The 57,671-nt window shown below is 71.0% G+C and carries 43 protein-coding genes, 2 tRNA genes and 1 pseudogene (1 of these 46 cut by a window edge); 27 read left to right on the forward strand and 19 right to left on the reverse strand.

Going from position 1 to position 57,671, the window contains the following annotated elements; genetic code table 11:
- The first annotated feature begins 361 nt into the window (after positions 1-361).
- Complete coding sequence (locus tag AB0I45_RS01575) at positions 362-2,194, forward strand: phosphoenolpyruvate carboxykinase (GTP) (RefSeq protein WP_295688913.1); 1,833 nt, start codon at positions 362-364, stop codon at positions 2,192-2,194.
- Positions 2,195-2,309: 115 nt separating this feature from the next.
- Here AB0I45_RS01575 and AB0I45_RS01580 read toward each other — a convergent pair whose 3' ends face one another.
- Positions 2,310-2,894, reverse strand: coding sequence for a TetR family transcriptional regulator C-terminal domain-containing protein (locus tag AB0I45_RS01580; RefSeq protein ID WP_295690567.1), 585 nt, complete (start codon positions 2,892-2,894; stop codon positions 2,310-2,312).
- Between the two features lie 145 nt (positions 2,895-3,039).
- On the opposite strand from AB0I45_RS01580, the gene AB0I45_RS01585 reads away from it, so the two are divergent.
- A complete protein-coding gene (locus tag AB0I45_RS01585; protein WP_345030296.1) occupies positions 3,040-4,404 on the forward strand; it encodes a DUF418 domain-containing protein in 1,365 nt (454 codons plus the stop codon).
- Between the two features lie 27 nt (positions 4,405-4,431).
- Here AB0I45_RS01585 and AB0I45_RS01590 read toward each other — a convergent pair whose 3' ends face one another.
- Positions 4,432-4,749: an XRE family transcriptional regulator gene (locus AB0I45_RS01590; RefSeq protein WP_137318164.1), complete on the reverse strand. Its 318-nt coding sequence runs from the start codon at positions 4,747-4,749 to the stop codon at positions 4,432-4,434.
- A gap of 523 nt (positions 4,750-5,272) precedes the next feature.
- On the opposite strand from AB0I45_RS01590, the pseudogene AB0I45_RS01595 reads away from it, so the two are divergent.
- A pseudogene (locus AB0I45_RS01595) lies at positions 5,273-6,462 on the forward strand (NRAMP family divalent metal transporter).
- Between the two features lie 5 nt (positions 6,463-6,467).
- Complete coding sequence (locus AB0I45_RS01600; protein ID WP_360316302.1) at positions 6,468-7,304, forward strand: putative hydro-lyase; 837 nt, start codon at positions 6,468-6,470, stop codon at positions 7,302-7,304.
- A 252-nt stretch (positions 7,305-7,556) separates the two neighbouring features.
- Here AB0I45_RS01600 and AB0I45_RS01605 read toward each other — a convergent pair whose 3' ends face one another.
- From AB0I45_RS01605 to AB0I45_RS01625, 5 genes are all read right to left on the reverse strand, one after another.
- Positions 7,557-8,201, reverse strand: coding sequence for a GntR family transcriptional regulator (locus tag AB0I45_RS01605; protein WP_360316305.1), 645 nt, complete (start codon positions 8,199-8,201; stop codon positions 7,557-7,559).
- 47 nt (positions 8,202-8,248) lie between these two features.
- Positions 8,249-10,063, reverse strand: a complete 1,815-nt coding sequence (locus AB0I45_RS01610; RefSeq protein WP_360316308.1) for a biotin carboxylase N-terminal domain-containing protein — start codon at positions 10,061-10,063, stop codon at positions 8,249-8,251.
- Positions 10,060-12,180: a carboxyltransferase domain-containing protein gene (locus AB0I45_RS01615; protein ID WP_360316311.1), complete on the reverse strand. Its 2,121-nt coding sequence runs from the start codon at positions 12,178-12,180 to the stop codon at positions 10,060-10,062. Before AB0I45_RS01615 ends, AB0I45_RS01610 begins: the two co-directional genes overlap by 4 nt.
- Positions 12,177-12,935 (reverse strand): 5-oxoprolinase subunit PxpA, encoded by a 759-nt coding sequence (locus tag AB0I45_RS01620; protein ID WP_265808848.1) that lies wholly within the window; start codon positions 12,933-12,935, stop codon positions 12,177-12,179. The genes AB0I45_RS01615 and AB0I45_RS01620 overlap by 4 nt, the downstream gene beginning before the upstream one ends.
- Positions 12,936-13,447: 512 nt before the next feature.
- Positions 13,448-13,536: transfer RNA gene (locus AB0I45_RS01625), tRNA-Ser, on the reverse strand.
- Positions 13,537-13,907: 371 nt separating this feature from the next.
- On the opposite strand from AB0I45_RS01625, the gene AB0I45_RS01630 reads away from it, so the two are divergent.
- Complete coding sequence (locus AB0I45_RS01630) at positions 13,908-16,232, forward strand: LCP family protein (RefSeq protein WP_360316314.1); 2,325 nt, start codon at positions 13,908-13,910, stop codon at positions 16,230-16,232.
- Positions 16,229-18,310: an FAD/NAD(P)-binding protein gene (locus tag AB0I45_RS01635; protein WP_360316317.1), complete on the forward strand. Its 2,082-nt coding sequence runs from the start codon at positions 16,229-16,231 to the stop codon at positions 18,308-18,310. The genes AB0I45_RS01630 and AB0I45_RS01635 overlap by 4 nt, the downstream gene beginning before the upstream one ends.
- A 392-nt stretch (positions 18,311-18,702) precedes the next feature.
- Here the strand turns inward: AB0I45_RS01635 and AB0I45_RS01640 are convergent, their stop codons facing one another.
- Positions 18,703-21,282: a YhgE/Pip domain-containing protein gene (locus AB0I45_RS01640; protein WP_360316320.1), complete on the reverse strand. Its 2,580-nt coding sequence runs from the start codon at positions 21,280-21,282 to the stop codon at positions 18,703-18,705.
- Positions 21,282-24,137: an MMPL family transporter gene (locus tag AB0I45_RS01645; protein WP_360316323.1), complete on the reverse strand. Its 2,856-nt coding sequence runs from the start codon at positions 24,135-24,137 to the stop codon at positions 21,282-21,284. The genes AB0I45_RS01640 and AB0I45_RS01645 overlap by 1 nt, the downstream gene beginning before the upstream one ends.
- A gap of 102 nt (positions 24,138-24,239) precedes the next feature.
- Between AB0I45_RS01645 and AB0I45_RS01650 the strand changes: the two genes are divergently transcribed.
- Together AB0I45_RS01650 and AB0I45_RS01655 are read left to right on the forward strand one after the other, a co-directional pair.
- Positions 24,240-24,980, forward strand: coding sequence for a TetR/AcrR family transcriptional regulator (locus AB0I45_RS01650; RefSeq protein ID WP_360316326.1), 741 nt, complete (start codon positions 24,240-24,242; stop codon positions 24,978-24,980).
- 108 nt (positions 24,981-25,088) lie between these two features.
- On the forward strand, positions 25,089-26,198 hold the full coding sequence (locus tag AB0I45_RS01655; RefSeq protein ID WP_360316329.1) for a hypothetical protein: 1,110 nt from the start codon (positions 25,089-25,091) through the stop codon (positions 26,196-26,198).
- A gap of 98 nt (positions 26,199-26,296) precedes the next feature.
- On the opposite strand, the gene AB0I45_RS01660 is transcribed toward AB0I45_RS01655, so the two are convergent.
- From AB0I45_RS01660 to AB0I45_RS01680, 5 genes are all read right to left on the reverse strand, one after another.
- Positions 26,297-27,730, reverse strand: coding sequence for an amidase family protein (locus AB0I45_RS01660; protein ID WP_360316332.1), 1,434 nt, complete (start codon positions 27,728-27,730; stop codon positions 26,297-26,299).
- Between the two features lie 53 nt (positions 27,731-27,783).
- Positions 27,784-29,019, reverse strand: a complete 1,236-nt coding sequence (locus AB0I45_RS01665; protein ID WP_360316335.1) for an amidohydrolase — start codon at positions 29,017-29,019, stop codon at positions 27,784-27,786.
- Positions 29,020-29,067: 48 nt separating this feature from the next.
- Entirely contained in the window at positions 29,068-29,796 is a 729-nt protein-coding gene (locus AB0I45_RS01670; protein WP_137318176.1) for a hypothetical protein, read from the reverse strand.
- A 22-nt stretch (positions 29,797-29,818) separates the two neighbouring features.
- Complete coding sequence (locus AB0I45_RS01675) at positions 29,819-30,562, reverse strand: DUF5058 family protein (protein ID WP_137318177.1); 744 nt, start codon at positions 30,560-30,562, stop codon at positions 29,819-29,821.
- Between the two features lie 90 nt (positions 30,563-30,652).
- Entirely contained in the window at positions 30,653-31,525 is an 873-nt protein-coding gene (locus AB0I45_RS01680; RefSeq protein ID WP_295688382.1) for a MaoC family dehydratase N-terminal domain-containing protein, read from the reverse strand.
- A gap of 214 nt (positions 31,526-31,739) precedes the next feature.
- On the opposite strand from AB0I45_RS01680, the gene AB0I45_RS01685 reads away from it, so the two are divergent.
- The 3 genes from AB0I45_RS01685 to AB0I45_RS01695 all read left to right on the forward strand — a co-directional run bounded on the left by AB0I45_RS01685 (position 31,740) and on the right by AB0I45_RS01695 (position 33,778).
- Positions 31,740-31,913, forward strand: coding sequence for a CsbD family protein (locus AB0I45_RS01685; protein ID WP_137318179.1), 174 nt, complete (start codon positions 31,740-31,742; stop codon positions 31,911-31,913).
- A gap of 93 nt (positions 31,914-32,006) precedes the next feature.
- Positions 32,007-32,429 (forward strand): hypothetical protein, encoded by a 423-nt coding sequence (locus AB0I45_RS01690; RefSeq protein ID WP_360316340.1) that lies wholly within the window; start codon positions 32,007-32,009, stop codon positions 32,427-32,429.
- A 227-nt stretch (positions 32,430-32,656) separates the two neighbouring features.
- Positions 32,657-33,778: an acyl-CoA desaturase gene (locus AB0I45_RS01695; protein ID WP_360316343.1), complete on the forward strand. Its 1,122-nt coding sequence runs from the start codon at positions 32,657-32,659 to the stop codon at positions 33,776-33,778.
- Between the two features lie 193 nt (positions 33,779-33,971).
- On the opposite strand, the gene AB0I45_RS01700 is transcribed toward AB0I45_RS01695, so the two are convergent.
- Complete coding sequence (locus AB0I45_RS01700; RefSeq protein ID WP_360316346.1) at positions 33,972-35,111, reverse strand: C45 family peptidase; 1,140 nt, start codon at positions 35,109-35,111, stop codon at positions 33,972-33,974.
- 614 nt (positions 35,112-35,725) lie between these two features.
- On the opposite strand from AB0I45_RS01700, the gene AB0I45_RS01705 reads away from it, so the two are divergent.
- Complete coding sequence (locus AB0I45_RS01705) at positions 35,726-36,697, forward strand: nitronate monooxygenase family protein (protein WP_247425567.1); 972 nt, start codon at positions 35,726-35,728, stop codon at positions 36,695-36,697.
- A 168-nt stretch (positions 36,698-36,865) separates the two neighbouring features.
- On the opposite strand, the gene AB0I45_RS01710 is transcribed toward AB0I45_RS01705, so the two are convergent.
- On the reverse strand, positions 36,866-37,939 hold the full coding sequence (locus tag AB0I45_RS01710; protein ID WP_360316349.1) for an MBL fold metallo-hydrolase: 1,074 nt from the start codon (positions 37,937-37,939) through the stop codon (positions 36,866-36,868).
- 257 nt (positions 37,940-38,196) lie between these two features.
- Between AB0I45_RS01710 and AB0I45_RS01715 the strand changes: the two genes are divergently transcribed.
- From AB0I45_RS01715 to AB0I45_RS01760, 10 genes are all read left to right on the forward strand, one after another.
- Positions 38,197-38,811 carry a PepSY domain-containing protein gene (locus AB0I45_RS01715; RefSeq protein ID WP_360316352.1) on the forward strand — a complete coding sequence of 205 codons (615 nt, stop codon included), beginning with the start codon at positions 38,197-38,199 and terminating at the stop codon, positions 38,809-38,811.
- A gap of 158 nt (positions 38,812-38,969) precedes the next feature.
- Positions 38,970-39,377 (forward strand): four-helix bundle copper-binding protein, encoded by a 408-nt coding sequence (locus AB0I45_RS01720; RefSeq protein WP_137318186.1) that lies wholly within the window; start codon positions 38,970-38,972, stop codon positions 39,375-39,377.
- 206 nt (positions 39,378-39,583) lie between these two features.
- Positions 39,584-40,468 carry an LCP family protein gene (locus AB0I45_RS01725; protein ID WP_247425575.1) on the forward strand — a complete coding sequence of 295 codons (885 nt, stop codon included), beginning with the start codon at positions 39,584-39,586 and terminating at the stop codon, positions 40,466-40,468.
- 51 nt (positions 40,469-40,519) lie between these two features.
- On the forward strand, positions 40,520-42,034 hold the full coding sequence (locus tag AB0I45_RS01730; protein ID WP_360316356.1) for a class I adenylate-forming enzyme family protein: 1,515 nt from the start codon (positions 40,520-40,522) through the stop codon (positions 42,032-42,034).
- Positions 42,031-43,413 (forward strand): beta-ketoacyl-[acyl-carrier-protein] synthase family protein, encoded by a 1,383-nt coding sequence (locus AB0I45_RS01735; protein WP_360316359.1) that lies wholly within the window; start codon positions 42,031-42,033, stop codon positions 43,411-43,413. The genes AB0I45_RS01730 and AB0I45_RS01735 overlap by 4 nt, the downstream gene beginning before the upstream one ends.
- Positions 43,410-44,582, forward strand: coding sequence for an acyl-CoA dehydrogenase family protein (locus AB0I45_RS01740; protein WP_360316362.1), 1,173 nt, complete (start codon positions 43,410-43,412; stop codon positions 44,580-44,582). The genes AB0I45_RS01735 and AB0I45_RS01740 overlap by 4 nt, the downstream gene beginning before the upstream one ends.
- 55 nt (positions 44,583-44,637) lie before the next feature.
- Positions 44,638-44,799 (forward strand): hypothetical protein, encoded by a 162-nt coding sequence (locus AB0I45_RS01745; RefSeq protein ID WP_360316365.1) that lies wholly within the window; start codon positions 44,638-44,640, stop codon positions 44,797-44,799.
- 36 nt (positions 44,800-44,835) lie between these two features.
- Positions 44,836-45,567 (forward strand): HAD-IA family hydrolase, encoded by a 732-nt coding sequence (locus AB0I45_RS01750; protein WP_360316368.1) that lies wholly within the window; start codon positions 44,836-44,838, stop codon positions 45,565-45,567.
- 182 nt (positions 45,568-45,749) lie between these two features.
- Positions 45,750-46,394: an OsmC family protein gene (locus AB0I45_RS01755; RefSeq protein WP_360316371.1), complete on the forward strand. Its 645-nt coding sequence runs from the start codon at positions 45,750-45,752 to the stop codon at positions 46,392-46,394.
- Entirely contained in the window at positions 46,391-48,049 is a 1,659-nt protein-coding gene (locus AB0I45_RS01760; RefSeq protein ID WP_360316374.1) for a sodium:solute symporter family protein, read from the forward strand. Before AB0I45_RS01755 ends, AB0I45_RS01760 begins: the two co-directional genes overlap by 4 nt.
- 80 nt (positions 48,050-48,129) lie before the next feature.
- On the opposite strand, the gene AB0I45_RS01765 is transcribed toward AB0I45_RS01760, so the two are convergent.
- Complete coding sequence (locus AB0I45_RS01765; RefSeq protein WP_137318193.1) at positions 48,130-49,089, reverse strand: YafY family protein; 960 nt, start codon at positions 49,087-49,089, stop codon at positions 48,130-48,132.
- A 102-nt stretch (positions 49,090-49,191) separates the two neighbouring features.
- Here AB0I45_RS01765 and AB0I45_RS01770 point away from each other — a divergent pair, with 102 nt between their 5' ends.
- The 3 genes from AB0I45_RS01770 to AB0I45_RS01780 all read left to right on the forward strand — a co-directional run bounded on the left by AB0I45_RS01770 (position 49,192) and on the right by AB0I45_RS01780 (position 51,886).
- Entirely contained in the window at positions 49,192-50,196 is a 1,005-nt protein-coding gene (locus AB0I45_RS01770) for an ATP-binding cassette domain-containing protein (protein WP_137318194.1), read from the forward strand.
- A gap of 101 nt (positions 50,197-50,297) precedes the next feature.
- Complete coding sequence (locus tag AB0I45_RS01775) at positions 50,298-51,032, forward strand: ABC transporter permease (protein WP_247618224.1); 735 nt, start codon at positions 50,298-50,300, stop codon at positions 51,030-51,032.
- Between the two features lie 32 nt (positions 51,033-51,064).
- A complete protein-coding gene (locus tag AB0I45_RS01780; RefSeq protein ID WP_137318196.1) occupies positions 51,065-51,886 on the forward strand; it encodes an NAD(P)H-binding protein in 822 nt (273 codons plus the stop codon).
- Positions 51,887-51,944: 58 nt separating this feature from the next.
- On the opposite strand, the gene AB0I45_RS01785 is transcribed toward AB0I45_RS01780, so the two are convergent.
- Both AB0I45_RS01785 and AB0I45_RS01790 read right to left on the reverse strand, forming a co-directional pair.
- Positions 51,945-52,166 (reverse strand): hypothetical protein, encoded by a 222-nt coding sequence (locus AB0I45_RS01785; protein WP_101652577.1) that lies wholly within the window; start codon positions 52,164-52,166, stop codon positions 51,945-51,947.
- Positions 52,167-52,213: 47 nt separating this feature from the next.
- Positions 52,214-52,301, reverse strand: a tRNA-Ser gene (locus tag AB0I45_RS01790).
- A 421-nt stretch (positions 52,302-52,722) separates the two neighbouring features.
- On the opposite strand from AB0I45_RS01790, the gene glgX reads away from it, so the two are divergent.
- Positions 52,723-54,999, forward strand: coding sequence for a glycogen debranching protein GlgX (gene glgX / locus AB0I45_RS01795; RefSeq protein ID WP_360316380.1), 2,277 nt, complete (start codon positions 52,723-52,725; stop codon positions 54,997-54,999).
- 37 nt (positions 55,000-55,036) lie between these two features.
- Positions 55,037-57,671: the 5' portion of an alpha-amylase family glycosyl hydrolase gene (locus AB0I45_RS01800; protein WP_360316383.1), read on the forward strand. The gene runs 290 nt beyond the window's last position; only the first 2,635 of its 2,925 coding nucleotides appear in the window; its start codon is at positions 55,037-55,039; its stop codon lies beyond the right edge, outside the window.

The following is a 57,671-nucleotide window of genomic DNA, read 5'->3' on the forward strand; positions in this document are numbered from 1 at the left end:
CCGCGTAAAGGTTCCGGCAACCCCGCTCCCCGGTCACCTCAAGCCCCCGGTTCCTCAGGCCCCCAGCACGCCCCGGGCCAGTGCACCCGCGAGGCACCGGAGAGCACCCCGCGCGGGGCCAGCGAGCATCGTCCTGACATAAACCGCCACTGTATTGGCACAATCCGTCACCGGCATGACCGAGAAACACCATTCGTGATCTCTTTGTGACCCAATCCACAGGCTGGAAACCCTCTACCCGTCAGTCATATTCTGCGCCCGTTCCTAATGTGGAGATCATCCACTTGCGGATGCACAGCACCCGGATCCGGTCGCCGCACACCCCTGGCGGCAGGAGACCCCGACAGATCAGGAGACATCCATGACCGTCCTCGACCGTGGCTCAGTCGAAGACCAGCTCAAGGCTGCACCGACGTCCAATGAGAAGGTCCTGTCCTTCGTCCGCTCCGTCGCCGAACTCGCGACGCCCGACCGCATCGAGTGGGTGACCGGCGACCGCGCACAGCGCCAGGAGATCGCCAACGCGCTCGTCGCCGCGGGCACGCTGATCAAGCTCGACAAGCAGAAGGACTCCTACTACGCCGCCTCCGACCCGGACGATGTCGCCCGCGTCGAGGACCGGACGTACATCTGCACCCACGGGGAATCCGGCGCCGGTCCCCTCAACAACTGGATGGACCCGCAGGAGATGAAGGGGATCCTGAACGATCTCTTCACCGGCTCGATGAAGGGTCGGACGATGTACGTCATCCCCTTCGTCATGGGCCACGTCGACGCCAAGCAGCCGATGTTCGGCATCGAGGTCACCGACTCCCCCTACGTTGTGCTCTCCATGCTCGTCATGGCCCGCTGCGGGACCACCGCACTCAAGGCGATCGAGAAGCTCGATGCCGACTTCGTCGAGTGCGTCCACTCCGTCGGCGCCCCGCTCGCCGAGGGCGAGGACGATGTGCCGTGGCCGTGCAACACCACGAAGTACATCACCCACTTCCCGGAGGACCGCGCCATCTGGTCGTTCGGCTCCGGCTACGGCGGCAACGCCCTGCTCGGCAAGAAGTGCTACGCGCTGCGCATCGCCTCCGCGATCGCCCACGACGAGGGCTGGCTCGCCGAGCACATGCTCATCATCAAGCTCACCAACCCGGAGGGCGAGTCGAAGTTCATCGCCGCCGCGTTCCCGAGCGCCTGCGGCAAGACCAACCTCGCGATGATCGAGCCGACGATCCCCGGCTGGAAGGCCGAGACCCTCGGTGACGACATCGCCTGGATGCGCTTCGGCGAGGACGGCCGACTCTACGCCGTCAACCCGGAGTTCGGCCTGTTCGGCGTCGCACCGGGCACCGGCTACTCGACGAACCCGACCGCGATGCGCGCCATCGAGGCCGGCGGCAACGTGTTCACCAACGTCGCCCTGACCGATGACGGCGACGTGTGGTGGGAGGGCATGACCGACGAGGCACCCGCCCACCTCACCGACTGGCGCGGCAACGACTGGACCCCCGAGTCCGACACCCCGGCCGCCCACCCGAACTCGCGCTTCTGCACCCCGATCGAGAACGTTCCGACGCTCGCGCCCGAGTGGGAGAATCCGGACGGCGTGCCGATCTCCGCGATCCTGTTCGGCGGCCGCCGCAAGACGACGATGCCGCTCATCACCCAGACCACCGACTGGAACCACGGCGTGTTCATGGGCACTGTGCTCTCCTCGGAGACCACCGCTGCCGCCACCGGCAAGGTCGGCGTCGTCCGCCGCGACCCGATGGCGATGCGCCCGTTCATCGGCTACAACGTCGGCGACTACTTCCAGCACTGGCTCAACATCGGCGCCACCGAGGGCGCGCAGCTGCCGGAGATCTTCTACGTCAACTGGTTCCGCCGGGACGAGGACAACTCGTTCCTGTGGCCCGGTTTCTCCGAGAACTCACGCGTCCTCAAGTGGATCTTCGAGCGCGTCTCCGGCACCGCCGAGGCCGTCGAGACCCCGCTCGGCTACGCGCCGGCCGAGGGTGCCCTCGACATCGACGGGCTCGACATCACGCCCGAGCAGGTGCAGAAGGCCCTCGCGATCAAGCCCGAGGAGTGGGACACCGAGCTCGAGTCGATCGAAGCCTGGTACGCGGAGCTCGGCGATGCCGTCCCCGCGGCCCTCCGGTCCGAGGTCGACGAACTCCGCGAGCGCCTCGGCCTCGCCTGATCCGCATGGGTGCGGCACGGCGCCGCCCCGGCGTGAGTCCTGCAGACCGAAGCGGGTGCTGTCCTTGAGCCAGGACAGCACCCGCTTCTTCTGCGTCTCCGGGAGCGAGTCGGTGCTACCCGGCCCCCGGCTCCGCCTCGGCCGCGATCACTGCGAGCACGCGCTCGACGATCGCGCCGGCGCGCTCACCGGTCATGAAGTCGGATTCGACGACCCGGGCGACCGCGATCCCGTCGCAGACCGCGAGCACGGTCTCGGCGGCCTCCGCCGGCGCCGGATGTCCGGGGTGCGCGAGACCGACGAGACGCGCGAACGCTGCGCGCAGCTGCGCCCATCCCGCGCAATGGATCTCCGCAAGAGCAGGTGACACCCGGGCGAGCCCGACGAAGTCGAGCCAGACACCGGCCATCGCCCGATCCTCGTCCCGTTCGATCGCGAGCATTCCGGCGAGCTCCCGGAGCACGTCGCACGCCGAGGCGCCCTCGGCGACGAGCTCGCCGACGCCGGCGGTCACGTTCGCGGAAATCAGCTCCATCGCCGCCTCGAGCATCTCGTCCTTCGTCCGGAAGTGATGCTGCACCGCGCCGACCGACACGCCTGCGCGCTGTGCGACCGCGCGCACGCTCGCGCGCTCGATCCCGGAGTCGGCGATCACCGCGATGATCGCCTCGACGATCCGCGCTCTGCTCTCGGTCGTCATCGTCCTCGCCTCCTCCCGTCGCCGTGCCGTCGGCCCCGGCCGAACTGCGGGGCGGCGTCCGTCGGCACACCGGTGCGGACACCTGGACGACACCGACAATACAAGTGTATTGCACAATGGGCAATACACTTGTATTGTCAGTCCCATGACGCACTCCCCTCACCCCGACATCCCCTCATCACTCCCCTCTTCGCCCGCCGGCGGGCACCGTCCCGAATCCCCCTCCCCTGCCGGGACGGGAGCCGCCGGCGGCGCGACCGGTCGCCGGACGACGGCGGCGCGGATCGGCGGTCTCGACATCGCCCGCGGCATCGCCGTGCTCGGCACCCTCGGCACGAACATCTGGCTCTTCTCCCATCCGGCGGGCATGCTCGGGTCGCTCCTCGATCCCTTCGCCGGACTCAGGCCCGGCGCGGAGACGCTCGCCTACCAGCTCCTCAGCACGCTCACCAACGGCAAGTTCCTCGCGCTGCTCATGATGATGTTCGGCATCGGCGTCACCCTCCAGTACGCCGCCTGGCAGCGCCGGGCCGCGCGGGCCGAGGACCGGCCGGGAGAGGGAGTGCGCCGCCGCGGATGGCTGCGCACCTACGCCCCGCGCGCTGCGCTGCTGTTCGTCGACGGCCTCGTCAACTTCCTCCTCGTCGCCGAGTTCGACATCCTCATGGGGTACGCCTTCACCGGCTTCGTCGTCGCCGCGATCATCGCGACGAGCCCGCGCACGGCCCGGATCTGGGCCTGGATCGCAGGCGCCGTCCACACTGCTCTCATCCTGCTCCTCAGCGCCTCCCTCCTGCTGTTCCCCGAGGCCGCCGGCATCGCCGACGGCAGGCCGGCGGACAGCGCCGCCGCCTGGCCGCTGTGGAACGGGATCAACCCCTACCGCGAAGCGGGCTTCTTCGAGCTCGCGCTCTTCCGCCTCGACTACGCGGTGATGTTCCGGGCGGAGCCGCTCCTTACCTTCGCGATGGGCGTGTGCCTCTTCATCGTCGGAGCACGGCTGTACGACGCCGGGATCTTCGACTCGGCCGGTGCCCGCCGACGGCGCCGCGGGATGCTGCTCGGAGCCGCGGCCGTCCCCGCGGACGTCGCGCTCGGAGTCATCGGCAGCCCGGCCGCGGTCCTCGCCCAGCGCTATCTCACCGCCACCCTCGTGGCGGTCGGGCTGCTCGCTCTCATCGCGCACCTCACCGCACCGCGCGACGGCGCCGCAGTCGAGCGCCCGCGCACCGGGATCCCGGGAGCCGGCCTGTTCGCGGCGGTCGGACGCATGTCCTTGACGTGCTATGTGGGCCAGAACCTCGTCGCCGGCGCACTGTTCTACGGCTGGGGGCTCGACATCGCCGGCCGCTTCCCGGACCACCGGCTGCTCCTCAGCGTGGGCGGGTTCGCCGTCGTCCTCGCCATCATGGTGGCATTCATCCTCACCTGGCAACGGTGGGTCACCGGTCCGGCCCGGCGCGGGCCGCTCGAGTGGCTCAGCCACGCGGCGCTCGAGCGGCTGCGCTGACTCACGGCCGAGGCGAGTGCGAAGGGTTCAGATGTCGTCGGCGGCGACGGGGCCACCCTCGTTCTCCCAGCGCTTGAGCGACCGGGCCTTCGATGCGTTGTGTTTGAGGCGCACGCCCACTCCTCGCTTCTCGTCCTCGGGGATGAAGACGGCGCCGTAGTGCTCGAGCGCGCGCTGCAGGCGCTCGGTGGACGCAGCATCGATGCTGTGGTGGCCGTACTCGAAGCCGTGGATCTGCCCCGGTTCGAGCCCGGCTGTCTGCGCGATGTTCTCCAGGGACACCTCGACCAGCGCTCGCGCAGCTCGAGCCTGGTCCGGCGTGATCTGCGAATTGTGCGTATCCATGACTCCAGCATGACAGAGGCACCCCGATCTGCACCCGGCAATCCTGTGACAATGCGCGACACCGCGCACTCCCGCGCCTGGACCCGCCCCGGCCCGCGCGGGGATCCGCAGTCATGCCGGTGACCGCGCCGCCCCCGGGCGACGCCTGGACACCTCTGCTTTCGCGCGTCCCTGCGCCGATAACGAAACGGCCGCATCTCGACCCAACCCTGTACATATTGTTCAACGATCCATACAGTGGCAGGCGACGCAGTGCGGTGGATCACATCCGAGGCATGACCGCGCTCCGTGCCGGATCACCGGATCCGCAGATCGGTTACGAACAGATCCGCAGGCCGTACATGACACACGAGACACGAGCACAGGGACGAGGAAGCGCGCCATGACCGACAGCCACCCGTCCGAGGAACCCCGGGGCCAGCAGGCCGCCGGAACGCCGACCGGCGAGGAGCGGGACACGCACGGTCAGGGCGCCCGCGACGCCGGTTCACCCGGTTCCGGTTCACGCAGCGCCGCCTCCCGGGTGCGCGACGGCAGCCGGCGCACGGCGGTGCTCGGCGCGATGTTCATCATGGCGACGAGCTCGATCGGCCCCGGCTTCATCACCCAGACGAGCGTCTTCACCGTCCAGCTCGGAGCCGCGTTCGCATTCGCGATCCTCATCTCGATCCTCGTCGACATCGCGATCCAGCTCAACGTCTGGCGCGTCCTCGGGATCACCGGCCTGCGCGCGAACGAGCTCGGCAACACCGTGCTGCCGGCCTGGGCTGGGTGCTCGCCGCGTTCATCTTCATCGGTGGGATGATCTTCAACATCGGCAACATCGGCGGCACCGGGCTGGGCCTCAACGCGATGCTCGGCCTCGACCCCAAGATCGGCGGGGCGATCTCCGCGGTCCTCGCGATCCTCATCTTCCTGTCCAAGCGCGCCGGGCTCGCGCTCGACCGGATCGTCGTCCTCCTCGGCGCGATCATGATCCTCCTCATGATCTACGTCGCGATCGTGTCCGCCCCGCCGGTGGGTGAGGCGCTGAAGAACACGGTGATGCCCGAGCAGGTCGACTTCCTCGTCATCACCACCCTCATCGGCGGCACGGTGGACGGCTACATCACCTTCGCCGGTGCGCACCGGCTCATCGACTCCGGCATCAAGGGCCCCGAGCACTCCGGCACCATCACCCAGGCCTCGGTGCTCGGCATCATCACCACCGGTGTCATGCGCACGCTGCTGTTCCTCGCGATCCTCGGCGTGGTCGCCGGCGGCACGGCCCTCGCGGGGGACAACATCGCCGCCGACGCCTTCCGGGCCGCGGCCGGCGAGATCGGCCTGCGCGTGTTCGGCGTGGTGCTCTGAGCGGCCGGCCTGACCTCGGTGATCGGCGCCTCGTACACCTCGGTCACCTTCATCACCGAGCAGACGGTGAGCCCGCGGATCCGCAACTGGATCACCGTCGCCTTCATCGCCGTCTGCGCGATCCCCTACCTCGTGCTCGATCAGACGCCGCAGACACTGCTGATCTTCGCCGGCGCGGTCAACGGCCCCATCCTGCCGATCGGCTTCGCGCTCGTACTGTGGGTGGCGTGGCGCCGCCGCGACCTGCTGCAGGGCTACCGGTACCCGGTGTGGCTCGCGGTGATCGGCACGCTGACCTGGCTGCTGACGATCTACCTGGGCTGGCGCTCGCTCGAGGGCATCGCCGCCCTGTGGGCGTGAGTCCGATGCCGCAGCCGGACCAGCACTCGCACCCCGACCGCCCTGCCGCCGAGGCGAACGCGGACACCTCCGCCCTCTCCCCGGCCGAGGCGCGCGCCCGGTTCCGCGCCGGGCTCGTCACACCGACGTCCGGGTACAGCGCGGGATTCGCGCAGGCGAACCTCCTCGCGGTGCCGCAGGAATACGCCTTCGTGTTCCTCCTGTTCGCCCAGCGCAACCCGAAGCCGTGCCCCGTGCTCGGTGTGCTCGAGGCCGGTCAGCTCTCCTCGGAGCTGCTCGCCGGGGGCGACATCCGCACCGATGTGCCGCTCTACCGGGTGTACCGGGACGGGGAACTCGCAGCGGAGGTCCCGGATATCCGCGAGCACTGGCGCGACGACCTCGTCGCGTTCCTCATCGGCTGCTCATTCACCTTCGAGTCCGCGCTGCTCGACAACGGGGTGCCGGTGGCGCACATCGAACAGGGCGTCAACGTGCCGATGTACCGCACCCGGGTGCCGGCGGCACCGGCGGGCCGGTTCTCCGGTCCGCTCGTCGTGTCGATGCGCCCGGTTCCGGCCGCGCAGGTCGCCGACGCGGTGCGGATCACCTCCCGGCATCCGGCGGTGCACGGGGCGCCGGTGCACGTGGGTGATCCGGCGGAGTTGGGGATCACGGACCTCGCCCGGCCCGACTTCGGGGATCCGGTGGAGATCGCGGACGGTGCGGTGCCGGTGTTCTGGGCGTGCGGGGTGACTCCGCAGGCCGCGGTCATGGAGTCGCGGCCGCCCCTGGCGATCGCCCACGCGCCAGGTCACATGCTCGTCACCGATGCCCGCGACATCGCCTACCAGGTCCCCTGACCACTCAATTTCAGAAGGTTCCTGAGCGCGTTTCCGCGATTCTTCGCAATGTCACCACCCGCCGAGGCGCCCGCTCGGCCCCACAACCACCGTCGCCCCACCATCACCGTCGCCCCAGCACCACCGTCGGCCCAGCATCACCGTCGGCTCGGCTCACCGACCGCACGGCCCTCAGCCGCCGCATTCCCCATCATCAGGACCGGCGCCCCGTCCGTTCCCCGCGAGCAGCACCAGCTCCCGCAGCAGGTCCGCTCACCGCAGCAGGTCGGCGAGGCGGTCGCCGGTGCGCATGATCATCGTCCGCAGCAGCCCGGCGGCCTCGGCCCGCTCGCGCGCCTGCAGCAGTCCGACGACCTGCCGGTTCTCGTCGACGTAGGGCGCGTGGAAGTCCGGTTCCGCGGCGAGCACCCGGACGAACACGAGCCGCATCCGGGCGAGCAGCCGGGCCATGGTCTCATCGAGCGCCGGCGAGCCGAGCCCGGCGACGATCTCGCGGTGGAACCGCTGGTTCGCGTCCGCCACCGCATGCCGATCGCCCCGGCCGCGCGCCTCCTCGGTCGCGGTGACGATCTGGGAGAGCAGCCCCACGTCGAGGTCGCGGCCCCACTGGAGCGCCGCCGGTTCGAGCGCGGCGCGGGCGCCGTAGATGTCGCGCACGTCCGCGATCCCGGGGCTGCTGATGAACACTCCGCGGTTGGGAACCCGGGTGATGATCCCGTCGCCGGACAGCGCGGCGAAGGCCTCGCGGAGGGTGTTGCGGGACACCCCGAGGGTCGCGGCGAGCTCCTGCTCGTTGACCTTCTCCCCCGGCTCCCACAACCCGGCGGAGATCCGCTCACGCAGCGCGGTGAGCGCGTACTGGCGGGCGTTCAGGGAGGGCCCCGGCTGTGCGGACATGCCGCTCAGTGTACGACCCGCAGCGCGGGCCCGTCCGGGCACATCATTCAGCTGCTGATCGTCGCGAGGACCTGGCCCTCGCTCACCTCGTCGCCGGCGGAGAGCTCGGCGAGCGCCACGGTGCCGGCGGCCGGGGCGACGACCGGGGACTCCATCTTCATCGCCTCGATGACGGCGATCTCGTCGCCGGCGGCCACCTCGGCGCCGTCCTCGACGCTGAACCGCACGAGCGACCCGGTGTACCCGCACGTCACCTCGGCACCCCCGGATCCCGCCCCTGAAGCGTCCGCTCCCGCGAAGCCGTCCGCATCGGATCCCGTGCCCGAGGCGCCCGCCTGCCCGGCACCGCCCGTTCCGTCCCCCGGCCCGCCGGCTCCCGCGGCGGCGCGGAGCACCTCGGCGGGGAGGACGAGTTCGTGGCGCTTCCCGTCGAGCTCGATGGTGAGGCGGGTGCGCTCGGCGTAGGATTCCGCGACGTCGTCGCCAGCTGCCGCGAGTCCCGGCTGGTACACCGTCTCGATCCAGCCGGTGTGGACGTCGAGGGAGTCGCCGGTGAAGTCGGGGTGGTCGACGACGTCGCGGTGGAACGGGACGACGGTGCGCACCCCGGTGATCTCGAGCTCGGCGAGCGCATCGCGGGCGCGGGCGAGCGCGATGTCGCGGGTGGGGCCGTGGACCACGAGCTTGGCGATGAGCGAGTCGTAGGAGCCGGGCACCGCGGAGCCCGAGCGCACGCCGGAGTCCACGCGGATGCCGGGACCGGTGGGTGCGGCGAAGGCGATGACGGTGCCGGGCGCGGGGACGAAGCCGTGCGCGACGTCCTCGGCGTTGATGCGGAACTCGAGGGCGTGGCCGGACGGTTCGGGGTCCGCGCTCAGCGACAGCGGCTTGCCGGCGGCGATCCGGAACTGCTCGGCGACGATGTCGACCCCGGTCACCGCCTCGGTCACGGGATGCTCGACCTGGACGCGGGTGTTGACCTCGAGGAATGCGATCGTGCCGTCCTCGGCGAGGAGGAACTCGACGGTGCCGGCGCCGACGTACCCGGCGCGCGCACACACGTCACGGGCGCCGTCGACGATCCGGGAGTGCTGCTCGGCGGTGAGGAACGGGGCGGGCGCCTCCTCGACGAGCTTCTGGTTGCGTCGCTGCAGGGAGCAGTCGCGGGTGCCGAGCACCACCGTGGTGCCGTGGGTGTCGGCGAGGACCTGCGCCTCGACGTGACGGGGGCGCTCGAGGAACTTCTCGACGAAGCACTCCGCGCGGCCGAACGCCGCCTGTGCCTCGCGCCCGGCCGAGGCGAACGCCTCCTCGATGTCCTCGACCTCGTTCACGACCTTGAGGCCGCGGCCGCCACCGCCGAAAGCGGCCTTGATGGCGATCGGCAGGCCGTGCTCGGCGGCGAAGTCGCGGGCGGTCTGCCAGTCCTCGATCGGGTCGTCGGTGCCCGGCGCCAGGGGTGCGCCCGCCTCGGCGGCGAGCCGACGCGCGGTGACCTTGTTGCCGAGCAGGTCGATGGTGTCCGGGGACGGGCCCACCCAGGTCAGCCCGGCGTCGATGACGGCGCGGGCGAAGTCGGCGTTCTCGGACAGGAAGCCGTAGCCGGGGTGGATGCAGTCGGCCCCGGCGCGGGCGGCGATGTCGAGGAGGGCGGGGACGTTCATGTAGGTGTCGGCCGCGCTCGTGCCCGGCAGCGCGTAGGCCTCGTCGGCGATCTCCGCGTGGAGGGCATCCGCGTCGAGCTCGCTGTAGACGGCGATCGAGCGGATGCCGAGGTCGCGGGCGGCGCGAGCGATCCGCACGGCGATCTCACCGCGGTTGGCGATGAGCACGGCGGTCAGCGGGGCGGGGGCGCGGGTCATGAGGGGTCCTCGGGGTCGTCGTTCGGGGTGGCGGTGTCGGGTCGGACCGGGTGAGCGGCTGCCGGCCCGGCGGCCGCAGCGGAACCGGTCGCGGCCTCGGCACCGGCAGGGTCTTCGGAACCGGCGGCGGCCTCTGGCCCGGTGGCGGCGAGCGGGGTGAGCGTGATGGGGTCCACGGGGGTGAACGTCACGGCGCTGCCGGGCGGGAGCTGGCCGGCGATGTCGAGGTCCTCGGCGACGACGGTGGCGATGACGGGGTAGCCGCCGGTCACCGGGTGGTCGGCGAGGAACAGCACGGGGTTCCCGTCGGGCGGCACCTGCACCGCACCGGTGATCATCCCCTCGCTCGCGAGCTCACCGTCGCGGGAGCGGGTGAGCGGCGCGGCGCCGTCCCCCGGCTCGAGGCGCAGGCCGATCCGGTTGGACCGGCCGCTGACCTGCCACGGGACCTGCGTGAAGCGGGCCTGCTCGGCGGCGTCGAACCAGTCGGCGCGCGGTCCCATGATGCAGCGCAGCACTGCCCGCTCACCGGTGACGCGCAGCGGGTTGGGTGCGGGTGCGGCGACCGCGGCGATCGCTCCGGTCTCCGGTTCGGGTGCGTCCGCAGGCAAGGTGCCTGCCGAGGTGGCGTTCACCGGGGCACCGGACACCGAGCCGGTCGCCGGTGCGGGCTCGCCGCCATTTCCGGCGCCGGCCGGTCGTGGCCGGTTGCGCACGCGCAGGGTGTCGCCGGTCCGGACCGGCTCGGGGCCGAGGCCGGAGAGCAGGTCGGTGGCGGCCGAGCCGAGCACGCGGTGGGCGGCGAATCCGCCGCGCACCGCGAGATAGGACCGCATGCCGAGGCGCGGGCCGCCGACCGTGAGCTCGTCGCCGGTCCGCAGCAGGAGCGGGTGGGCGAGCGGGTGCCGGCGCGGGTCCCCGGCTCCCGAGGCGCGGCCGGGCGCGACGGTCAGCGGCGCCTCGGCCCCGGTGACGGCGACGACGGTGTCGACGAGTGCGGTGACCCGCAGCCCGCCGATCGATTCGAGGACGGCGGAGGCTCCGCCGTTGCCGACGAGCCGGTTCGCCGTCCACGCCGAGGCGCGGTCGAGCACACCGGAGGAGGCCACACCGAGGTCACCGTAACCGGCCCGCCCGAGGTCCTCGATGAGGGTGAGCAGTCCGGCGTCCTCGACCCGGAGCACGGGTCGGCCGGGTGCCGCGGGTGCCGGCGGAACGGCGGGCCCCGGGTCGGGTGCGTCCCCGGAGGTGGCGTCAGCGGAGGAGGCGTCACCGAGGGGACGCCCCTCGGCTTCACCGTCGAGGCCGGCCTTCCCCGCGAACCCGGCGGACTCGGATCCCGCCCCACCGGCGGACCCGACCCCCGCCTCGGCGGTGGGGCGCACGGCCCGGTAGCGCACGGTGTCGCCGGGGGCGATGAGAGCGGGAGGGTCGGCGGACTCGTCCCACATCGGGGTGTCGGTGCGGCCGATGAGCTGCCATCCGCCCGGGGTGCGCCGCGGGTACACGGCGGAGAACTCCCCGGCGAGCGCCACGGATCCCGGCGGGACGGCGGTGCGCGGGGACTCTCGGCGGGGCACGTCCCAGCCGCCCGCGGCAGGGACGCAGTAGGTGAAGCCCGGCGCGAAGCCGCCGAAGGCACCCGTCCAGGTCTCCGCGGTATGCTTCTCGACGAGTGCCTCCGGGCTGAGACCGAGGTGCTCGGCGAGCGGGGCGAGGTCCTCGCCGTCGTAGACGACGTCGAGGGTGATCTCCCGGCCGCCTGTCTGCGCGGAGGTCTCCGACGCGAAGTCGCGCAGGAGCTCGAAGGCCCGGGTGGCGGCGTCCGGGGTGTGTGCGGTGAAGAGCAGGGTGGAGGCGGCGGCGACGATGCCGCGCTGTGCAGGCAGCGGGTCTGCGGTGAGGGCGGCGTGCCAGGCCATGACCGTGTCGAGGTCCGGGAGGTCGACGAGCACCGCACGGGTTCCGACCCGGTGGAGGGCGAGCGCGCCACCGGGTCCGGTCGAGCTCGGGTGGGTGCCGGGACTCGGCCCCGGACCGGAGGGGCTCAGGCCCCGGTCGGAGGGGCTCAGGCCCCGGTCGGAGTCTCCTGGCGGGGTCGGTCCGGCGGGGCTCATAGGAAGCTGCGGATCTCGATGCCGGCGTCCTGCAGGGCGCCGACGATGCGGCGGGCGAGCTCGACGGAGCCCGGGGAGTCGCCGTGCACGCACAGGGACTCCGCGTCGATGTCGATCGTGCTGCCGTCGCGGGCGAGGAGCGTGCGCTCCCGGGCGAGCTGCACGACGCGGGCGGCCACCGCGTCCGGGTCGCTGACCACGGCGTCGGATTCGCGGCGGGAGACGAGCGTGCCGTCGGGGTCGTAGTTCCTGTCCGCGAACGCCTCGCGCACGGCGCGCAGCCCGGCCTGCTCCGCCTTCTCGATCGCGACGGCACCGGGCAGCAGCAGCACGGGGAGCTCACGGTTGAAGGCCTTGATCCCGTCGATGACGGCCTGCGCCTGCTCCTCGTGGTGGACGATCGTGTTGTAGAGCGCGCCGTGGGGCTTGACGTAGGTGACCGCGGTGCCCTTGGAGCGGGCCAGCGCGTCGAGGGCGCCGATCTGGTAGAGCACCTCGTCGGCGAGCTCGGCGGGATCCATGTCGATGAAGCGGCGGCCGAAGCCCGGGATGTCGCGGTAGCCCACGTGCGCGCCCACGGCGACCCCGCGTGCGGCGGCCGCCTCGACGGTGCGGGCGATGTCGTGCGGATCGCCGGAGTGGAAGCCGCAGGCGACGTTGGCGCTCGACACCACCTCGATGATCGCGGCGTCGTCGCTCACGGGATTGCCGCCGACGGATTCGCCCAGGTCGGAGTTCACATCGATGGCGGTCATGATCATCATCCCTCTCGTCGGGCGGTGAAGGCTGCCCGTGATTGTTGAACAATCCTAGCGCGGAATGAGGCGTGCGTCACGGGATCGGGTCACCGGCGCCGAGGTGCCGAGGTGCTCCATAGCCTGGAAGCTTGACCGCATCCCCACATGAATACCCGGACAGTCCTCGAGCGCATGCTCTACCTCGCGGTCCCGTTCGGGTTCTTGATCAGCGCCGGGCTCCTCGCGATCGCCTGCCGCTCGGCGTGGGCCGCGGTCGGCATCCACAGCGGCTTCCATGTGGCCTCGGCCATCAACCTCGCGCTCGGCCGCCCCACCGCCGACGGGCCCGGCATGTGGCTCACCGCCGGCCCTGCACGTCATCGTCAGCGTGGTCGTCGCGCTGCTCATCCCCCGCAGCCGCTGGGCCGAGGCCGGGGAGCTCAGACCGTGCGGCCGTTGCACCTCATGAATACTCAAAACCCCCGGCGATCCTCTGATTCCAGAGAGTCTCGGGGGTCTTGCGAAAAACGCGGAGCCGGTGGGATTTGAACCCACGGTCCCCAATTCAAGGGACTCCACCTTAGCAGGGTGGTGCTTTCGGCCGCTCAGCCACGACTCCATCTGCCGCGCCGCGCGCGACCGACACAAGACTACTCGACCCGGTCCCGAGGCGCCAAAGCGATCACGGACCGGCCCGCCTTCTCCCGGGCCCCGACCGCTCCTCGATCCGCACCTCAGCCACTGCCTCACGCAGGACCGCACCTCCCGCACCGCGGCAGGGCACGACGGTGCCGCGCCTTACCGCGCCCGCACGTCCACCCCGCACCCACCGGGATTACACTGTTCCCACAGAGTCGGGCCGTACACTCGGGCTTCGACCATTGCACTGTTGTCGACCGTCGCACGTTCCCAGCCGGGTCGGGCTCCGCTGAGCCCCGCCCGCCGCGGGTGCCTCTCCGGCGGCGATCCAGCCCCACGAGGAGTCCGCACTTGGCGCAGAACGACACCGGGAGCCCCGACCAGCGCCCCGACAGCGACCCGTCGACTCCCGCCTCGTTCCGCGCATCCAAGCGCCCCCGCCTGCGCGGCGACTCCCAGGCCTCCGGGCGCCCGACCCTCTCCGGCTCGTCCACGCCCGAGGCGCGCCGCCGCTCGACGCAGGGCTCCCCCGCCCCTGCCGGCGGGTCCGATGCTCCGTCTGCGGCGTCACGGGACACCGCACCGAGCACTCTGCCGCCCCTGCCGGCGACCCGGCATGCCAACGCCCAGCGGCGTTCCGACTCCCCGCGCCACTCCACCCAGGTGAAGAAGAGGTGGCCCCGCAGCCCGGAGGCGAAGCGAGCCGCCGGTCCCGGCGCGGCCGCAGCTGCCGGCACTGCAGCCGGCGCCGGAGCTGCCGCTGGAACCGCTGCAGGTGCCACTGCGCAGGCCTCCGGCGCTGCCGTTGCCGGCAGTGCGGCAGGTCCTGCGGCAGCAGCCGCAGGCGCTGCTGCGGCCTCCCCCCGCCGCGCTGCCCGGGCGGCGGACGCAGCCGGTACCTCGCGAGCGGCCGGCACCTCGAGAGCAGCCGGCACCCCAGCCCCCCACTCACGCGACACCTCGCGGTCAGCACCGGATCGCGGCGACGCGTCCGCCCGAGCCCGCGGCACCTCGCGCACGGCTCCGCTGTCCGCGTCCCTCGCCGCGGCCGCCCGCGAGGAGAATCCGAGCCCGCGGCGCTCGAACCGGCGAGGCGACGGCTTCCCCCACATCGTCGGCTGGACCGCGCTCGGCACTCTGATCCCCGGCCTCGGCATCGTGCAGGCCCGCAGCTCGCGTCTCGGCTGGGGGCTCTTCATCGGCTTCTTCGGCGTCATCCTCGCCCTCATCGCCTACGTCATCTACCGCGGCCCGCTGCGGGCGGCGAGCCGGATCGTGTCGAGCCCCAACCTCCTCAACATCACCGCGGTGCTGCTCGCCGTCGCCGCAGTCGTGTGGCTTGTCGTCATCCTCCGCACCTACCGGGAGCAGCGCCGCGGCAGAGCCCTGCGCGCCGGCCAGAAGACGCTCGGCGCGATCCTCGTCACCTCCCTCGTCCTCTGCGTGGGGATCCCCCTTGTGGTCGGAGCGAGCTACGCCCGCGTACAGAGCGACACCGTGGCGAAGGTGTTCGGCAACACCGGCGCGGCCGTCGTCGACAAGGACGAGCTGTGGGCGGACACGCCTCGCATCAATGTCTTCCTCATCGGCAGGGACACCGGTGAAGGCCGCGAGGGCACCCGCCCCGACACCATGCTCGTCGCCTCCATCGATACGAGGACCGGGGCGACGACGCTGATCTCCGTCCCGCGCAACCTGGCACTGCCCGTGTTCCCCGAGGGTTCGCAGCTCGCCTCGGTCTTCCCCGACGGATTCAACGCCTTCGGGTACTCGGAGAGCATGATCAACGCCGTGTGGACCTGGGCCGAGGAGTACCCCGAGCAGGTGGGCGACACCGGAGGTCTCGAACCCGGGATGTACGCGACCATGCAGGCGGTCGAGGGATCGCTCGGGCTCGGGCTCGACTACTGGGCCTCGGTGGACATGAAGGGATTCGAGGACGTCATCGATGCGATCGGTGGAGTCGAGATCGATGTCGAACGCCCGATCCCGATGGGCGGCGGCACCAGCCTCGCTACAGGTGTGAAGAACGAGGTCTTCGACTGGATCGCTCCCGGCCCGCAGACGCTCGACGGGTTCCAAGCGCTGTGGTACGTCCGCTCGCGCGAGGGCAGCGACAACTACGACCGGATGTGCCGCCAGCAGCGCATGCTCAAGACGACGATCGCCCAGATCGACCCGCAGGAGATCGCCGTCGCCTACCCGCGGCTCGCCGGCAGCGCGGGAAAGAACATCGCCACGAGCATCCCGCAGGAGCAGGTCAACGCCTTCATCGAGCTGGCGGTCGCGATGCAGCAGTCGGAGATCAAGTCCGCCCAGATCAACAACGACGTCGTCAACACCACGCAGCCGGATTTCGACACCCTCCACCAATGGGTGCAGGATCAGGTCGATCCTCAGGAGCCGAGCCAGGCCGAGGAGGATGCCGCTGAACCGGCTCCGGAGGAGACGGAGAAGCCGGAGGAGGCGGAGAAGCCGGAGGAGACGGAGACGCCGGAGGAGACCCCTGAACCCACCGAGGAGCCGCCCCCCGGTGTCGAGGACTCCGCCGGCAAGTGCTTCCCGAAGGGTTACGAGCCCGGCGACCCGTGGCCGGGGTATCCGGGGAACCCCGACGCCCCCGCGGGCACCGAGCAGGGAACGGGTGCGGGCGCCGGCACCGGAGCCGGTCAGTGACGGACGAGGCGCCCTACCGGATCGCGATCATCGGCGCCGGGCCGCGCGGCCTGAGCGTGTACGAGCGGCTCGTCGCTCTCGCCTCGGCGAAGGGCCCCGAGGCGCTCGCGCAGCGCCCCCTCGAGATCCACCTCGTCGACCCGTTCCCTCCGGGACCCGGCATCGTGTGGCGCACCGACCAGGAACCGAACCTGCTGATGAACACGACGATAGGCGAGCAGACCGTGTTCCCCGACCCGAGCTGCCGGGTGTCGCCGGACTCCACCGGTCCGGACATGGGCACGTGGTACCGCGAGCGCGGCGGGACGGCCGACCCGGCGAGCACCTTCGGCTCCCGGGCGCTCTACGGCGAGTACCTCGAGTGGTCCTACGAGCACATCCGCACCTCCGCCCCGGCCCATGTCACCACGATCCACCACCCGCAGCGGGCCACCGCGATCGTCGAGCCCGCGGGGATCGATCCGGCCGGCGCCGAGGTGCGCGATCGGACCCAGCTCGTGCGCCTGACCGACACCACCACGATCGCCGCCGACGCCGTGGTCCTGGCCGTCGGCCACATCCCCTCCGAGCTCACCGACGAGCGTGCCGCCTTCGCCCGGTTCGCGCGCTCGGGCCGCCTGACCTACCTTCCCCCGGGTCTGCCCGCCGAGGCGCCCGTCGACCGCCTGGCTCCCGGTGAGCGTGTGATCTTCCGCGGCTTCGGACTCAACTACTTCGACCTGCAGACGATGCTCACCGTCGGCCGCGGCGGCCGGTTCGAACCGCGGGAGCCGGCCCGCGCCGGGAGCACGGGCGCCGGCGATGCCGGGGATACCGAGGATAACGGGAATGACGGGAACGACGCCTCGGGCTCCGGCGCGGCACCCGGCGCACTCGTCTACATCCCCAGCGGCCGCGAACCGATCCTCGTCCCGTCCTCGCGCCGCGGGGTGCCCTACCGGAGCAAGCCGATCACCCCGGCCCATCCGCTCGCCGACCACCGGCTGCGCGCCTTCACCCCGGAGAACGTCGCACGCCTGGCCGGCCCTGAGGAGGCGCTGCTCTTCAACGACCAGCTGTGGCCGCTCATCCTCGCCGACCTCCGCCACGCCTGGTACTCCGCGCTCGCGCGCTCCGAGCCGCAGGCGTTCGCCACCGACCCCGGCCGCGTCACCGAGGCGCTCGCCGAGGGCGTCGACCGGCATCTGAGCCGCCGCGCCGCCGCCGAGGTCCGCGAATCCGATCACCGCCCCGGCCGCCTGACGAATGCGTCACCGGCCTGGTCGGCGATCGAGCGCGAGGTCCTCGCCGATCCGTCCCGCGCCCTCGACCTCCACGAGCTGCTCCGTCCCCTCGAGGGCGCGCGGTTCGCCTCCCGCTCGGGCGGGCACGGCTCCCTCACCGAGTGGATGCTCGACTTCCTGCGGGCAGACCTCGCCGCAGCGCACCTCGGCCCCGAGCGCTCCCCGGAGAAGGCACTGTTCGCCGTGCTGTGGGCCGCGCGCGCCTATCTCAAGGAGCTCGTCGCCGCCGGCCGGATCGCACAGGAGAGCTTCGTCGCGGAGGTGCGCGGCTGGTTCGAGGACTTCGTGTCCGGCATCTGCGATGGCCCGCCGCCGCAGCGCTACGCGGAGCTCATCGCGCTCACCGAAGCCGGGCTCGTCGAATTCGTCGGGCCCGAGGTGCGGATCACCACCTCGCGCGCGGACGAGCAGGCGGTCTTCCGCGCCGTCTCGCCGGCCGTCGACGCCCCGGTGACGGCCTCCGCTCTGGTCGATGCCGCCTCGCCGGCCAACCAGGTGCGCTACGCCGCCGACCCGCTGATCTCCGGGATGCTCGAGCGCGGTCAGCTGGCGGTGGCGACGCACGAGGATTCCAGCGGACGGGTGCAGCCGCTCAGCGGCATCGCCGTCGCAGGGCCCTCCCACCGCACCGTCGATGAGCACGGTCGGGTGCACCCGCACCGGTACTGCCTGTCGATCCAGCTCTCGGCCGTGCAGCTGGGGCTGGCGATCGCGGCGAACCCGGGACGGCGGGCGCAGTCGCTCGTCGACGCCCACCGGATCGCCGAGGATGTCCTCGCGTCCGCCCGCAGCTGAGGCGCACGGCGCCAGACCGGTCGGGGGCCTGCGGGAGCGGGGCTGCGCCTGAGCAGCCCGGCCGCATCTGAGCATCATTGCAGAACTGCAGAACTGCAGCATCTGAGGCTCTTCGCAGTCGTCGACCTGCCGTTACCGCTCGAACTGCCACTTCTGCTCGGTCTGACCATCGACCTGCCACTTGTGCTCGATAATCCGGGTCGTATCGGAGCACAGATGGTAGGTCGACGAACGCGTCGAGCACAGATGGCAGGTCGATGACGCGGGCACTGCCGCCCCGAGCACTGATGTCCCGGAGACGATCGCTCTGAGCACTGTCACTCCCGGTCACGACCGCGTGAGACCTCGATATCCGAAGGTTCCGCTCTCAGGAACCTTCGGATATCGAGGTGTCAGGCGGGGACGAGGCGGGAGGCCTGGCCGGCCGTGAGCGTCCGCTTCCGGGCCACCGCGATGATCGCCGCGCCGGTGCCGATGACGAACCAGCCGAACAGTCCGGCCCACGCCGCCCCCAGGCCCGGCGCTCCGGTGGCGATCGCGGTGACCCCGTCGAAGGCCGGGGTGAGCGGCAGGAACGGTGCCACGGCCTGGAAGAAGTCCGGCGTCGCACCGAGCGCCCGGCCGGCGACGGCGAGCACGACGAGCGCCACCGACACGAAGCGACCGACCCCGCCGAACCAGGCGACGAGCGCGTAGTTCACCACCATGAATACGATCCCGGCGAACATCGCGAGCACGAGCAGCGCGGTGAGATCGAAGAAGTGGAGCTCGAGCACGATCTGCCCGACGAACGTGAGGATCACCGCCTGGATGACCGCCACGAGCAGCCCCGGCAGCAGGCCCCGGGCCATGATCGCCCACGACGGCTTCGGGGAGGTCACGGCGGTCGCCGACACGGCGCGCACGACGGTGTAGGTGATGAGCGCACCCAGCCACAGCGCCATGACGAGCAGCAGCGCGATCGTCGAGGCCTGCGAGATCGAGCCCAGCAGCCCGTCGTCGGCGGCGACCGGCTCGGACACCGCTTCGGCGAGCGCATCGCGCTCGGGCGCGGTGTAGGACGGGATCTGGTCCTTGCCCTCGTCGAGGCCGTCGGCGAGCTGGCGGGTGCCCTCGGCGAGCTCGCCGGTGCCCTCGTCGAGCTCCGTCAGACCGGTCGCCAGGTCGCCGGCTCCGGTGGACAGCTGGCCCACCCCGTCGGTGTAGGCGCTGAGCCCGGTGGTGAACTCCCCGGCCCCGGCGGACAGCTCGTCGGCGCCGTCGGCGAGCTGACCGGTGCCGTCGGCCAGCTGCCGGGCGCCCGAGGCGAGCTCACCCGTGCCGTCGGCCAGCTGGTCGGTGCCGTCGGCGAGCTGGGAGGCGCCGTCGGCCGAGGCGCCGATCCCGTCGCTCAGGTCCCCCATGCCGTCGGCGAGCTGGTCGGTGCCGTCGGCCAGGCCCGAGGCGCCCTCGCGGAGCTGCCGGGAGCCGTCGAGGAGCTCATCGGAGCGGTCGGTGAACTCGGCGAGGCCCTCGACGAGCCCGGTGAGCGCGGCGCCGAGTCCGGAGGCGAGCTCCTGCACCCCGTCGTCGAGCTGGGAGGCCCCGTCCTCGAGCTCGTCGAGCCCGGAGTTGATCGACTGCCCGGTCCGCGGGTCCTGCTGATCGAGTCCCGCCGAAGCGCCCTCGAGCGCGCCGGCGGTGCCGGAGAGCAGACCGGTGACGAAGGCGCGCTCCGTCCCGGCGCACACCTCAGGCGCTGTGCCCTTGGGGCACAGCTGGGCGCGGGTGGCCTGCGCCTCGGATTCGGTCATGAGACCGGCGGCGACGAGGTCGTCGAGACTCGTCGCGGAGCCGGCGAGGTTCCCGGCGGCCGCCGCCTGGTCGTCGAGGCCCTGCTGGTACTCCCCGAGTCCGTCGTTGATCCCGGCGACTCCGTCGGCGAGCTGCGAGGAGCCGTCGGAGAGCTCGTTGAGGCCGTCCGTGAGGTCCTCGATCGACCCGTCCTCACCACCGGTGTCGAACTCGCCGAGCTGGCGGACGAGCTCATCGATGCCGCCGGTGTACTCGTCGACGCCCTCGGACAGCTGGGAGGCGCCGTCGGCGAGCTGCCGGGTCTGATCCGGCAGGTCCGCGGTCTGATCCCGCATCTGGCCGAGCCCGTCGGACAGCTCATCAGCGCCATCGGCGAGCTCGCCGGCGCCCCCGGCGAGCTCTTCGGTGCCGTCGGCGAGCTCGTTCGCACCGCCGGACAGCTCACGTGCTCCGGTGGCGAGGCCGCCCGCGCCGTCGGCGATCCCGTTCGCCCCTTCGACCAGCGGGCCAGAGCCGGCGTCGAGCTGCTCGGCGCCGTCGGCGAACGCGGTCGCGCCCTCGGCGGCGTCCCCGGTGCCCTCGGAGAGATGCTCGGTGCCGTCGGCGATCTCGCCGGCGGCGTCGGCGACCTCGCGGAACTGCTCGCCTATGTCGTTGAAGCCCAGGTAGATCTTGTCGAGGTACTGGGAGGTGAAGCCGGTGTTGAACTGGGTCCGGGCGACCTCGGCGATCGCCTGCCCGATCGTCGCGTCGGCGAGCGGGGACACCTGGGAGGAGGTGACGTCGATGGTCGCCTGGCGGGCGAGCAGCGGGTCGTCCTCGCCGCTCGACATCACGGCGCGGGAGAACCCCTCGGGGATCGTGATGACGGCGGCGTACTCGCCGCTGGCCAGGCCATCGGCGGCGTCCGCGTCGTCGGACAGCACCCAGTCGAGGTTGTCCTCCTCGGAGTCGACGAGCCCGGCGGACAGCTGTCGGCCGAGCGGCACGGTCTGGCCGTCGACCTCGGCGCCCTCGTCGTTGTTGACGACAGCGGCGCGCACGGAGTCGAGCCGGTCGTTCGCCTGCCAGGCGGCGAACACGAACCCGGCGGCGATGATCACCGGGACGAGGATGAGTCCCAGGATCGAGAGCCAGGTGACGGGACGGCCGGTGTCGGCGCGTTCGAACAGTGCCATCAGCGGGTTCCTCCGATGAGTTGCGCGTGGTCGGTGTCGCCCCGGGAGCCGTCTGCCGGCCCGGGGGCGTCGGGGCCGGCGGGGCGGCCGCCGGCCGGTCCGGATCCTCCGCGGCCGGCCGACGCGCCGGGCGCGGAGTCCGGGGCGCGGCGGTGGTCGTCGAGGTCGAGGAAGGTGTACGAGGTGCGTGCCGGGACCATCCAGTCCGCCTGCGGGTGGCTGACCGCGAGCACGACGGCGGAGCCGGCGTCCACCGCTGCGGCGACGAGCGCGGTGACGAGGCGCGCGGACTCCGGGTCCGCGGGCTGGTCGGCGCGATCGACGACGAGCAGCGCGGGCGGGTCCTGGGCGAGTGCGCGCAGGCGGGCCGGACCGGCGGTGAGCGCGGGGTCGGCGGCGCTCACGACGACGAGCGGGGTGCGGGAGCGGACGCGGCCGGCCTGCTCGGGCATGACCTCCCGGCCGATCTTGAGCTCGCCGCGGTCGAGCGGCAGCCGGCCGGACAGTGCGAGGAGCAGGTGGCCGGACCCGCGACCGGTGGCGACGAGCACCTCGCCGGGCAGGAGCGCGACGTCGACGCCGTCGAACAGCGGGTCGGAGCCGGCACCGGCAGCGTCGAGGCCGAGCCCTTCGCCGTACACGCGGTACGGGGAGTCCGGCTGCGGCCAGTCGCGCAGCGCCACCTGGTGGAAGAGCCCTTCGCCCTCGACGTCGAAGTGGGGCATGATCCGCTCGAGCCACTTCGGCAGCCACCACGCACGGTCCCCGAGGAGCGCCATGACGGCGGGCACGAGGGTCATGCGGACGATGAACGCGTCGACGAACACGCCCACGGCGAGCGCGAGCGCGATCGACTTGATGATCGCCTCGCCCACGGGCACGAAGGCGCCGAACACCGAGATCATGATGACCGCGGCCGCGGTGACGACGCTCGCCGAGCCGAGGAAGCCCTTGCGGACCGCCTCACGTGCGCCCGCGCCGTGGACGTAGGCCTCGCGCATGCCGGAGACGAGGAACAGCTCGTAGTCCATCGCGAGGCCGAACAGGATGCCCATGAGGATGATCGGGAGGAAGCTGATGACCGGTCCGGTCTGCGCGACGCCCATGATCGACGACAGCCAGCCGTCGTGGAACACGAGGACGACGACGCCGAACGCGGTGACGACGCTGAGCAGGTAGCCCACGGTCGCCTTGATCGGCACCCAGATCGAGCGGAACACCATGGTCAGCAGGATGACGGAGAGGCCGACGACGAAGATGCCGAAGGGCAGCAGAGCCTTGCCGAGCTGGTCGGACACGTCGATCGCGACGGCCGTGTAGCCGGTGACCGCGGTGTCGAAGCCGTAGTCGTCCTCGATCTGCGGGGCGAGACCCCGGAGGTCCTCGACGACCTGGTTGGTGCGGTGGTCGTCGGGCGCGAACTCGGGGATGATCTGCACGATCCCGGTGTCGGCGGTCCGGTTGGGGGTGGCCATGACGACGGAGTGGACGCCGTCGACGGCCTCGATGTCCTCGGCCAGGGACTCCATGTCGCCGAGCGGGTCGGTGGAGGAGATGATGCCGGCCGTCATGACGAGCGGGCCGTTGAAGCCGGGCCCGAAGTTCTCCTCGATGAGGTCGTAGCTCTCCTTCGCGGGCGTCCCGGCCTCCGCCCCGCCGTTGCCCGGCAGGGCGAGCTCGAGGCGCTGGGCGGGAATCGCGAAGAGGCCCAGGCCGACGATGATGATGACGACGGTGAGCGCCGGGACCTTCGTCGCGACGGTCTCCCAGGCGCCGAACAGCCGCCGGTCGAGGCGCGGCTTCTCGGTGCCGTCGCGGCGCGCCTTCCGGGGCTTGGGCCGCAGCTTCTCCCCGCCGAAGCCGAGCAGGGCCGGGACCAGGGTGACGGCGATGAAGACGGCGATCGCGACGGTGATCGCTGCGGCCACGCCCATCACGGTGAGGAAGGGGATGCCGGCGACGCTGAGGCCGACGAGCGCGATGATCACCGTGGTGCCGGCGAACACGACGGCCGAGCCCGAGGTGGCCGTCGCCCGGGCGGCGGCCTCCTCCGCGGAGTGCCCGTCTGCCATGAGGTCGCGGGCCCGGTAGATGATGAAGAGCGCGTAGTCGATGCCGACGGCGAGGCCGAGCATGAGGGCGAGCATCGGGGTCGTCGAGTTCACCACGAAGAAGCCGGTGGCGAGCACGATGAGGACCATGCCGATCGCGACACCGAGGATCGCGGTGACGAGAGGCATGCCGGCGGCCCGCAGCGAGCCGAGGGTGAAGAGGAGGACGACGAAGGCGACGACGACGCCGACGGCCTCGACCCAGGACAGGTGCACCCCGGTGACGCCGAACAGCTCACCGCCCGGGGAGGCCTGGGTGCCCTCGGGCAGGTCCGCGACGAGGGCGTCGGTGGCCTCGGCGAGGGCGTCCTTGACCGGGTCGCCGAGCTCGGCGACCGCGCCGTCGTACTGGATGTTGACGAGCGCGGCCCGGTCGTCGTCGGAGATCACGCCCTCGATTCCGTCCATGAACGGCGAGGTCGCTGAGTTGACGGAGTCGAGTTCGCCGAGGTCGTCGGCGAAGTCCTCGAGGGCGCTGCGGTAGGGCTCGGCGGTGATGTCGTCCCCTTCGGCGGCGACGACGACCACCTGCGCGGCGGTGCCGCTGACCTCGGGGAAGGTGAGGGCGAGCGAGTCGAGTGCCTGCTGCGACTCTGAGCCGGGCAGGGTGAAGTCGTCGTCGAAGTCACCGGCGAGCAGGCCGGCGAGGCCGCCGAGCACGACGAGCAGGGCCACCCAGATCGCGGCGACGGTCTTCCGGCGCCGGAACGCGGCCCGCCCGAGTTCGTAGAGAAAAGAGGACACGACACCACTCTCGATACGGAAATGTATTGGATACAGTTGTGTATTATTCTGGGCCGGAGGCCGGATGGCAAATGGACCGAGCAACAAGGACGTGAGGAATCGATGAACACCGTGGACCGCTGCGAGGCCGCCCCCGCAGCACAGTCCGCGCAGCCCCCCGGCGACGGCTCGTCCGTCGTTGCGGCGGCAGCTGCCCCGGCACCCGCCGCCGAGTCGATCTCACCGCGTCGGCTGCGCACGCGGACCAAGCTCATCGAGGCCGCGATCCCGTTGCTCGCCGCCAAGGGCGTCGCGGGCACCTCGATCGAGGAGTTCGCCGAGGCCGCCGGGATGACGCGCGGCGCCTTCTACTCGAATTTCGCCTCCCGTGACGCGCTCGTCCTCGCCGTGTGCGACTCCGGGATCAAGCGTGCCATGGACCGCGTGAACGAGGCCGCCGAGTCCGGTCTCGACGAGGTCGCCGATTCGATCGGCACCGCGGACCCGCAGCGCCTCATGGAGCTCGCTCTGGAACGCTTCTTCATCGAATACCCGGAATCGGTCGACTGGGTGCTCGCCGAACGCGAGATCCACCTCCACGCCCTGCGCGTCCCCGAGCCGCTCGACAAGTACGAGGAGCTGCTCGCCGCCTATTTCCGGCAGTTCGCCGCGGTCATCGATACAGTGCTCGACCGGCTGGGCGGTCGCACGACGATCCCGGCGGCCGCTCTCGTCGAGCTCCTCGCGGTGGTCGTCAAGGAGGCCTCGGTGAAAGCGATCCCGGAGTGGCCCGGCACCGGCCCGCTGATCATCGACCCGCAGCCGACCTTCCGGATCCTCCGGGCGTTCGTCGTCTTCGACTGAGCACTCGCACTGCCCGCGCTCCCCTGAGCGAATTCGGCTGCGCATACTCCCCTGAGTGTGCTCCCCCGCCAGGCCCCGGACGGGCTTTTGGCCACTAGGGTGGTGGGCATGACCGACGCGAACCCCACCGACCCGAACCCCACCGCCCAGGACCCTGCGGTCCAGGACACCGCAGCGCAGGACCCTGCGACTGTGAGCACGCCCGACACGAGCGAGGCGGCCGGAGGCGCCGCGCCCAGCACGGCCGACGCCGAGGCGAAGCGCGCCGAGTTCCGCGCCTTCCTGTCCAACATGCCCGTCAAGCTGGGCTCGTTCGTCGAGGCCGTTCTGCCGCGCGCGATCACCGTCGGCGAGGACGACGAGGAGAGGGAGTTCCGCAAGGACTTCTCCCCGGCCTCCCTGCCGTGGGTCGAGGCGTTCGCGCTCACCCGCCTGCCCTCCCCGGCGGCCGTCGCTGCCGCGGAGAATCAGCCGTTCTCCGAAGGGCTGGTCCGCTACGTCGGCGAGACCCTGCTCCGCACGGTGGGCGGCACCTGGGACATCGACCCGGACGGTGGGACCGGCCATGGGATGCCCTTCATCCGACCGGACTCGCCGGCCGGGGAGGCCGCCGGAACCCCGATCTCCCTCGTCGGACTCCTCATGACCGCGGTGCAGGAGCGCCGCGGCGACACCTTCGTCACCGCACTGGCGAACGCGCTCGCGGAGTTCGGCGAGCAGGGCACGCCGAACCGCTCGAGCACGGGCATCGACCTCTCGGCCGGCGGGGAGCGCCCCTCGCAAGCGGAGCAGGACCACCTCGACGCCTTCCTCGGCGGGGTCGAGCCGGTCATCGCCGCGTGGATCCACGAGCAGGGCGGCGGGATGGAGGCCTGGGCGTACGGCCGTGCAGCGCTCGAGCGCCTCACAGCGGACCTGCGGGAGCGCTACTCCGATGCGGAGGCGATGACCGGCCAGGACGAGCAGGCCTACCTGGCCGGTGCGGTGCGCTACGTCGGCGAGGTGATCCGGCGGGCAGGGTTCGGCACGTGGCGATTCGCGGCCGAGGTCCCTGCCGACGACCCCCGTTCGGGCCAGCCGTTCGTCCGGTTCGCCGGCGGCGATGCCGACGGCGGCGCGGAGGGCTTCGATGTCGTGCCGTGGCAGCTCATCCGGGACGCCCTCACCGACGATGACGCCCTCGTGGCCGCGTACGACCGGGCTGCGGCGACGGTCTAGCCCGGAGCGGTCACCCCCGCGTCACTCCGTGGGACGGCACGACCGATGCCGGGCAGTCCGAGATCGCCGGCGGCATCCCCCGCCGGCTCAGCGCACCCTCAGATCTCCGGGTGGCGCAGGTGGTGGCCGGTCGCGGTCTCGAAGGCGTGTGCGACGCGCAGCAGGTCGACGTCCCGGCCGGGGGCGGCGACGATCTGGATGCCGACCGGCAGCCCGGAGGCGGTGAAGCCTGCCGGCACGGAGATCGCCGGGCACCCGGTGGCGGAGATCAGGGTCGCCGAGCGCATCCAGTCGAGGTAGGTCTCGAAGGGCACCCCCTCGATCTCGGTGGGGTACTCGATCCCCGCGTCGAAGGGCAGCACCTGCGCCATCGTGGTGACGAGGACGTCGTGCTCGGTGAAGTACTCCGCCACGGCTTCCCGCAGCCGGGCGCGCGCCCGGTCCTTTGAGATGATCTCGTCCGCGGTGAGCGCGAGCCCGCGCTCGGTGTTCCACACCACGGCCTCCTTGATGTCCGCGCGCCGGGACCGCACGAGTTCGCCCCAGTTCAGCGCGAAGTCGTAGGCCCGCTGGGTGTCGAACACCTCGTCGGCGTCGTCGAGCCGGATGCACTCCTCGCTCATCTGCGCCCCGAGCTCCTCGAACACCGGGCCCGCGGCTCGCACGATGTCGAGCACTGCCGACTCGACCCTGACGCGCCCCGCGAAATCGGGGGCGAAGCCCACCCGGAGTCCGTCGAGGTCGGGCTCGTACCGGGCACCCAGCCGGAACTCGGGCAGGTCGAACACCGTTCCGGGCTCGTCGATCGATCCGGGTCCGCGCGGGTCGGGCCCGCACGCGGCCTGCATGAGGAGCGCGACGTCGCCCACGGTGCGCGCCATGAAGCCCGATTGCGAGAGCCAGGACCATGGGTCCTGCGGTGGCACGTGCGGGAGCCGCCCGTTCGTCGGGCGCAGACCGACGACGTTGTTGAACGACCCGGGGATCCGCAGCGATCCGCCCATGTCGGAGCCGTCTCCCGAGGCCTGGATGCCGGCGGCGATCACCGCGCCCACGCCACCGGAGGAACCGGCCGCCGACCGGGACGGGTCGTAGGGGTTGACCGTCGTGCCGAACAGCGGGTTGAAGGTGTGGGAGCCTGCGGCGAACTCCGGGACGTTGGTCTTGCCCGTGGTGTTCACCCCCGCGGCCCGGAGCCGGGCGATGACGAGCGAGTCGGCGTCCGGCACGTTGTCGGCGAACACCGGCGAGCCGAAGGTCGTGCGCATCCCCTCCGTGCTGTGCGTGTCCTTGTGCGTCATCGGCACCCCGTGGAGCAGCGGCAGCCGCTCACCGGCGGCATAGGCGCGGTCGGCCTCCACCGCCCGGGCGAGCGCGGCCTCGGCGTCGAGGGTGACGACGGCGTTGATGGTGGGGTTCACCTCGGCGATCCGCTCGAGATGGTCGTCGGCGGCGTCGACGGCGCTGAGCTCACCGGTGCCGATGAGGTGGGCGAGTTCTCGGGTGGACAGCCAGGTGAGCTCACTGGTCATTGTGCGCCTTCCTTCTGAGCGGGGTGATCGTTCGCGAGTGGAGCCGGGGCGCCTCAGCGGGAGCCGAGGTGCCCGAGGAGTGCGGTGAGAGCCGCGCGCACCCCCGTGCCGAGCGTGGTCTCGACCTCGTCGGGACCGAAGAACGGTGAGTGATTGCTCAGCACCTCCTCGGGGTCGTCGACCTTCGCCTGCGAATAGCCGCCGAAGAACCAGAACACGTAGGGCACGCCGATCGCGTCGCCGAACCGTCCGAAATCCTCCGAGCCGGTGACCGGCGGAGTGACGTTGACGGCGCCCTCGCCGAGCTCGTCCCCGAGCGCGCGGATGAGCGATGCGGTGAGGTCCGGGTCGTTTACCACGGGCGGGAAGCCGTACATCGGGCGGATCTCCGGGGCAGGCGCCCCGGAAGCCTGCGCCTCGGCGGTGACGATGCGCTCGACGGCGGTCAGCACGATCTCCCGCACCGCCTCGTCGTAGGTGCGGATGTTGATGGTGAAGCGGGCGCTGCTCGGGATGATGTTCTCCTTGAGCCCGCCGTTGAACACGCCGATCGTGAGCACCGCGGAGTCCCGTCCGGAGATCTCCCGGGACACGATCGTCTGCAGGCGGGTGATCATGAAGGCTCCGAGCACGATCGGATCGACCGCGTTCTCCGGCTGCGAGCCGTGCGCCTGCTGCCCGTGGACGATGACCTCGAGGGAGTCGGCCATCGCCATCGCCGTGCCCGAGGTGATGTTCACGGTGCCGGCCACGCCGGGCCACACATGCTGACCGTAGATCGCGTCCGGGCGGGGCACCCGGTCCCAGATCCCGTCCTCGAGCATCGCCGCAGCACCCGCGCTCGTCTCCTCGCCCGGCTGGAAGATCATGATCGCGGTGCCGGACCAGCGGTCCCGGTGCTCGGTCAGGAGCTTCGCAGCACCCAGGCCGGAGGTGATGTGGGTGTCGTGGCCGCAGCCGTGCATGACCGGGGTCTCGGTGCCGCCCGGCAGGGTTCCCGTCGCCTCCGATGAGTAGGGCAGCCCGGTCTGCTCGGCGATCGGGAGGCCGTCGGTGTCGGCGCGGAAGGCGACGACGGGCCCTTCGCCGTTCTCGATCACGGCGACGACCCCGGTCCCGCCGCAGCGGAACGGCTCGAGGCCGTACGAGCGCAGGTGCTCCTCGATGGTGTCGGCCGTGCGGTGCTCCTGCATCGAGAGCTCCGGGTGCCGGTGGAAGTGCTGATACATCTCCACGAGCGCCGGGATCTCGGCGTCGAGCGCGGAGCGGAAGGTGGTATCGAGTGCCATGGGGTCTCCTTGGAGTCGGCGTGTGGCCAGCGTATCGGGTGAGTCGTGTCAGTTGATATGAGCGGTGTCGGAGCTGCTGCGGACCTTGCGGTCCCGCGCGTACCAGGTGATGACGATCGTGGCGATGACTGCGATGGCCGTGGCGAAGGACTTCACGAGCGGTGGGCTGAACGGCACGATGAGCAGGACCACCACGGCCGAGACGACGAGAGCGATGATCGTCGCACGCACCTGGTTGAGCGTCGCGATGAGCTGGACGGTGACGCCGCCGAGGATCGCGGGCAGGATGTACAGCCGCGCGACCTCGGTGATCGGCTCCGGGGTGATCGAGACCAGCCAGGTGCCGAGCAGGCCGACGAGCACGAGCATGGAGAGCACATGCACCACGGCGGCACCGCAGATCGCGGCGGTCGCTGAGTACGAGGCCTTTCGAGTTCCCGGTTCGGCTCCGATGGTCGACTGGGCGACGATCGCCGACGGCACGAGCTTGTTGGAGATGTTGCCGATCATGAACGCCTGGTACATCCCGGCAGGACCGAGGATGGGGAAGTACGTCACGGGTTCGACCACCCAGAACACGCCGTAGACGGCGGCCACCGCGATGAAGGCGGTGACGATATGCGACACCTCGATACCGAGGTCGGTCGAGAAATAGAGATAGAACGGCACTGCGGTGGCCAGCAGAAGGCAGGCCACCATCGTGACATTGCCCCACAGATAGGTCGTCTTGGAGTAGTTGCGATGCAGCGCTTCGAGATCCGGGGCGGCAGTCGTCATGATGGTTCTCCTTACTCGATGCTCACGCAGCGCCGAAACCGGCGTGGTGGACGGCGTAGGCGGCGATCAGACCACCGACGATTGCGATTCCCAGCGCCCATTCCCGCAACCAGGCCTGGGACAGGACGCGCGCGAGCACCAGGCAGATCGCCATGACGATGGCGGAGGCGACCACTGCCGCGATGTGCGCAAGGGATTTGGGGATCTCCGTGATCGTCAGAGCCGCGAAGGCTGCGAGCAGAGCCGCTGCGGGCACGATCGACATGAGCGCAGGATTGACCCGGGAGAGCGCGTCGCTCCCCTTGCCGAGCAGCGGGGTGAGCACGAGCGTGCTGATCTGCCACATCGCCCCCGACAGGCTCATCGCCATGAGTGCGACGACGAACACGGCCTGGGTGTAGCCCTCCCCGCCGAGTTCGGCCCCCATCGTTCCTGCTGCCAGGGAGGCCGAGGCGGTCTCGGTGGCAGCGGAACCGATGAGTCCGATCCGGACGAGCACGGGCGGGGTCCCGAACAGCGGGAGCAGTGCCACGGAGACCAGCACGACGGCCAGTGACGGTCCGATTGCGGCGACGCCGCCGGCCCGGAAGGAGGCGTTGACCTCCGCCTGGCTCATGTCCGCCGCCTGAGCGTTGCGTTTGACCGCCAGCATGTAGATCGCGGACTGGATCAGGATGACGGCGAACACGGCCGCGGCCAGCACCCACAGGAGCGGCGCATTGGCGATGATGCCGATGTCAGTCGAATTGGCCTGGGCGACTACCATCGGCAGCTCCTCGAATTCAGATCACAGTGGGGAACGGATTGACGCCTCGACCATAGCAATCTGTGACGCCGATCACGTGAACGCCGTGTTTCAGACCGTGATCGTGCCCTTGAGGCAGACCGTTCCCTCGGGATCGACCGCGCCGACCTCGTAGGTGCCCTCGCCGGTCTCGCGACCGACGTAGGCGACGGGGGTGTTGTCGAAGATCGGCTTGCGCGCCTGGAACGCGAAGGTCTTGAGCTCTACGCCCGGGTGGTTGCGCATGAAAGCGTCGACCATGAGGGTCGCCGACAGCGGGCCGTGGACCACCAGGCCCGGGTAGCCCTCCTCGTTCAGGCAATAGTCCCGGTCGTAGTGGATGCGGTGGGCGTTGAAGGTCAGCGCCGAATAGCGGAACAGCTGGGTCTCGGTGGGGCGCACCACATAGGAGTAGTCCCAGTCCGAGGTGTCGGCCGGCGCGAGCGCGGCGCGCTCGGCCGCCGACTGCTCGGGAGCCCGCTGGGCGGGGGCGGCCTCCCGGTAGACGATCGTCTGCACGTCGGTGACCGCGAGCTCGCCGGCGGCGAAGATCTCGTGGTCGACGGTGAGGAACACCAGGTCGCCGGAGCGCCCCGACTTGTGGACGACGTTCTTGATGGTCTGGACCTCGCGCAGCGGGTCCCCCACCGCGATCGGCCGGTGGAAGGTGACGTCGGAGCCGGCCCACATGCGCCTCGGGAACGGGATCGGCGGGAGGAACCCGCCCTTGTGCGGGTGGCCGTCCGCGGCGAGCTCGTGCTGCGGGGCATCCGGGGTGAAGTGGAGCCAGTAGCCGACCGGGAACAGCCGACCGCCCCAGGGGTCGGAGTCGTAGTCGAGGGTGGCGCGCAGCCCGGCGGACTTGGCCGGGGTGGCGAGGTCCTCGAGGCTCTGGGAGCGGCCGATCCACTCCTGCAGCTGGGCGATGTCGACGGTCTCGCTCATCGGGACTCCTTCGGGTGTGCGGGCTCGTGGGGTGAGCAGGGCGGTTCCAGCAGTCGAACCCAGCCTACTCAGTGCCGCCGACGCTGTGCAGACCCGTCCACGGAGCGCGCGTGCCAGGGGCACTTCTTTCTCACAACTGATCTTGAGGTTTCGTGCATAGGGTCGAGGTGCAGGGTCGACCAGGAGGGTCGGTCCGACGACCGAAGGAGCTCATATGGGACTCGGTGACAAGATCTCCAACAAGGCCGACGAGATGGCCGGCAAGACCAAGGCCGGAGTCGGCGACGCCTCCGACGACCAGTCGCTGAAGAACGAGGGGCACGCGCAGGAATCGGGCGCGAACCTCAAGCAGGCCGGCGAGAAGGTCAAGGACGCCTTCAAGAAGTAAGGCCCGCACGAGCGCACCGGAGCCCCGTCGTCCGCAGGGACGGCGGGGCTCTGCCGTGCCCGAGCAGGCCGGTAGTCTGGACCATCCGCCGGCATGAGCGGACACGGGCCGGCCACGGAGGGGGAGCAGGTGGACTATCGGGCGTCGGCGGGCACCTGGGTGCTGCGCATCTGGTTCGCGCTCGCCTTCCTCATCCACCTCCTCGCGCTCTACAGCCCGGGCAGCGGTGAGCCCGGCGCGCTCCCCGGACTCGACAAACTCGGGCACTTCGGGATGTTCGCCGCCCTCGTCACCCCACTGCTCCTCCTCGGCTCCCCGGTCGGCTGGACGCTGCTGATCGCCGCGCTGTACGGCGGGGCGAGCGAGGTGATCCAGGCGTTCGGCGTGCCGCGTCGCGCCGGTGAGTTCGGCGACTGGGCGGCCGAACTCCTCGGCATCGCACTCGCCTGGGCGATCTGGCGGGCGGTGCCGGTGGAGGAGCCCGGGCCCGAGGCGCCTGGCGCACCTCGGCGGTGACCCGCCCGGTAGCGTTGCGACCGGGCCCCGATTCCGGCAAGGATCCTGGTAGCCACCAGATGTGAAATCCGTGCATATCCGCAGTTTCGTGAGATCACGGTGTCCTCGCCCCGGCGCGGCACTGTAACGTGGGTCATATCGTCGCCTGAACGTACTTGGATCGCTTCGCACCACGCTTCTCATGTGAACCCGGGCAGCCCCACGCACCGACGTCTCGAGGATTCACCATGACACCCACCACCGCAGCGGCCACCGTCGCCGACTCCCCCACAGCGACAGCACCGCGGCCCCGCCCGGCGGGCGCCCGGTCCCGCACCGCGACGAGCGACTTCGCCGCCCTCAAGCGGCTCGTGCTCGATGCCGGCCTCATGGAGAAGACCCCGGTCTTCTACTGGGTCATGACGACCGTGCTCATGGCGGCCCTCGGCGGCTGCATCGCCGGCTTCGTCCTGCTCGGCGACTCGTGGTTCCAGCTCCTCATCGCCGCCGCGCTCGGCATCGTCTTCACGCAGATGTCGTTCCTCGGCCACGAGGCGGTGCACAAGCAGATCTTCACCTCGCACAAGGTCAGCGACTGGTACGGCCTCATCACGGGCAACCTCATCGTCGGCCTGTCGATCGGCTGGTGGACGCAGAAGCACAACCGCCACCACGCGAACCCGAACACCAAGGGCAAGGACCCGGACATCTTCGACCCGGTCGTCGCCTTCACCCCGGAGCAGGCGCAGGCCCGCACCGGGCTCGCGCACGAGTTCACCAAGCGTCAGGGCTACCTGTTCTTCCCGCTCCTCCTCCTCGAGGGCCTCAACCTCTACCGGGACGCGATCCTCACCGTCCTCACCCGCAAGAAGCTCAAGAACCGCACCGCGGAGATCGTGCTCCTGAGCATCCGCCTCATCGCGCTGCCGGCACTCGTGTTCTGGTACCTGCCGCTCGGCATGGCGTTCGCGTTCCTCGGCGTGCAGGTCGCCGTCTGGGGCTTCTACATGGGCGCCTCGTTCGCCCCGAACCACAAGGGCATGCCGCAGCTGGAGAACCGCTCGACGCTGAACTTCCTGCTCCGCCAGGTGACCACCTCGCGCAACATCGTGGGCAGCACCTTCAACACGTACCTCATGGGCGGACTCAACTACCAGATCGAGCACCACCTGTTCCCGAGCATGCCGCGCCCCCACCTGAAGAAGGCGCAGCGGATCGTCCGCGAGTTCTGCGCCGAGCGCGACATCCGCTACACCGAGGTCACCCTCGTCCAGTCCTACGGGGCCGTGGTGGACTACCTCAACCGCGTGGGCATCAAGGCCCGCGACCCGTTCGAGTGCCCGATGGCCGGGACGGGACGTGCGATCTGACGCGCCTCCCCGCACCCACTACCGCCGAGGCGCGGGCACGGATCCCCGTGCCCGCGCCTCGGCCGTCGGGTGACAGCACAGCGTGGAGCGTCGGTGCGACGCAAATCGTCAGTGCACCTGGCCGGGCACCGGCGCACTGCGGGACGTCTGCACACGGCAGGGCACCGACGTGTGAGCGTGCCTGCGCCTGATGTCACCGCGCCGTCGTGCTGAACTCCACCGCCTGCGCCCGGCCCACGTCGTTCGGGCTGCCGGGGCTCATGACCACCCGGCCTGCCACGGGGTCGAACTGGACGGTGACGAGGGTCGCGGTCCGCTCCCCGAATCCCTTGCCGGGCTCGGGCACGCGGCACACCGGCGCCTCCCCCGGTCCCGTGCAGAGGTGGCCGAGCATCTCCGCGGTGTCCGCCGGCGCCGGGGCGTCCGCGACCCGTGATTCGATGAGCGCGAGGCGCTCCTCGGACATGCTCGCCGCGTTGAGCGGGAGCGCTCCGTCGAGCAGCTCCGAACCCACGAAGTGGTTCGTGTGGGCGAACCAGCCGTCGGCGCTCAACGCCTGCGTGCCGGCCGGGCCGATCTCGACCATGACCGCGGCGTCCGACCCGGTCACCGTGATCACCGAGGACGAGGTGGTGCGTGCGGAGCGGATGATGTCGACCGCCTCGACCACGGTGCGACCGCGCTGCAACGCGGCGGCGAGGACCGAATGGACCGGCACGCCGCCGGCCGAGTCCGCGGCATTCTTGAGGATGTTGAGCATGACGCCCACCCGCGCGGAGTTCATGCCGATCTTGCCGAGCATGCCGTACTCGGCGAATCCGTGGTGGTCGAGTTCGCCGTCGACCCCGGTCACGCTCTGGTAGTGCCAGACATCGGCGAACTCCGCGTGCCAGTCCCAGGTCTGGACGGCCTTCGTCCCACCCGGGGCCGCGTGGACGAGGGTGGAGCATTCACGCGGGTCCACCTGGGCGAGGGTGAGGATCTCGGTGCGCGCATTGACGAGCCCGACCTGCCACAGCTCCAGGCCGGCACCGGCCGCGACGCCGGTGAGCTCGTCGACCTGCGCGGGGTCCCAGTCGGCGAGTGCGGCGAGCGACTGCTCGGCGGCGCTGCGCTGGGTGTCCACAGTGATCCCGAGGCGGGAGAAGAGTGAGGAGTAGGCGTCGACGGTGAGCGCGATTCCGCGGGCGGCCTGCTCACCTCGGCCGCGGCCGCGGGCGGCGTGGTCGGCGCCGGACACGGTGAGGAGCTCCGGCTCCACGAGCGCCGGGTCGACCACCCGGTCGGTGTCGAAGCGGGACGGCTGCGGGTCGTGCGATTCCGTAGGTGACATGGTTCTCATGCTATCGGCGCAGCCGGATGGCCGACAGGACCGCCCGGAAGGCGGATTCGCCGAGCAGTTCAGTGCGGTTGCGAGGTTCCAGGTGCAGCTCAGTGCGGGCCCGGCGTCTCCAGGTGCAGCTCAGTGCGGTCCGGGCGTTCCGAGGTCAGTCCAGTGCGGCCCGGGTGTTCCGAGGGCAGTTCAGTGCGGTCCGGACGCTTCCAGGTGCAATTCAGTGCGGATACTCAGGAGTAATCGCACTGAAGTGACCGCCGAGCGGCGCGCCGGCTCCGGTCCGCACCGCGAACCCCACCCACCTAGCCACTCGCAGGCCACTCCCGCGACGCACGAGCACCCGGCAACGCCTCCGGCACACGACCGCCCGGCCGCCCGGCCACTCCCGCGGCGCACCAGCCGCGCACCCACCCAGCCACGCAAGCCCCGCCGCCGATCTCACCGACACACGCCCAGCCTTGAAATGTCGGCGCGCGGGCCGTACCGTCGGTATTCAACACTGTCCGTTCGTTCGTTCGGTTCGGTGAAATTCCCGGAGAGGCGCATCACGCAGCTCGCACCGCGCATCTGCACCGCGCCTCCGTCCACACGGCACGTCGAAGGAGAATCCCGTGATCACAACCCGCTTCACCGAACTGCTCGGCATCGAGCACCCCATCGTCCAGGGCGGCATGCAGTGGGTCGGCAAGGCCCCGCTCGCCGCAGCCGTGTCCGAGGCCGGCGGCCTCGGCATCCTCACCGCGCTGACCCAGCCCACCCCGGAGGACCTCCGCGCCGAGATCCGCCGCACCCGCGAGCTCACCGCCAAGCCCTTCGGCGTCAACCTCACCATCCTCCCCACGATCAACCCGGTCCCCTACGACGAGTACGTCAAGGTCGCCGTCGAGGAGGGCATCACCGTCATCGAGACCGCCGGGGCCAACCCCGAGCCCTTCATGCCGCTGTTCAAGGAGCACGGCGTCAAGGTCGTCCACAAGTGCACCGCGGTGCGCCACGCCCTCAAGGCCGAGCGCGTCGGCGTCGACGCGGTGAGCATCGACGGCTTCGAGTGCGCCGGCCACCCCGGCGAGGACGACATCCCCGGCCTCATCCTGCTCCCGGCCGCCGCCGACAAGCTCTCCATCCCCTTCATCGCCTCCGGCGGGTTCGGCGACGGCCGCGGCATGGCCGCAGCCCTGGCACTCGGCGCCGACGGCATCAACATGGGTTCGCGCTTCCTCGCCACCCAGGAGGCCCCGGTCCACGACAACGTCAAGCAGGCCATCGTCGAGGGCTCCGAGCTCGACACGATCCTCAACTTCCGACCCCTGCGCAACACCGTGCGCGTGCGGAAGAACGCCGTGTCCACCGAGGCCGTCGACATCCTCGCCAAGGGCGGCGAGTTCAAGGACGTCCAGCACCTCGTCGCCGGCGCGCGCGGGCGCAAGGTGTTCGAGGACGGCGACATCGAGGCCGGCCAGTGGACCGTGGGCATGGTCCAGGGCCTCATCACCGACGTCCCCACCTGCGACGAGCTCATCACCCGCATCATCAGGGACGCCGAGCAGATCATCACCGGCCGCCTCGCCGACATGGTCCGCTGACACCCGGACGCACGCCGAGGGGCGGCTCTCCACGATCGGAGAGCCGCACCTCGCCCGAGGCGTGCCGCACCTCGCCCGAGGCGTGCCGCACCTCTCCCGAGGCACCCGCACCCTGCCTGGTCAGCGCACCTCGGCGGAGCCGTCGGCCCCTCCCGGGGCGCCTGCGACTCAGCCGTGCAGGCCCACCTCGGGGTCGGGCTCGGGGGCTGCGTCGGGGCCGACGGGCAGGCCCAGGTAGTACATGTGCGCGGCGGTCTCGGCGAGCGCGGCGAACAGGTTGAAGTTCTTCAGCCCCTCGAAGCCGCGCGCCCAGTGCAGGCCCTGTGCGATCGAGTACACGGAGCGGTCCTCGTTCTCCTCCCACCGCACGCGGATCTCCGCGAGGCGCTCGTCGTGGTGGAGGGCGATCTCCTCGGCCCGGACCTGCAGGCCGCGGAACCGGAATCCGTGGGCGGGCAGCACGGTGACGGCCTCGTCGAGCCCGGACATGCGGTGCAAGGACTCGAAGTAGTCGGCGAGGCTGTGCGTGATCGAGGGCGCGTCGAGGCCGATGTTCGGGGTGATCGTCGGCAGCACGTGGTCCCCGGAGAAGAAGATACCGGCACCGGCGTCGTGGAACGCGGAGTGGCCGTAGGTGTGGCCCGGGGTCCACATCGAATGCACCGTGCGCCCGGAGATCGGCAGCTCGTCATGGTCGCCGAGCACGATGATCTGCTGCGGCCAGTCCGGCACCTTGAAGGCGTCCGCGCGACGACGCCCCTCGAGGTGGGAGATCTCTCCGTGCCGTTCCTCGGGAACCCCGTAGATCTCTGCGATCGAGGCCTTGCCGTGGGCTCCGGTGACCGCCCCCTTCTCCCGTCGCCGGAAGGTGTCGAGGGTGGCGATGTCGTGGGAGTGGAGGGCGAGCCACATGTCCGGGTTCTGCGCGAACAGCGCGGGCACGAGGCCGAGGTGATCGCGGTGGTAGTGGGAGACCGCGACGCCGGTGAGGTCGGTGAGCGTGAAGCCCGCCTGTGCGAGGCCCTCGCTGAGCGCCGTGAGCTGCTCCTTGCCGTCCCAGCCCGGATCGATGAGCGCGACTCCGCGGTCCTCGGCGATCGCGTAGCAGTAGGTGTAGACGAGCGGGTTGTTCGGGATCGGCACGGGGATCGCCCAGACACCCTCGGACACCTCCTCGACCGGGGGCAGCACCCGATCCTGCCAGGCATGCCGCTGCTCGGTGCTGAGGGATTCGATCTTCATCGATCGCGCCTTTCGTCTCCGCCGGTCGTGGCAACCGGCTCTTTGAAGCCATTGAACAATCGTTCGTCACGTTAGCACTTCGGCCCCGGTGCAGGGTGTGCTGGCCGCGTCTCCTGCACTGCGGCACCGGCCCCGCGACGGACTCGGCGCCCGGCCGCACCCGGGCCGCCATCGGCACCTCATCGGTCCCCACCGGGGAATACCGGACGTCCCGCAGGCGTTCCCAGGACATCCGCAGATCGAAAAGGAGCCTTGTCATGAAGCGCACGCTCAAGCGACCCGCACTCACCATCGCCGCCTCCGCCCTGGGGTTCGGCCTCGTCCTCTCGGGATGCGGCGGGACCGACACCCCGGACGACGTCGAGGGCCAGACCGGCGACCCGAATGTCGATGCGCCGACGAGTGATGCTCCGGACCAGCGGCCGACCACCTCGACCGAGGATTCCGGCGGCGAGACCGAGGGCTCCGGACAGGGCATCGGCAACATCGATGTCGTCGAGTACGCGATCGCCACCGCCGAGGGCGAGGGCGGCACTGCCATGTCGATCGATCACGACGACAACGGCACGTGGGAGGTCACGACGCTCGACGGGGAGACGAAGTTCGAGTACTCGGTCTCCGCCGACGGCTCCTCGATCGAAGCGACCGAGGAGGATTCAGCGGACACCGAGGACACGGAGGAGCTCGGCGCGGCCGACATCTCCCTGCTCGAGGCCATCAACGCCGTGGGCGAAGCGCACCAGGGCGACCTCGACGACGCCGAGCTCGATACGGAGAACGGCGAGGTCCGCTACGAGATCTCCCTGCAGGGAGAGCGGATGGACTACCTCGTCGATCCCTCCACCGGCGAGGTCACCGAGGACAGCCGCTGACCCGCTCGGAGCATTCCCGGCCGCAGTTTTGCACCGACCCCCTCGAACCGCAAGGACACTTGTCGGCTCGAGGGGGTTCTCCGTGTCCCGGCGGAGGAGTACTGTCGGTTACGTGGACCGGCGACCGCCGGCCCGCCGGGACCGGAAGAAGATCCACGATGTCCGATGTGACCACCATGCTGGAGACCCACCCGAACGACTCCACCGGAGTCGACCGCACAGTCCTCGCCGAGTGCATCGCCGCATGCTTCGCCTGCGCGCAGTCGTGCACCGCGTGCGCTGATGCCTGCCTGGCCGAGGACATGGTCGCCGAGATGCGCCGCTGCATCACCACCGACCAGAACTGTGCGGACATCTGCGCCGCCACCGGCGCCGTCCTCACCCGCCGGACCGCGGTCGATGCCGCTGTGACGCGCGCTCTGCTCGAGGCCTGCCGAGCGGCGTGCAGGGCCTGCGCGGAGGACTGCGAGCAGCACGCGGAGATGCACGCGCACTGCCGGGTGTGCGCCGAGGCATGCCGCCGCTGCGAGAAGGCCTGCGCCGCACTCCTCGACGTGCTGAGCTGAGGCGCTGACCAGCCGGTACCCGAGCCGCTCCGCACCGACCCTCTCGTCCCGATTCCTGTGCTCGGGCCGAGGGGGTTCTGTGTGTCCCCCCGAGGATCCTTCCGGCCCGGATGTCTGGAATGTGGACAAGCGCTCGCCACCGCCCCCAGGGAGACCCGTGACCGACCCGCGCAGCACCTCGGACTTCGACCGCCTCTTCTACGAGGATGACCCGGGCGCTCCGTTCCGGGAAGCAGGAGGTCACCGACGAGGAGGCTTTCGGCGGGGCGCGGCCGGAGACCTCGGGCGAGGGCATGAATGTCCTGCTGCTCGGCTCCGACGCGCGCGACGAGGATGTCGACTACGAGAACTCGCGCGGATTCCGCAGCGACACGATCATGGTCATGCACGTGCCCGAGGATCGCTCCGGTGTCCAGATCATGTCGATCCCCCGCGACATCTGGGTCGACATCGAGGGCCACGGTCAGGCGAAGATCAACGCCGCGATGTCCTTCGGCGGACTGCCCCTGGCCACCTCCACGGTGAGCGACTTCATCGGCGCCCCGATCCACCACGTCGCGATCATCGATTTCGAAGGGTTCCAGGCGCTCACCGATTCCCTCGGCGGAGTCGAGGTCGAATCCGAGCAGTCCTTCGAGTCCGGCGGCCACTCCTTCCAGGAAGGCACGAACACCCTCGACGGCGAGCAGGCGCTCGCCTTCGTGCGGGCCCGCAAGAACTTCGGCGACGGCGACCTCCAGCGCAACCGGAACCAGCAGGCGTTCCTGTCCGGTGTGATGAATGAGCTCATCAGCCGCGACACGCTGAGCGACCCGACCCGGATCTCCGGGATCGTGCGTGACTTCTCGCCGTACATGACGGTCGACTCCGGTCTGAGCTCGGGGACCATCGGTTCGCTCGCCTACCAGCTGCGCGACGTCCGCCAGGACGACATCGAGTTCTTCTCCGCACCCATCGGCGGCCTGGGGACCTCCTCGGACGGGCAGTCCTACCTCAGCGTCGACGAGGATGAGCTCGAGAAGGTCCGCACGGCGTTCGCCGAGGACACCGTCGGCGATTACGCGGCACAGGCGGAGACTCAGCACCTGTAGGAGCGCGGTCCTATACTCGGACTCGTCCCAGTCCCCAGCCGGAGGTGGTGCGTGCCCTTCACCCGGACGGTCCTCGACGTCGCCGCAGACCATCCCGCCCGGCCCGCCGTCGTCGGGTCGGATGAACGCCTGACGTACGCCGAGCTCGTCACCGACTCCGCGCGCCTGTTCGCCGCGGTGTCCGGGCTCCACGCTGAGCAGGTCAGTCCGCCTGAGCCCGTCCCGGAGACCCACGGCATCCCGATCACCGCGGTGAGCCTGACCTCGGCCTTGCACACCGCCCGGATCATCGCCGGCCTCGGACTGCACCGCGCCGTGTCGGCCACGATCGACCCGCGCTGGCCGCTCGCCCACCAGGTGCGCGTCATCACGACCACCGGGATCGGCGTCGTCGTCAGCGACTCCGCAGAGCTCGCCGAGGCGCTCGCCGCCGCCGGCTGGACCGGCACCGTGATCCCCCTCGACCGACTCCGCGAGCGCGAGGCCCGGTCCCACCCCACCGAGCGGCCCGGGGTGCGCGACGGCGCCGAGGCGTTCCTCCTCCTCTTCTCCTCCGGCACCACCGACAACCCCAAGGCCTTCCTCAAGACCCGGCGCCAGTACCGCGACAACTACGCGGTCTCGAGCGCGCACCTCGAGCCCTGCCCCGGCGTCGCCACTCTGGCGCCCGGCCCGATGTCCTACAGCCTCACCCTCTACGCCCTCATCGAATGCCTGGCCTCGGGCGGGAGCTGCCACGTCGCGGACCGCTTCGATGCGATCGACGCCGGGCGGCGCGTCGCCGCGGAGTCGATCACCCGGGTCGTCGCGGTGCCCGCGGTCGTCCAGGGTCTCACCGATGCCGCGCGCCGCGACCCGGAGCGGTTCACCGGCCTCGAGCTCGTCGTCACCGGAGGGGCGAACCTGTCTGCGCGGATCCGCGAGGGCTTCGCCGCCGCGCTGCCGGCCGCTCGCCTCATCAGCTACTACGGGGCCGCGGAGATCGGCTTCATCGGCGACAGCCGCGCCGGCGACGGCACGCTCATCAGCATCTACGAGGGCATCACCGTGAGCATCCGCGACGACGCCGGGGCCGAGGTGCCCGCCGGCGAGGTCGGCACCGTGTGGGTGCACGCGGCCGCCTGCTCCGACGGCTACGTCGGCGCGACGAGCACCGCACGCCTGGTCGGTCCCGATGGGTTCGCCACGGTGGCCGACCAGGGTCGGATGGTCGACGGCCGGCTGAGCCTGAGCGGGCGGGCCGGGGACATCGTCGTCACCGGTGGGCACAAGGTCTCCCTGCCCGAGGTGGAGCGCGCCTTCGAGACCGTGGAGGGCCTCGGCGAGGTGTGCGCTGTCGGTGTCCCGAGCGCGCAGCTCGGCACCGTGGTCGCACTCGTCATCGAGGGCGGGGCACCGCCCAAGGCGGAGCTCCTCGCCCACGCGCGGGCTCATCTGGCCCCGCAGTTCGTCCCGGGCCGCTGGTACTCGGTGCCGCAGCTGCCGCGCACCGTCGGCGGCAAGATCCGCCGCGGCGAGACGACGGAGCTCGTGCAGGCTGCCGGGACCGGGGTGACGCGCCTGTGAGCCGGGGCGGAGTGGAGCGCCGGGGCGTCGTCGTCACCGGGATGGGGGCGATCACCCCGAGCGGACTCAGCGTCCGGGAGACCTGGGATGCTGTGGTCGCCGGTCGCAGCGCCATCGACGTGCTCGACGGGGAGGAGTTCGCGGACCTCCCGGTGCAGATCGGGGCGCAGGTGCGCGGATTCGATCCCACGGCCGTGGTCCCGAAGTCCCTGGCCCGCCGGCTCAGCGCCGTCCAGACCTGGGCGATCGCCGCCGCCGACGAGGCACTGCGGCAGGCGGGCCTGCTCGAGGGCGGAACGTCGGCGACCGGCACCACCGCGAGTCCGCAGGCGCCGGTCGTCGCACTGCCCTGGGACGCCCACCGGTTCGGCATCATCGCCGCCTCCGGCTCCGGGCCGGTCGCGGCGATGCAGGACGCCACCCGCGCGCTCCTCGCCGACGGTCCGCGCGGCGTGCCGCTGACCCTGGCGATCTACGGCGCCCCGGATGCCGCCGCGGCCCTGCTGAGCCAGCGCTATGCCGCGACCGGCCCGGCGCAGGGCGTCAACGCGACCTGCGCGAGCGGTGCAGTGGGGCTCGGCGAGGCGCTGCGGAGGATCCGCCACGGCTACGCCGATGCAGTGCTCGTCGTCGGGATGGAGGACTGCCTCAACCCGGTCAACCTCGCCTCGAACACCAACATGCGCGCGCTCGCCGCCGGGTACGAGGACGAGCCGAGCGCGGCGAGCCGGCCCTTCGACGCGGACCGGGCGGGATTCGTCATGGCGGCGGGCGCCTCGGCGATCCTCCTCGAATCCGCCGACGCCGCCCGGGCCCGCGGCGCGGCGGTGTTCGCCGAGCTCGCCGGGGCCGGTGCGGCGAGCGACGCCCACCATCCGACCGCCCCGCACCCGGAGGGGCGGGGTGCCGCGCAGGCGATGCGGGACTGCCTGGCCGACGCCGGCCTCGGCCCCGAGGCGGTCGACCACATCAATGCCCACGGCACCGGCACCCCGCAGGGGGATGCCGCGGAGATCCGGGCGATCGAGGCGGTGCTCGGCGCGCGGGCCCGGCAGGTGCCGATCACCGCGACGAAGTCGAGCACCGGCCACCTGCTGGGCTGCGGCGGGGTGACCGAGGCGATCCTCGCCGTGCGCACACTCGGCACCGGCCTCATCCCGCCCACGCTCAACCTCGACGAGCCCGCATTCCCCGACCACGACATCGTGAGCGGCGCAGCGCGGGAGGCCGAGGTGTCCGCCGTGCTGTCGAACTCGTTCGGGTTCGGCGGGCACAACGCCGCCGTGCTGCTGCGCCGGCCGGAGTGGCCCGGCAGCACCCCAGGGGCCCGCACCCGACGATCCCGACCAGACCACCTGCCCGAGAAGGAGACCCCATGACCGACCGTGAGACCCGCCACGCCGAGCTCGCCGACCGCTACCTGCCCGCCGAGCTGCTCGAGCGGATCCGGGGGCGGGCGGCGCGCTACGACCGGGAGAACGCGTTCTTCTCCGAGGACCTCGAGGAGCTGCGCGCGGCCGGGTACCTCACCCTGTTCGCACCGGAGGAGTTCGGCGGGCCGGGGCTCAGCGTCAACGAGGTCTCCCGCCTCCAGCAGCGGCTCGCGACCGCGGCCCCGGCGACCGCGCTGGGCATCAACATGCACCTCGTGTGCACCGGCACGATCCGGGCGATGCACGAGCGCGGCGACCGGTCCCTCGACTTCGTGTTCGACGAGGTCATGGCCGGTGAGGTGTTCGCGTTCGGGATCAGCGAGGCCGGCAACGACTGGGTGCTCCAGGGCTCGAACTCGTCCGCGGTGCCCGAAGGCGACGGCGGGTACCGGATGACCGGGAAGAAGATCTTCACCTCGCTGTCCCCGGTGTGGACGCGGCTGCTCGTCCACGGGCTCGACACCTCGGACCCGGAGGAGCCGACGCTCGTCTACGGGTTCCTCGAGCGCAGCGCGGACGGGATCTCCGTGTCGGAGAACTGGGACGTCATGGGGATGCGGGCCACGCAGAGCCGCTCGACGACCCTGGACAACGTGCGGATGCGGCCGGAGAAGGTGGCCAGGCGGATCCCGGCCGGGCCGCACCCGGACCTGCTGACCTTCGGGATCACCGCGAACTTCCAGCTCCTCATCGCCTCGGTGTACGCCGGGCTCGCCGCCCGGGCGCTCGAGGTGGCGGCGGAGTCGCTGCGGAAGAAATCCTCGGCCAAGCACGGCACCACCTTCGCCGAGATCCCGCAGTTCCGCGACCGGCTGGCCGATGCCGCGCTCGACCTCATGCCGGTGACGGCGCAGCTCGAGGCGTACACGCGGGACCTCGACGAGCTCGTCGACCACGGGTCGGGCTGGCCGCGACGGCTCGTGTCCGCCCGGATCAAGGCCGGCGAGGCGGCCAGGCGCGCGACCGAGTCCGCGCTCCACTGCTCCGGCGGGGCCGGATTCGACAACAGCCACGAGCTGGGCAGGCTCTACCGCGACGCGCTGGCCGGGCTGTTCCACCCGGCGAGCCCGGATGCCGCCCGCCCGATGTTCGCCGCGGCACTGTTGGACGATTGAGGCTCCCGATCGCGGCTGCGCTCACCGGACTCCGCTCGATTCGAACGAGACCTCGATGGTCGGCATCGCACTGGCCGCTCTCGGGCCGCTCGCGTTCGGCTTCGGCCTCGAGGTGTCGCGGTCGTGGACCTTTCCGATGATCGGGCTCGGAGTCATCCCGCTCCTCCAGGCGATGAACGGGATGCGATCCGTCCGAACCGGGTCCGGGACGGCGTAGGATGAGCCCCACTCGCACCTCGTCGAGGAGGACCCCATGCCACTCGATCCGACCGGATACGACGCCCTGAGCTTCGACTGCTACGGCACGCTCATCGACTGGGAGGCCGGCATCGCTGCCGTGATCGGCCCGTGGGCCCGTCGGCACCGACCGGAGATGTCGGACGAAAGCGTGCTCGTGGCGTACTCGGAGAACGAGGCCGCGGTGCTCCGCGAGACCCCGGGGATCCTGTACCCGGATGCGCTGCGGGAGGCGTTCCGGCGCACCGGCGCGGCCCTCGGCCTGCCGGTGACCGACATCGAGGCCGATACTCTGGGCGACTCGGTGCCCGATTGGCCCGCTTTCGACGACTCCGCCGAGGCGTTGGCGATCCTCAAGGATCACTACGCGCTCGTCATCCTCTCCAATGTGCACCGCGCCGGTCTCGCGGCATCGAACGAACGGCTGGGTGTGGAGTTCGACGAGATCCTCACCGCTCAGGACATCGGCTCCTACAAGCCGAATCCGGCGAACTTCGAGGCGCTGGAGCGGAGGGCCGCGGAACGGGGGTGGTCCGGACGCCTCCTGCACGTGGCCCAGTCGCTGTTCCACGACCACGTGCCGGCGCAGCAGTTCGGGCTGCCCGGCGTGTGGATCAACCGTCGTCACGACCGGCCCGGCTGGGGCGCGACACCGGATCCGCAAGCGTCCGTGGACATCGCCGCCGAGTACCCGTCACTCATGGACTTCGCCCGGGACGTGGAGAGAGCGTTGGGGAGGGAGAACTGACACCACGATCTGTCATATGACAGATCATGACGTTTTTCGACACCCGCGGATTGACCGAGCCGGAGGTTCTGCGGCCTACTGAGGTGGTCCGCCACGGTATCGGATGGCCGGTTCGCATCCGCTGTCGAACCTTCCGGCCGTGATGCGGACTCCATCATCCGACGACCGGAGCGTGATCCGCCATGAGCCGTGCCCCCGAGCATCCCCGCTTCACCGAGTCCCCCGATGACGCCCAGTCCAAGACCCTGCGCGCCGCCGGGACCTGGACGGGTCAGCAGCAGACGCGCGTCGAGGTGCGGGACTTCACCTTCACGGTGGACGAGCCGGAGAGGATCGGCGGCCGTGACGAAGGCCCCACTCCCATGGAGTACCTCGCCGGATCAGTCGGTGCCTGCATCACCGTCGTCATCGACCAGGTGGCCGGCCGCCGCGGCCTTGCGCTCACGGGCATCTCCACGTACTCGCTCGCCCGCCAGGACCAGCGCGGGCTCGCCGGCACCGCCGACGTCCAGCCGTACTTCCACAGCTACCGCCTGCAGGTGTGCGTGGGGACCCCGGAGACCGACGAGCAGGTGCTCCGGGACTTCGCCACCGCGGTCGAACACTCCTGCCCCGCGGTGAACCTCCTCCGCGATGCCCGCATCGACCTCACCGTCGCGTGGTCGTTCGCCGCCGGGGTCGAGGACGGCGCCGCTGAAACCGCGTGCAACACCGCACTCGGCTACACCTCGCCGTCCGAGGACTTCACCGAACCCGTCATCACGTTCGAGAACGCGGATGCACCCGCACCCGCCGTCGGCGCCGAGGGCACAGGCGCACGCGCATGACCGCCGTCGGACTGTGGACGATCGGACTCGCCTCGGCCTACACCCTCTGGCTCGTGGTGGGCGGCCGGGTCGCGCTGCGCCGCCGGGAGACGGGTCGAGCCGGATTCTTCGTCGGGGGACGCACCTTCAGCCCGTGGACCGTGGCCTTCTGCATCACCGGCCTGTTCTCCGGCTCGTCCTTCATCGCGATCGTCGAGCTCAGCTACCGGACCGGTGTGTCCGCCGTCTGGTACGGCGTCGCGGAGACCGTGCAGGTGCTCCTCATCGCCCTGCTCCTGGTCAAGCCGCTGCGCGAGAAGCTCGTGGTGACGGTGACCGGCATCATCGGTGACCGGTTCGGACGGGCGGCGAAGGCCATCAGCTCGATCATCACCGGCCTGACCTTCCCGATGTACTCCGTCGCCACCACGATCGCCTTCGCCTCCGCGCTGCACATGGTGACGGGCCTGACGCTGCCGCTGTCGATCGCGGTGACCGCCGCCGTCCTCCTCGCGTTCCTCTCCTCCGGAGGCATGCACTCAGTGGCCTTCAGCCAGACGATGAACGTCATCATGATCTCCCTGATGTTCGCCGTCGGCGTGTGGGCGATCACGGTCTCCCCCGGGTTCGGCGGAATCGCGGACTTCCGCGCGGCCAGCCCGGCGATGTTCGACCTCTCCAACGCCGGGGTCTCTCTCATCGCCGCGTGGTTCGGCACCTTCATCATCAACGTCCCGCTGGCGCAGGCGGCCTTCCAGATGTCGATGTCGGCGAGCAGTCCGGAGAACGGGCAGAAGGGCCTCTACCGCGCGGCGGTCCTCGGGATCCCGCTCATCCTCCTCGGGGTGTTCATCGGCATCGCGGCCGCGGCGCTCGTGCCCGATGCCGCGCTGCCGCTCGTCGCGATCCCCGAGTACATCGTGGGCGTCCTGCCGGCGTGGGCCGCCGGGCTGTTCTTCGTCGGGCTCTGGGCCTGCGCCCTGGGCTGGGCGGGACCGTGCCAGTTCTCCGGCGCCACCTCGCTCGGTCGCGACCTCGGTTCGGCGATCAATCCGCGTGCGACCCAGGCCCAGCTCGTCCGCTACACGCGCTGGGCGCTCGTCGGCCTCACCGTGGTCATGGTCGTCTTCGCCCTGCTCCGCTCCGAGCAGTCGGCGTGGTGGAACGTCATGGCATGGACCCTGCGCAACGGCGCGACCTTCGCTCCGGTGCTCGCCGCGTTCTTCTGGCCGCTCGCCACGCGCTCGGCGGCGCTCACCGCGCTGCTCGCCGGCTTCGGCTCCGGGCTCACCTGGTACACGCTCTCCGGGTTCGACCCGTCGGCGTTCTTCCTCGGCGTCCACCCGGTGTGGATCGGGATGATCGCGAACCTAGTCGGCCTCACTGCGGTCACCCTCGTCCAGCGCCGGTGGGTCACGGTCCCGGCCGGACGCCACCGGCAGCGCGGGCAGCTGTTCCTCCTCCTCGCAGCCGCAGTGGCCGTCCTCTCCGTGTTCGCCTGGTCCTGGCTCGCCGGGCACGGGCTCGTCGGCATGGCGCTGTTCCTCATCGTCGTCGCGCTGTTCGCCGCGACGGTCAGCCTCACCGTTCCGGCGGAGCGGGGAGCCGAGTCCCCGTCGAGCTCCGCGGAGCTCGCGCCGTCGACGGCGGGCGAAGCGAACGAAGACGGCCACTGACCCGAGGGCGCTGCGCTCCTCGCACCCGCCCGCCGCGGACGGACCGCACCGACCGCTGAGCCGGGAGCATCCCGCCTCACTCACCCGGCGGCGCGGGTGAAGCGCTCGCCCCATTCCGCGATCCGTGCGCCGAGCTCCGGCGGCGACACGATCTCGAAGTCCGCCTCGACCGCACCGAGCGCCATGGCCGGCCAGTCGAGGGTGTCGGTCGTCATCCGCAGCCGGGACCGCTGCCCGTCGATGTCCTCGATGACGCCCCACCCGTCGAGCGCGGCACGCACGCGGGCGACGGGTGCGTGGATGATGACGTCGACCGCGTAGCGGGAGCTCGCGCTCTCGATGCCCTCCCGGACGAACGCGGCGGCGTCCTCCGCAGGCAGTTGGCGCGGTCGGAACCGGGCCCCGGTGCCGCTGGGCCCGCGGAGTCGATCGAGCCGGAAGCTCCGCCAGTCGTGGCGGCCGAGGTCGTAGGCCACGAGGTACCAGCGACCGCCCAGGGAGACCAACCGGTGCGGCTCGACATGGCGCTCCGCCGTCCGGTCGTCAGCGGTCCGGTAGTCGAAGCGCAGGCGCTCGTCGTCGCGGCAGGCCTGGGCGATGGCGGTGAGGGTGTCGGCTTCGACCGCCGGACCCGCAGTGCGCGGTCCCCAGGTCGCGGGCACGGTCATGGCCCGCACCGCATCGACCCGCTGCCGCAGCCGCGGCGGCATGACCTGGACGACCTTGGTCAGGGCCTGGAGAGCGGACTGCTCGATCCCGGCCACCGAGCCCTGGGCCGCCGACTGCAGTCCGACGGCGATCGCGATGGCCTCGGCGTCGTCGAGCACGAGCGGCGGAAGTGCGGCACCGGCGGCGAGCCGGTATCCCCCGCCGATGCCGCGATCGGCGTCGACGGGGTACCCGAGTTCCCGCAGCCGCTCGATGTCGCGGCGGAGGGTCCGCGGGGTGACCTCCATCCGCTCGGCGAGCTCGGCGCCGGACCAGAACCGGCGGGTCTGGAGGAGGGAGAGGAGCTGAAGCATCCGTGTGCTCGTCGACATGGATCCAGAATAGGCACGATTGTGGACAGAAACTGACCTAAAGACTCGAGAGCATGGTTCCACGCCGCCGAAGACGGCCCGCTCATCCCCTCAGGAGGAACCGTGATCCACGCCCGATCCCTCACCAAGACCTTCGCGACAGGCCGTGCGCAGCCGGTCCAGGCCGTCCGCGGCATCGACCTCGACATCGCGCCCGGAGAGCTCGTCGCGGTGCTCGGCCCCAACGGAGCCGGTAAGACGACGACCATGCGGATGCTCACCACCCTCATTCCCCCGACCTCCGGCACCGCCACCGTGGCCGGTTACGACGTCGTCGGCGATTCGGCCGAGGTGCGCCGGCGGATCGGCTACGTCGGCCAGGGCAACGGCGGCGGCCACACCCAGCGCGCACGCGACGAGCTGTACACCCAGGCTCTCGTGTACGGTCTGTCCCGCCGCGAGGCCCGGCGCCGCACCGACGAGCTCCTCGAGGTCCTCGGGCTGCGCGAGCTCGCCGCGCGCAAGGTCTCCGAGCTGTCCGGCGGGCAGCGCCGGCGACTCGATGTGGCCATCGGTCTCGTCCACGCTCCCCGGCTGCTGTTCCTCGACGAGCCCTCCACCGGTCTCGACCCCCATAACCGCGCCAATCTGTGGCAGCACATCGCAACGATGCGCAGCTCCCACGACATGACGATCGTCCTCACCACGCACTACCTCGACGAGGCCGACGACATGGCCGAGCGCGTCATCGTCGTCGACCACGGCCGCGTCATCGCCGACGACACCCCTGATGCGCTCAAGTCCCACCTCGCCGGTGATCGCATCGGCCTCACCGCCCCGGACGCAGCAGCGGCCGCGCGCACGGCCGAGCTGGTCTCGCACGGCCCCGGCGCCCGCGAGGTCGCCGTGCACGGCACCGTCGTGACGGCCCGGGTGACCGACGGCCCGCGCGCCCTGCCCGGGCTGCTCGCCGCGGCCCGGGAGTCGGGCATCGACATCGCGGCGGCACACGTCGACCGCCCCACTCTCGACGACGTCTTCCTCGCCCTCACCGGCCGCAGCCTCCGCGAGGAGACCGCACCGAAGCCCGCCGCCGAACTCGCCCCTCTCCCCGGAAAGGACGCATGATGACCACCCCGACGCCCGCCCAGGCCGCACCCCGGCCGGCACCTGCAGACCGGACCACCCGCCGCGGCGCGAGCGCACCGCTGCGCGACACGTGGATCGTCATGACCCGTGAACTGCGGCCCGTGCTGCGCGATCCGTTCTCCCTCGTCTTCAGCCTCGTCCAGCCCCTCGTGTTCCTCGGCCTGTTCGGCCCGCTGCTCGCCGGCTCGCTCGGCGGGGAGCAGGTCCTCGGCGGGAATGTCTGGCAGTGGTTCGTCCCGGCGATCCTCGTCATGACGACGCTCTTCGGCACCGCCACCACCGGCTCGAACCTCCTCTACGAGTTCCAGACCGGAGCGCACGAGCGCATGCTCGTCACCCCGCTGTCCCGCCCCTCGCTGCTCGTCGGCCGCTCGCTCAAGGAAGTGCTGCCCCTCATCGGTCAGGCGCTCATCGTCATCGTCGTGATGATCCCCTTCGGGTTCCGGGCCGACGTCCTCGGTGCGGCACTCGGCCTGGCGCTCCTCGCCGTCCTCGGCGTCGGCCTGGGATCCCTGAGCTACGGCCTGGCGACCGCGGTCCGCAAGCAGGACTGGATGTTCTGGGTCGTCCACCAGACCCTGATCTTCCCGCTCATGATCCTCTCCGGGATGCTCCTGCCGCTGGATTCCGGACCCCGGTGGATGCAGATCGCCGCCACCGCCAACCCGCTGGCATACGTCGTCGAGGCCGAGCGGGCGCTGTTCGCCGGCGACTTCTCCTCCCCCGCCATCCTCTGGGGATGGGTCGCCGCGCTCGCGACGGCCGCCCTCGGCCTCGCACTCGGCGTCCGCCTGATGAACCGCAGCGCGGACTGAACCTCACACAACACAACGAAACGGAGACCATCATGACCATCCTCGTCACCGGAGCCACCGGAACCATCGGCAGCCTCATCGTCGACCAGCTCCTCGCCGCCGGAGAACAGGTGCGCGCACTCACCCGAAATCCCGCCGCGGCGCACCTGCCCGCAGCCGCCGAGGTCGTCGCCGGCGACCTCACCGATCCCGACTCGCTCACCGCCGCCTTCGACGGCGTCTCCGCCGCCCACCTCATCACGTTCGGCGGAGACGAGGGAGAGGCCCTGACGACCGGTCCCCGGATCGTCGACCTCGCCGCGCGGGCGGGAGTGCGCCGGATCTCCGTGCTCGGCGGCTGGGAGGAGACCTCGATCGAACCGGCGCTGCGGGAGTCCGCGCTGGACTGGACGGTGGTGGGGCCGGCGGAGTTCATGTCCGGCGCCCTGGAGTGGGCCGAAGGGATCCGTGCGGACGGGAGGCTGCGGATGCTCGCCGACTGGCCGAGCGCCGTCGTCCACGATTCCGACATCGCCGCCGTCGCCGTCGCCGCACTCACCGAGGCGGGGCACGCCGGGCGCACCTATGTCGTCACCGGTCCGGAGGTGCTCACGCCGGCCGAGCGTGCGCACCTCATCGGAGAGGCCATCGGGGAGGACATCGTCTTCGAACAGCTCACCGTCGAGCAGGAGCGCGAGCGGCTGCGGTCGTACGGCTATCCCGAGGACTACGTCGCATTCGGCATCGAGCTCGCGACGAATCCGCCGGCGGAGGCCGCCGAGGTGCACGACACCGTCGCACGGGTCACCGGGCGCCCGGCCCGCACCTTCGCCCAATGGGCGGAGGAGAACGCCGAGGCCTTCCGGAGGGGATGATCGCCGCCCCGCAGCTCAGCGGTGCCGCGGGGCAGCAGCGCTGCGGGGCCGCGGACCTTCAGCGCGATCGGTTGCGCGGGTGGTTCCGGGCCTGCCGTTCGTTGCCCCGGCGGTAGTTGCCGGTGAGCCGCGCCATGAGCTCCTGCGGATCCCCGGACTCCACGTCATCGAGGAAGTCCGCTGCACGGCGACCCCGCAGGGTGGTCGCGGGACGACCGTGATGCGTGATGACGACCGCGTCACCACGTTCGCGGTACTCGAATCCGGTCGGTCGGGTCATGCTCAGAGTATAGGGCGGATCCGGCCACCGAGCCGGGTGGTGCACGGCGGTGAGTCAGGGATTCGAACCCTGGGTAGGGGGTTGCCCTACAACGGTTTTCAAGACCGTCACATTCGGCCGCTCTGTCAACTCACCTCGCACCGGGCGACCGGCCGGGAGACCCCGTCCTGCCTGGCGGTGCACCCCACATTCTGTCACAACCACACACCCGGGCGAGGTGTAGTGACGTCCCCGCTGTGACGTCCCCGCTGGGACACCGGGGCGGACTGTGGGCCGACAGCCGGTGACGTCCCCGCTGTGACGCCGGAGCTCCGATTGCGCCGCCCGGGCTCCAGCGGCTCTCCATCCGCGACGTCCCCGCTGTGACGCCCGGCCGTCCCGGGGCCGTCCACCGGGACCGGATCGTCCCGTCGTCGCCTGCCCGCGACCCGCGCCACAGTTCGGCAACAGTTCATCCGTCGCCGCGGAGGCCGGTGAATCCGCGTCCGGACCACTCGGTAGGCTAGAGCAGGACCCACCGGTCCCGTGGAACCGAGCCAGTCAGGAGACATCCTCAATGCAAGTGTGGCCAGGAACGCCCTACCCTCTCGGTGCGACCTACGACGGTACCGGAACGAACTTCGCGATCTTCTCCGAGCCCGCGGAGAAGGTCGAGCTCTGCCTCTTCGACCAGTGGGGCAACGAGGACCGCATCGAGCTCACGGAGAAGGACGCCTACGTCTGGCACTGCTACCTCCCGCAGGTCGAGCCCGGCCAGCTCTACGGCTACCGCGTCCACGGTCCCTACGACCCCGACAACGGCCTGCGCTGCAATCCCAACAAGCTCCTCCTCGACCCCTACGCCAAGGCGGTCTCCGGGCAGATCGAGTGGGGCCAGGCGATGTTCTCCTACCCGATGGGCAGCGACGGCACCGGCTACAACGAGGACGACTCCGCGGACTCGATGATGCTCGGCGTCGTCATCAACCCCTACTTCGACTGGCGCGGCGACCAGCACCCCAACCACCCGTACTACCAGTCGGTGATCTACGAGGCGCACGTCAAGGGCCTCACCCAGATGCACCCCGACATCCCCTCGGAGCTGCGCGGCACCTACGCCGGCGTCGCCCACCCGAGCGTCATCAAGCACCTCAAGAAGCTCGGCGTCACCGCACTCGAACTCATGCCCGTCCACCAGTTCGTGCAGGACCAGCGCCTCGAGGAGGAGGGCCTGCGCAACTACTGGGGCTACAACACCATCGGCTTCCTCGCCCCGCACAACGAGTACTCCGCCTCCGGCCAGTCCGGCCAGCAGGTGCAGGAGTTCAAGGAGATGGTCCGCGCCCTCCACCACGCGGACATCGAGGTCATCCTCGACGTGGTCTACAACCACACCGCCGAGGGCAACCACATGGGCCCGACGATCTCCCTGCGCGGCATCGACAACACGCACTACTACCGCCTCGTCGAGGACGACCTCAAGCACTACATGGACTACACCGGCACCGGCAACACCCTCAACGTCCGGATGCCGCACTCCCTCCAGCTCCTCATGGACTCCCTGCGCTACTGGGTCACGGAGATGCACGTCGACGGCTTCCGATTCGACCTCGCCGCCGCCCTGGCCCGCGAGTTCTACGACGTCGACCGGCTCTCGACCTTCTTCGAGATCATCCAGCAGGATCCCGTGGTGAGCCAGGTCAAGCTCATCGCCGAGCCCTGGGACATCGGCCCCGGCGGCTACCAGGTGGGCAACTTCCCGCCGCTGTGGTCGGAGTGGAACGGCAAGTACCGCGACGTCATCCGCGACTTCTGGCGCGGCGAGCACTCCACGGTGGGCGAGTTCGCCTCGCGCATCTCCGGCTCCGCGGACCTCTATGCGAACTCCGGCCGACGCCCCTTCGCCTCGGTCAACTTCGTCACCGCCCACGACGGCTTCACCCTGGCCGACCTCGTGTCCTACAACGAGAAGCACAACGAGGCCAACGGCGAGGACAACCGCGACGGCGAATCCCACAACCGCTCGTGGAACCACGGCGCCGAGGGCGAGACCGACGACCCGCAGGTCCTCGCCCTGCGCGCCCGCCAGCAGCGCAACTTCATCGCCACCCTCGCGCTGAGCCAGGGCGTGCCGATGCTCAGCCACGGCGACGAGCTCGGCCGCACCCAGAACGGCAACAACAACGCCTACTGCCAGGACTCCGAGCTCGCCTGGATCGACTGGGAGAACGCCGACCAGCCGCTCATCGAATTCACCGCCCGCGTGTTCGAGATCCGCGAGCACCACCCGACGTTCCGCCGCTCCCGGTTCTTCGACGGGCAGGTCGTGCGCTCCGACGTCGACCAGCCCCTGCCGGACCTCGTGTGGCTCAACACCGACGGCGAGGAGATGATCGTCACCGACTGGCACACCTCCTTCGCCCACGCCGTCGGCGTCTACCTCAACGGCAACGGCATCCAGGGCATGGACAAGCGCGGTCGCCCGATCCGCGACGAGGACTTCCTCGTCTTCTACAACGCCTCCCTCGAGGACGTCGACTTCGTGTTCCCCGGCGAGGACTTCGCCCCCGGCTGGGAGGTCCAGCTCGACACCGCCGGCGAGTTCACCGAAGAGGACGTGTTCACCGCCGGGGAGAAGATCACCCTGTGCGGCAAGTCCATGCTCATCCTCAAGGAAGCGAGCACGCAGGAGGAGACCGCGATGACCGTCGAGGCCTCCCTAGCCTCGCGCAGCGCCGCCGGTCAGGCCGCCGGTGACGAGCCGTCGAGCCGCACCGGCACCCGCCGGGTCGAGGACCTCGGCGTGCCCGGTGAGGCCGGCGAGAAGGTCCGTCCCGGCTACGAAGAGATCTGAGCGCCGCCCGAGCCCACCCGACCGAGCAGGAGTGAGATTGAGTCAGCGCCCCGCCCCCGTCCCCGCGTCCACCTACCGGTTCCAGCTCACCTCCGACTTCACCCTGTTCGATGCCGCCGAGCAGATCCCCTACCTCGCCGGCCTCGGCATCGACTGGGTGTACCTCTCCCCCGTCCTCGCCGCCGAACCCGGGTCGACCCACGGCTACGACATGGTCGACCCCACCCGGGTCGACGAGGCACGCGGCGGGCGGGCCGGGCTCGAGGCGCTCTCCCGCGCCGCTCACGCCGCCGACATGGGGGTGCTCGTCGACATCGTCCCCAACCACATGGGCGTCGCCACACCCGTGCACAACCGGTATTGGTGGGATCTGCTGACCTTCGGCGAGGCATCCCGGTACGCCCAGTGGTTCGACGTCGACTGGGCGGCCGGCGCGGACGACACCGCGCCGTTCCGCCCCGCCGACGGCTGGACCCGCCCGGCCACCGGCAAGCTCGTCCTCGCCGAGCTCGGTGCCCCCGAGCACCTCGGGAAGCTCGAGATCCGCGAGCACGAGGGCAGCCCCGTGCTGGCCTACTACGACAACCTCTACCCGGTGGCCCCGGGCAGCCTGCAGGACGGGATGACCCCGCAGGAGCTCCACGCGGTGCAGAACTACCGGCTCGTCCACTGGAAGCACGAGGACTGGGGGCTCAACTACCGCCGCTTCTTCTCGATCAAGACCCTCGCCGGGATCCGCGTCGAGGACCCCGCCGTGTTCGCAGCCACCCACCGTGAGATCGCCTCCTGGTTCACCGAGGGCCTGGTCGACGGGCTGCGCATCGACCACATCGACGGGCTCGCCCGGCCCGAGGAGTACCTGACCCGGCTCACCCACCTCACCGGGGCCTACATCGTGACGGAGAAGATCCTGGCCCTCGAGTCCCGCGGTGCCCGCGAGCTGCTCCCGGCCGGCTGGGCCGAGGCCGGCGCCCGCGGCACCACCGGCTACGAGCTCATCGCCTACATCGACGGCGCACTCACCGACCGCTCCGGGTTCTTCCACCTCGAGGCCGCCCGCCAGCAGCTCTTCGCGGGCGGTCCGCTGCCCGGTGAAGCGGTCGAGGGGGCGGACGCCGCCGAGGAGCCGGCGGACCTCGCAGCCGCCGGCCGCCACCTGCAGCGCCACCCCACCTCCGTCCACGGCCTGTTCACCCAGATCGAGCAGGCCGCCAAGACGCACTTCGCTTTCGGCCCGCTGTGCGGGGAGATGCTGCGCCTGGCCCGCGAGCTCAAGGCCATCGGCTGGTTCCACTGCGATGCCCGCTCCCGCGCCGTGATCGGCGCCGACCCGCTCGACATCAGCACCGAGCAGCTCGCCGACGTGTTCGGGATCCTCGCCGCCTCGCTGCCCGTCTACCGCGTCTACCGCCCGGCGCCCACCGACCGCGAGCACTTCCTCGCCCAGCTCTCGGACACCGTCGACACCGCGGACCTGCCGCCGCTGAGCGAGGACGGCCAGATCATCATGCGCGCGCTGTCGGCGATCCGCTCGACGGCCCGCTCCGCGACCGCCTCGGACCGGCTGCTCGCGTACCTCGGCGTCGTGCTCACCACCGCGAACCATCCCACCTTCATCCGGTTCGCCCAGTCCACCGGCGCGATCATGGCCAAGGGTGTGGAGGACACGACCTTCTACCGCTACGCCGCGCTCACCGCGCTCAACGAGGTGGGCGGCCGGCCGGAGGAGCCGTTCGAGCCGGCCGCGCTGTGGCAGGAGTTCGAGCGCCGCATGCGCACCACTCCCCACGGCCTCAACTCGCTGAGCACGCACGACACCAAGCGCAGCGAGGACACCCGCGCCCGCATCCTCGCTCTCGCCGAGCTCCCCGGCGAGTTCCTCGCGTTCCTCGCCGCCGCCCGGCAGCGCACCTCCGTGCGCTACCGGCCCGACGAGTCCGACCTCATGGTCACCGCCGGAGCACAGTACGGCGTCAACGCGAGCATCGAGCGCACCAAGGCGCCGCTCGCGGCGGACACCTCGTTCGACATCCTCCTGTGGCAGGCGGTGCTCGGTGCCTGGCCGGCCACCCCGGAGCGGCTCACCGAGTACGCGCTCAAGGCCGCCCGCGAGCAGAGCCTCTACACCTGGTGGACGGACAACCACGAAGAGTTCGAGGACGAGCTGCGCGCCGCCATGGAGGCCACCGAGCAGGACCCCGAGCTCCGCGCCCTCATCGAGGACATGGACGGCCGGATCCGTGCAGCCGGGCACTCGAACGGACTGGTCGCCAAGGCGCTCCAGCTGCTCGCCCCCGGCGTCCCCGACGTCTACCAGGGCACCGAGCTGTGGGACCGCTCGCTCGTCGACCCGGACAACCGGCGCCCGGTGGACTACAGCGAGCGCGGCCGCCACCTCGGCGGCATCGACCGGCTCGATCTCAGCGATGAGGCGGCCTGGGACTCCGGCGCGGTCAAGCTCCTCCTCACCTCTCGCCTGCTCCACCTGCGCACGCGCCTGCGCGAGGTGTTCGTCCCCGACAGCCCGCTGCTCACCGGCCCGCCGGGGCCGGTGGGGCGGACGGGCGCGCAATGGGAGCATGCGCTGGCCGTGCTGTTCGGCGGGCGCGTGCTGCTCGTCGGAACCCGCCTGCCGATCGGCCTGGCAGCGGCCGGCGGGTGGGCCGACACCG

Origin of the sequence: Brevibacterium sp. NPDC049920 (assembly GCF_040656435.1) — a bacterium.
Taxonomy (GTDB): domain Bacteria; phylum Actinomycetota; class Actinomycetes; order Actinomycetales; family Brevibacteriaceae; genus Brevibacterium; species Brevibacterium pityocampae.

Excerpts from the sequence above, each read along its gene's own strand:
- AB0I45_RS01675 (WP_137318177.1), bottom strand. The coding sequence starts at position 30,562 with ATGGTAGTCGCCCAGGCCAATTCGACTGACATCGGCATCATCGCCAAT.
- AB0I45_RS01695 (WP_360316343.1), top strand. The coding sequence starts at position 32,657 with ATGACACCCACCACCGCAGCGGCCACCGTCGCCGACTCCCCCACAGCG.
- AB0I45_RS01580 (WP_295690567.1), bottom strand. The coding sequence starts at position 2,894 with ATGACGACCGAGAGCAGAGCGCGGATCGTCGAGGCGATCATCGCGGTG.
- AB0I45_RS01615 (WP_360316311.1), bottom strand. The coding sequence starts at position 12,180 with ATGAGCCCCGCCGGACCGACCCCGCCAGGAGACTCCGACCGGGGCCTG.
- AB0I45_RS01600 (WP_360316302.1), top strand. The coding sequence starts at position 6,468 with ATGCCGCAGCCGGACCAGCACTCGCACCCCGACCGCCCTGCCGCCGAG.
- AB0I45_RS01785 (WP_101652577.1), bottom strand. The coding sequence starts at position 52,166 with ATGACCCGACCGACCGGATTCGAGTACCGCGAACGTGGTGACGCGGTC.
- AB0I45_RS01685 (WP_137318179.1), top strand. The coding sequence starts at position 31,740 with ATGGGACTCGGTGACAAGATCTCCAACAAGGCCGACGAGATGGCCGGC.
- AB0I45_RS01665 (WP_360316335.1), bottom strand. The coding sequence starts at position 29,019 with ATGGCACTCGATACCACCTTCCGCTCCGCGCTCGACGCCGAGATCCCG.
- AB0I45_RS01700 (WP_360316346.1), bottom strand. The coding sequence starts at position 35,111 with ATGTCACCTACGGAATCGCACGACCCGCAGCCGTCCCGCTTCGACACC.
- AB0I45_RS01745 (WP_360316365.1), top strand. The coding sequence starts at position 44,638 with ATGGTCGGCATCGCACTGGCCGCTCTCGGGCCGCTCGCGTTCGGCTTC.
- AB0I45_RS01575 (WP_295688913.1), top strand. The coding sequence starts at position 362 with ATGACCGTCCTCGACCGTGGCTCAGTCGAAGACCAGCTCAAGGCTGCA.
- AB0I45_RS01590 (WP_137318164.1), bottom strand. The coding sequence starts at position 4,749 with ATGGATACGCACAATTCGCAGATCACGCCGGACCAGGCTCGAGCTGCG.
- AB0I45_RS01610 (WP_360316308.1), bottom strand. The coding sequence starts at position 10,063 with ATGACCCGCGCCCCCGCCCCGCTGACCGCCGTGCTCATCGCCAACCGC.
- AB0I45_RS01605 (WP_360316305.1), bottom strand. The coding sequence starts at position 8,201 with ATGTCCGCACAGCCGGGGCCCTCCCTGAACGCCCGCCAGTACGCGCTC.
- AB0I45_RS01585 (WP_345030296.1), top strand. The coding sequence starts at position 3,040 with ATGACGCACTCCCCTCACCCCGACATCCCCTCATCACTCCCCTCTTCG.
- AB0I45_RS01650 (WP_360316326.1), top strand. The coding sequence starts at position 24,240 with ATGAACACCGTGGACCGCTGCGAGGCCGCCCCCGCAGCACAGTCCGCG.
- AB0I45_RS01755 (WP_360316371.1), top strand. The coding sequence starts at position 45,750 with ATGAGCCGTGCCCCCGAGCATCCCCGCTTCACCGAGTCCCCCGATGAC.
- AB0I45_RS01710 (WP_360316349.1), bottom strand. The coding sequence starts at position 37,939 with ATGAAGATCGAATCCCTCAGCACCGAGCAGCGGCATGCCTGGCAGGAT.
- AB0I45_RS01720 (WP_137318186.1), top strand. The coding sequence starts at position 38,970 with ATGTCCGATGTGACCACCATGCTGGAGACCCACCCGAACGACTCCACC.
- AB0I45_RS01655 (WP_360316329.1), top strand. The coding sequence starts at position 25,089 with ATGACCGACGCGAACCCCACCGACCCGAACCCCACCGCCCAGGACCCT.
- AB0I45_RS01640 (WP_360316320.1), bottom strand. The coding sequence starts at position 21,282 with ATGGCACTGTTCGAACGCGCCGACACCGGCCGTCCCGTCACCTGGCTC.
- AB0I45_RS01760 (WP_360316374.1), top strand. The coding sequence starts at position 46,391 with ATGACCGCCGTCGGACTGTGGACGATCGGACTCGCCTCGGCCTACACC.
- AB0I45_RS01690 (WP_360316340.1), top strand. The coding sequence starts at position 32,007 with ATGAGCGGACACGGGCCGGCCACGGAGGGGGAGCAGGTGGACTATCGG.
- glgX (WP_360316380.1), top strand. The coding sequence starts at position 52,723 with ATGCAAGTGTGGCCAGGAACGCCCTACCCTCTCGGTGCGACCTACGAC.
- AB0I45_RS01740 (WP_360316362.1), top strand. The coding sequence starts at position 43,410 with ATGACCGACCGTGAGACCCGCCACGCCGAGCTCGCCGACCGCTACCTG.
- AB0I45_RS01750 (WP_360316368.1), top strand. The coding sequence starts at position 44,836 with ATGCCACTCGATCCGACCGGATACGACGCCCTGAGCTTCGACTGCTAC.
- AB0I45_RS01715 (WP_360316352.1), top strand. The coding sequence starts at position 38,197 with ATGAAGCGCACGCTCAAGCGACCCGCACTCACCATCGCCGCCTCCGCC.
- AB0I45_RS01780 (WP_137318196.1), top strand. The coding sequence starts at position 51,065 with ATGACCATCCTCGTCACCGGAGCCACCGGAACCATCGGCAGCCTCATC.
- AB0I45_RS01620 (WP_265808848.1), bottom strand. The coding sequence starts at position 12,935 with ATGACCGCCATCGATGTGAACTCCGACCTGGGCGAATCCGTCGGCGGC.
- AB0I45_RS01765 (WP_137318193.1), bottom strand. The coding sequence starts at position 49,089 with ATGTCGACGAGCACACGGATGCTTCAGCTCCTCTCCCTCCTCCAGACC.
- AB0I45_RS01660 (WP_360316332.1), bottom strand. The coding sequence starts at position 27,730 with ATGACCAGTGAGCTCACCTGGCTGTCCACCCGAGAACTCGCCCACCTC.
- AB0I45_RS01725 (WP_247425575.1), top strand. The coding sequence starts at position 39,584 with ATGACCCGGGCGCTCCGTTCCGGGAAGCAGGAGGTCACCGACGAGGAG.
- AB0I45_RS01775 (WP_247618224.1), top strand. The coding sequence starts at position 50,298 with ATGACCCGTGAACTGCGGCCCGTGCTGCGCGATCCGTTCTCCCTCGTC.
- AB0I45_RS01680 (WP_295688382.1), bottom strand. The coding sequence starts at position 31,525 with ATGAGCGAGACCGTCGACATCGCCCAGCTGCAGGAGTGGATCGGCCGC.
- AB0I45_RS01670 (WP_137318176.1), bottom strand. The coding sequence starts at position 29,796 with ATGACGACTGCCGCCCCGGATCTCGAAGCGCTGCATCGCAACTACTCC.